This window comes from Chryseobacterium sp. S0630, from assembly GCF_024158915.1.
Taxonomy (GTDB): Bacteria; Bacteroidota; Bacteroidia; order Flavobacteriales; family Weeksellaceae; genus Chryseobacterium.
The window spans coordinates 1-57,671 of sequence record NZ_JAMZGF010000023.1; the positions used below are offsets into that span (position 1 = coordinate 1).

Genomic DNA, 57,671 nt, shown 5'->3' on the forward strand with positions numbered 1-57,671 from the left:
GGGTTCTTAGCTCAGTTGGTTCAGAGCATCTGGTTTACACCCAGAGGGTCGGGGGTTCGAATCCCTCAGGACCCACAGAAAAGGAAACGAAACCTTTCAAAAAAATTCGGGTTCTTAGCTCAGTTGGTTCAGAGCATCTGGTTTACACCCAGAGGGTCGGGGGTTCGAATCCCTCAGGACCCACAAAAAATCTCTCAGATTTCTGGGAGATTTTTTTATTTTATTCTTACCACTTTCCCCGGTATCTAAAAATTAATTTACGCTTTTTCATCAGTATCAAATAAATAATAGATATTACACGTCAAGTTCTGGCGTTGGCAAGGATTAGCTTTGCTTTAGTAACATTAAAACAAAATATTAATTACTAAAACACAGCTTATGAAAAAACAATTTGATGATGAGTGGAGTGATGACCTCTCTGAATTCAAGGTCATTTCCCAGGAAGATCTCAAAAATGGATTTATGGGCGACAAAAACGCTTTGGGTGATTATATAGTCAACAAAGATAGCTCTCCTGATTACAGAAGCCCATTCCATGATTACAGAAACACTCCATTAGGCTATTCTTATCTGACTGATAATCCGGTATCAATATTTTCTTCAACAGGAGTTAATACCAAAGGAGAAAAAGGATATGAGTATTACGCAGAAGTTCTGCCCTGTGAAACAGGTTCACAGGTATATGGAAGCTATCAGGCTAATGCCAGAAAGAAACAGGCTTTATTTCTGTTCTATGAGAAACCTAATCCTGACAAATCAAACTTTTCTGGTGACTTTTATATTGCCAAAATGGGAGATTACTTTGTACAACTCTTCAAGAGATTTCCAGAACCATTGCCCTCCAATATAAATGGTCAGTTCTTCAGGAATATCACCTCCATGGAAGATGAAGCTGCCTATCTGACACAGTTGGCTTATACTTTTGAGAAAGATAAAATAGATGCTAATCTTGTTCATCAGGCATTAATGAGAGAATATCAGTTTTACACAGGAGATAGGAGGTTTGAAGAGATTATAGGAAATATTTCATCTATTCCTGCTGATGCAATTGGCTGGTGTGCTGAAAAGTTAGAAGCCTTTAAGCCTACAGAGAAAAATTACAATCCTAAGGCTAAAGATTATTCTCCATTAATTCCTATTATAGGAGGTGTTGCAGTTCCTGTTACTATAAATAAAGCAGCACAGTTCTTTGAGAATCTGGGGGACAATCCTTTTGTTCAGGGAGCTGAAGTTGTTTTTTCAAAGATCTGGTCAATGATAAAACAGGCTGCAAACAAAGTTAAAAAAGCGTCTATAGACCACCTTCCTGATACTTTTAAAAAGCTGATTAATAAGATTACAGGAGTCATTAATGATATTAAATCCTTTCTGACCAATATAACAGATGATCTTAGTGACATGATAAAACAGGGGGTAGAGATTCTTAAAATAGCCAATGCTTTTTATTGTGGTATTAATAATGGACTTATCAGCCTTATACAATGTTTGCTGTATATTTTAGAGTTTCTTTTACAGCCTACAACCGCTTTCTCCTATCAGCAGTATCTTGAAAGAAGAGACTTGATGGAAAAAGCTGAGGATGTATTGGATTGGGTAACAGAGAATGTTCCTAAGTTCTTACAGGGAATTAAAGACCTATTCAAAGCCAGTGGAAGCATTTCTCAATCTGATATGGAAGGAATACTGGATAAGATGAAAGAGTATTTTGGTGATGTTTCAAGATATACAGTAGCTTTTTATGTAGGCATTTTTGCTTTTGAACTACTAATTAATATTCTGCTACTTATTTTTACAGAGGGTGCAGGGAATGTGGTAAAAGGAGTTACTTATGTCCAGAAAGCAGCAAGTCTATTAAAGGTTCTGGCAAGAGAAACTGTTTCTGTGGCAACACTTGGAATTACAGATTTACTGGCATTTCTTTCAAGATTTATTATTAGATTTGGAAAGGCTTGTGCTAAAGGGTTTAAAGGCTTTATCAGGTTCATTGAAGAATTATTACAAGGTGCTAAGAATGGTACTAAAGCTGAGGATTTAGCCATGACAGCAGAGGAGATTGAAGAAATTGTATTACAAGGAAAAAAAGCTCAAAGCATTTTCAATATTCTTGCTAATGCCAGAATAGGTTTTAAGAAGCTTGGTATTGAGATTCTGGCTAAAGCAGATGGTTATCTATTGAAATGGAAGGAAAAACCTATTTTCAAAGGAGATTTTAAAGAGGTTAATGCTTTCTGGAATAAAGTCCTAAAACCCAGAATAGGAGCTGGAACAGGAGGAATTTTAAAGTATCTTGAAATTCTTTCCAGAAATATGGTTGCTCAGGAGCATAGCATGTCTTGTGCTGCTGCATGTATTAGGCAATTAGCTAAGGATCATGGAATAGAACTCACTGAAAAGGTTATTAGAGAATTTGCTAGAACCACTAAAGAAATGGGAACATTTCCTGATGGAATTTTAGATGCGTTGAGAAGTATATTTAAGGATAAAGAGATTCTTGACAGAACTTTTATCAGAAATCCAGATAATTTAATGCCATTAATCTTAGAAGATATTTCAAAAGAAGGGTCATGGATAGGTATAGTCTTACCTGAAAATGGCAACTATCATGTGGTAATTGTTGATAAAATTGTTGATGGAAAAGTTTTTGTTAGAGATCCTTGGCCTCCTGAAGGAATAGGAAAAGGAAAAGGAGTTGAAGCAGTGATTGGATTGGATGAATTTGCTGATTCTTGGTTACGAGGTGGGGCTTCTAGCTATCATGTGAAATAATTAAAATTATATATAATGAACATTAAAGAAATTATAAATACACTTTCTGAAGAGGGCTATAATCCTTATTTACAAGAAAGATTGGGAATCATTTTTAATAGTATTGATGATAATAAAGGAAATCCTAAAGTAAATTCTATATCACAAATTAGAATTGAAAAAGAAAAAATCATTATACAATACCCTTTAGGCCAAATTCCTGTTGAAAAAGAATTTAAAACCATAGAAGAACTCATGAAGTTTATAAGACACCTTTTTCCTTTGGACTAATAAATAACTTAATATTTCTAAATAGAACCGTTCATGAATTATAGTAATGAATGGTTTTGTATTTTATAAGTATACTTTGCAATCATCAACATCTAAAAATCTGCCCTAAGCAATTTATAAAGCATCTCCTCCACTTTTCCTTATATTTATCTACCTTTGCCTGCATTTGAATTTCGCTTGCAGTGAATGAACTCCATCTCATATCATTTAATTATCCCTACCCACCTTCTTACGGTGGCATTATTGATGTGTATTATAAGATTAAAGTCTTATCTGATCTGGGAATAAAGATTCACCTTCACTGTTTTGTAGATCAGATTCCACATAAGGTTGATCCGGAAGTCGAAGAGATCACGGAAAATGTGTTTTTTTATCAAAAGAAAAAGAATCCACTCCTCTATTTTTCAGGAACACCTTTTGCGGCTGCCATCAGAGATTCTGAAGCTCTACTTAAAAATCTGGAAGAGAACAAGGCTCCGATCTTGTTCGAAGGCTTACAGACAACGCATATTATACAGTTTCTGAGAGACAATGACCACAAACTCTACCTCCGTTACCACAATAACGAATCAGAGTATTATAAAGGTCTCTCTGTGTCTGAGAAGAATCTATTTAAAAAGATTATTTACAAAATTGAATCTGTGAAGTATTCCGGATATCAGAAAAAACTTTTAAAGAAATTTGAAGCTGTATTCTGCCTGTCTGAAAAGGAATACAATGAAGTAGAAACTTATTCGGGAAATGCGCATCTGATTCATATCTTCCACGGTAATACATCCGTAAAGGAATTGGATACAAAAGGAAAGTATTTTCTTTTTCATGGAGACCTCACTACCGCAGATAACAAAAGAGCATTGAATGAAACAATTAACTTATTCAAAACTCTTCCACAATATCAACTGGTTGTAGCCTCAGATCGTGCCGCTGAAGATATTAAAAGAAAGATTTCAACAATTGAAAACATCAGCCTCACTCCTATTCAAACCACAGAAAATCTTTATAACCTTCTGGAAGGTGCTCATGGCAATATTTTGATTTCTTACCAGAATTCCGGAACAAAGGTGAAGCTGTTTAATACACTCTACAACAGCCGTTTTGTCATTATCAACGGAAACATCACAGATGATCCTGTTTTGAAGAGTGTATGCCTGTTTGGATCTGATATGAACGAAATCCGCCAACAAATTATCACCTCAGCTGAAAAAGAGTATCATGATACTGAAAAGAGAAAGGAAATTTTAGAAAAAACCCATTCTGATAAAGCTAAAGCTAATGAGATGGTCAAGATTATTTTTAAAAATTAATCCTGTCCACCACTTTCTGAATATTAAATTCTTCAAGGCAAGCCCAATCGCCTCTGTAGCATTCTTTATCTCCAAAAACCGAACATGGTCTGCAGCTCAGGTCTTTCACCTGAACAACATCTTCTTCACTCTGCCCGAATCCTAAAAATCCTGCATATGGATGAGTAGCTCCCCAAATAGAAACACATCTCGTTCCTACAAGACTTGCAAGGTGCATATTGGCAGAATCCATGGATATCATCAGTTCAAGCCCGGCAATATAGTTGAGTTCTTCAGTAAGATTTAATTTTCCGGCAAGGTTTTTTGTATTAGGAATCTCTTCTTCCCATTTTTCAAGAGTTTCCGTTTCTTTTTTACCTCCACCAAAGAAATATACTGTATGTTTTTGAGCCAGAATTCTTACCAGTTCATAGGATTTCTCCAAAGGAAGCATTTTTCCTTTATGCTGAGCAAAAGGAGCAAACCCAATTCCTGATTTTTGTTCTGAAACCGGTCTTAATTGATGAGAAAGTTCAACTTTGAATCCCATTTCACGGAAAACGTCAGCGTAACGTTCCACTGTTTTTTTCAGTTGTACCTTTTCCAGATTCCAGACGTCCGTAAGATGTTCTTTTTCTTCTTTGCCTTTATTAATTTTAAAGACCTTAAGACCCTTTCTTCTATATATTCTGTCTAAAACCTTGGTTCGGATTACATCATGGAGGTTGGCAATACAATCCGGATTAAACTCACGGATCAGTTCATTGCTGAGTTTCCTCAATCCAAAAAGACCTTTGTAATCATCCAGATCAATCCCCTTAAAAGTTACATTGGAAATTCCGGCAAACAAAGCCTCAAAATTTCTCCTGGAAACCATAATAATTTCCACACCGGGGTTCTGCTCCAGAAATTCTCTGAAAACAGGTACTGTCATCGCAACATCTCCGAATGCGGAAAAACGATATGCTAAAATTCTGGTCACGGTTATGATTTCAGTTGGTAAGCAACTGCATAAAACTTGATCTGCTTTGTCATCGCCATCAGCCCGTTCGCTCTGGAAGGTGAAAGAAATTCCTGTAGTCCTATTTCTGCAATAAAATCAAAATCAGAATCCAGAATTTCCTGAGTGGAATGTCCACTGTAAATACTTACTAAAAGAGAAACGATCCCTTTTGGTAGAATACCATCAGAATCTGCATTAAAGAAAAGTTTCCCGTCTTTAAATTCAGCATCAATCCAAACTTTGCTCTGGCAGCCTTTAATCAGATTTTCTTCTGTTTTCTTATCTTCAGCCAAGCCTTTCAGTTCTTTTCCAAGATCAATGATGTATTCATACTTTTGCTCCCAATCTTCAAGAAAAGCGAATTCATCTATTATTTCCTGCTGTTTTTCTTTAATGGTCATTTTAAATCAAATTTCTTTTGCAAAGATAACCAATTTTGTAAAAATTATTTACGTGATGCTTTTTCAAAAAGTTGCAGGATTTTTGTTTCTTCATTCTCCCAGCAAAAAACATCTGCTGCCTTATTTAATTCGCTTTGATAATGCTGTCTTCCTCTCTGAAGAACAAGATTAATTGCTTTCTCAATGGTTTCAGGCTGATGATCCGGAATAATTTCTCCTACATCAAATTGATTTTTAATCCTTTGCATCTCCGGAAAATTAATCATCACAAGCGGTACTCTCGATTGGATATAGTCACAAACCTTATTCGGAAGCGAATAGTAGTAACTTACTCCGTTGTTTTCTTCAAGACTGAATCCTGCATCAGCAGTTTTGGTGATTTCCCTGAGGTTTTCCGGCTTCAGCTTACCCAGGAAAAAGACTTTATCCTGAAGCTTTTCCTGAATAACAAGTTCCTCATATTCTTTTTTCTTCGGGCCATCTCCAGCAATTTTCAGAACAGCATCTTTAATATGATGCATGGCGACGATCATTTTTTCAATTCCTCTGGATTGATTGATCGCTCCTTGATACAGAATAATTTTAGGCCGATTGTCCGGAATTTCAGGAGCAGAAAGTATCTTTCTCGGAATATTTCTGACAACTATTGGGTTTACATTGTATTTTTCATGGAACCATTCGGCATAGCTTTCACTTTCCGTCATCATAAATTTCACATGAGGAACCAAATTTCTCTCCAGCACTCTCCAGAATTTTTGCGAAAACCTGTTTTGTACAGATGGCATTTCGGTGAAAATTTCATGACTGTCAAAGACTAAAGGAATATTCAGTTTTCTGGCAATGAGATAATTTGGCAGAAGTGCATCGATGTCATTGGCATGAAGGATAGTATCTTTGTCCGCTTTTTTCTTCAGTTCTTTGTATAATTTCCAATTGAACTCAAAATAAGCGGTTTTTAAACTTTTAGATTGTAATCCTATTCTGGAAAAGGGATAAGGACGCTCCATTTTTTCATTCCCTTCCCAGTCGTTACCGATCAATTCTATAGAATATCCGTTATCAAAAAGGGTTTTGCACACCTTTTCTATCCGTTGGTCAGTATACAGATTACTAAAAGCAGAAGTAATTATTTTTTTCCTCATCAACTCTTCTTACCTAGTATTAAATGATAGATCTGAATGAAGCAGATTAATCCGTTTGGAATAATTACCGGCCAAAGCGGTCCGCTAAAAAAGCCATAAATGACAAAACAGATACAGCCAATCATATTGACAATTCTGATTTTTCTTACATCTTTCAGTATGAAACTCAATACGATAAAAAGAGAAGCAGAATAGCCGATGTATGTGGTAAGTTCAGGATTCATGGGGAAAATTTAAGGTTACAAACTTAATCATTTTCAATAAGATAATAAATTTTTTTCTGCCATAAAGTCATTAATTGATTTTTGGTAAAATATTTGTAATTTAGATAATGAATAAAAGGTAATGTTGCCTTTGTTCTAATGAGATATATTATGGATTATAAGTTTTCACAAGGTTTGAGCCAGGTGTTCAAACAAAGCAAAAGCGAAGCTAAAAGGCTGAAAAGTGAATTTCTTAATACAGAACATCTACTTTTAGGTATTATAAAAACGGAAAACTCTGCAAAAGAAATCCTTCAAAACCTTAATGCGGATTTAACACAAATCAGAAGAAAAATTGAAACTTTAAATACAGCAAGTCTTAATCCTATTTCTGAAGAGGTTACCAATATTTCTTTCACCAAGATGGCAGACCATGCCATTAAACGTGCAGAGTTAGAATGCCGTCAATATAAAAGCAATGAAATTAATACCGTTCACCTGCTTTTAGGTATTCTTTATAAATATGAAGATCCTACTTCAAATATTCTGGGAGCTTATGACATCGACTACGAAGGAGTTTCAAGAGAATACCAGACTATGCTTAAAAATTCAGGGCAGTCTCCTCAGATGAGTGCTTACGATGATGATGATGAGAGAGAAGAATTTGAGCAAATGAGAAAGCCTACAGGAAATCTAGGTTCTGCAAAAAGTAAAACGCCTACATTGGATAACTTTGGTAGAGACCTTACTTCTTTGGCAAGAGATGGAAAACTGGACCCAGTAATCGGCCGTGAAAAAGAAATTGAGAGAGTTTCTCAGATCTTATCGCGTAGAAAGAAAAACAACCCTCTTCTTATCGGAGAGCCGGGAGTTGGTAAATCTGCCATTGCTGAAGGTTTAGCACTAAGAATTCAACAGAAAAAAGTGTCGAGAGTTCTTTACGGAAAACGTGTAATCACTTTAGACCTGGCAAGTTTAGTGGCCGGAACTAAGTACCGTGGTCAGTTTGAGGAAAGAATGAAGGCCATCATGACAGAACTGGAAAAAAACAGAGATGTCATTCTATTTATTGATGAGCTTCATACGATTGTAGGAGCAGGAAGTTCTACGGGAAGTTTAGATGCTTCCAATATGTTCAAACCTGCTTTGGCAAGAGGTGAAATTCAATGCATCGGGGCAACTACCCTGGATGAGTACCGTCAGTATATTGAAAAAGACGGAGCTTTAGAAAGAAGATTCCAGAAAGTAATGGTGGAACCTACTTCTATTGATGAAACTGTTCAGATCTTGAATCAGATCAAAGATAAATATGAGGAACATCATAATGTAATCTATACTCCGGAAGCAATTCTGGCTTGTGTCAATTTGACATCGAGATATATTACAGACCGTTTCTTACCGGACAAAGCAATCGATGCAATGGACGAAGCCGGATCCCGTGTTTATATCAAAAACATGAAAGTTCCTACAGAAATCATTGATTTTGAAAAGAAAATCGAAGATATCAAAGAACTGAAACAGAAGGCTGTAAAAGCTCAGGACTACCTTGAAGCAAGAAAGCTGAAAGATGAAGAAGAACGTCTTCAGATGGAACTGAATGCTGCTCAGGAAAAATGGGACAAAGATGTAAAAGAGAAAAAAGAAACCGTAACAGAAGAAAATGTAGCGGAAGTGGTTTCTATGATGAGTGGTGTTCCGGTAACGAAAGTTGGTAAGAACGAGCTTGACAAACTGGCCCAGATGGATGAGAAACTGAACGGAAAAGTAATCGGTCAGGAAGATGCTGTGAAGAAAGTTGTTAAAGCTATTCAAAGAAACAGAGCAGGTCTTAAAGATCCTAACCGCCCTATCGGTACCTTTATTTTCCTTGGAACAACCGGGGTTGGTAAAACCGAATTGGCGAAGGTAATGGCAAGAGAGCTATTCGAATCCGATGAATCTCTGATCAGAATTGACATGAGTGAATACATGGAGAAATTTGCGGTTTCAAGATTGGTTGGTGCGCCTCCGGGATACGTAGGATACGAAGAAGGTGGTCAGCTGACAGAAGCGGTAAGAAGAAAGCCTTATGCAGTAGTTCTTTTGGATGAGATTGAAAAAGCTCACCCGGATGTATTCAATATTCTGTTGCAGATTTTGGATGAAGGACACGTTACAGACAGCTTAGGAAGAAAAATTGATTTTAGAAATACCATCATTATTCTTACTTCAAACATCGGAACAAGAGATCTTAAAGACTTTGGAGACGGTGTAGGATTCGGAACTTCTGCGAAGAAAACAACTTCAGACTCAAGAGCGAGAAGTACGATTGAAAATGCCCTTAAAAAAGCATTTGCTCCGGAATTCTTAAACAGAATTGATGATATTGTGATCTTCAACTCTCTTGTACAGGATGATATCAAGAAAATTATTGATATTGAACTGAACAAACTTTATGGCAGACTTGAAAAACTAGGATATAAAGTAGATCTTACTGAAGAAGCGAAAGACTTTATTTCTGAAAAAGGATGGGATAAAGATTTTGGAGCAAGACCATTGAAACGTGCGATCCAGAAGTATATTGAAGACTTATTGGCAGAAATGCTGGTAAACAAGCAATTGAACGAAGGAGAAACCGTAGTTCTTGACCTTAATGAAGCAAAAGACGGATTAATCGGGAAAACACAGAAAGCTAAGAAATCAGCTGAAAAGTCTTCTCAATCTTAATTAAATAAGAAATTTAATTTCAAATAAAAAATCCCCGGGAAATTTCCTGGGGATTTTTGTTTTTATACGTTTTGGCGAAAGCCCTTTCCTATTGATAAATTAAATATTAAAGTCCTACCACAAAACCAATATTCGGGATCAGACCGCTGGAAAATACACTGGAATTCTGCTTCCAAAGCACGTTGTACATTAACCCCAGCTGCATAAAGGAATTATTCCCAATTCTCTGCATATAACCTCCTCCAAGGTACAGAGCATTTTCTTCTGTATTGTATTTATAATCGTAGTATTTATCCTTGTAATCCACAAAATAATGCTGGTAGTTGGCCCCCACATAAAATGATCTTGCAAAATAATAATTGACAAAAGGCCCTACTCCAAACATGGTAGATTTATAATAATCAGAAGTCTGCCACGAAACACTTCCTATTACCCCGCCTTCAAAATCATTAGTAAACCTGTAGCCTACTCTTGGTGATGCAGACAGATTAAAGGCGCTGTTACTTCCAAATCCTAATCCAATGCCTCCTCCAAAAGTCCACTTATTGTTTTCCTGTACGGGTGCTCCTACTGAAATTTGGGAAAAAACTGATCCTGAAAATACCAGCATCATAGAAATAATAAACTTTTTCATATATTATATTTTTGGTCTTACAATTATATTCTCATCTGTTTCCATCTGCAGAGAGGTTGATAAAAAGACGACATAAAGCTCTATCGTTTTTATCAATGTTTAAAATTATGGTTTTTTTACGAATTTATTTAGTTGTATTTTTGCCGCATCAAACTAAGAACTCCCGTTAAGAGTTTCGTAAAATTGAAATACAATGAAAATAGTAGTAGGCCTCTCCGGAGGTGTAGATTCTAGTGTTACAGCATATTTGCTGCAGCAGCAAGGCCATGAGGTAGTGGCTTTATTTATGAGAAACTGGAACGATGCTTCCGTCACTCTTGAAGATGAATGTCCCTGGATTGAGGACAGTAATGATGCCCTTATGGTGGCACAAAAGCTTGGAATTCCTTTCCAGGTGATAGACATGAGTGAGCTTTACAAAGAACGTATTGTTGACTATATGTTTGCCGAATATGAAAAAGGCAGAACTCCCAACCCTGATGTATTGTGTAACAGAGAAGTAAAATTCGATGTGTTTATGAAGACTGCCATGTCTTTAGGTGCAGATAAAGTTGCTACAGGACATTATGCAAGGGTAAATTCTACTTTTGATGAAAACGGTAAAGAAATTTTCCATCTTCTGGCAGGAAAAGACAATAATAAAGATCAGTCTTACTTCCTTTGTCAGCTAAGTCAGGATCAGCTTTCAAAAGCTTTATTTCCTATCGGAGAACTTACAAAACCTCAGGTAAGAGAAATTGCAAAAGAAATCGGGCTGGTAACAGCAGATAAAAAAGATTCTCAGGGGTTATGTTTTATCGGAAAAGTAAGCCTTCCACAGTTTTTACAGCAGCAATTGAAACCTAATGAAGGTGAAATTGTAGAAATTTTCAAAGATTCTCCTTTATTTTCGGAAGAAAAACCTGAATTCTCCTCCAAAGAAGAGGAACTTGAGTTTTTATCACGAAAAATTAATTATAAAAAATCTGACGGAAAAGTAATCGGGAAACATCAGGGAGCCCAGTTTTTCACGATCGGACAAAGTAAAGGCCTTGGGATAGGCGGCCATAAAGAAAGCTGTTTTATCATCTCCAGAGATATGGAAAACAACATCCTTTTCGTAGGAGAAGGAAGCCATTTCCCGGGACTTCATAAAAAAGCGCTGAAAATTGATAATTCTGAGCTGCACTGGGTGCGTGAGGATTTGAAACTTCAAAACGGAGGATCTATGGAAGTAATGGCAAGATTCAGATACAGACAACCTTTGCAGAAAGCAACCCTGTATCAGTTTGAAGATGCTTTTTATATTGAATTTGATGAGCTTCAGTCTGCTATTGCCGAAGGACAGTTTGCTTCATGGTATATTGATGAGGAACTGATCGGTAGCGGTGTGATTTCGTAAGAGTTTTGGGCTACGGGATTCGGGTCATTGAGATTGTTTTTTAAAGAAAAATATTTTTTTTAAATTTTTCTGTAACGTTTTTTAAGTTATCATACTTACTGAGTAAATAACAATAAAAAATACTACTATGAAAACATCTACAAAAAACCAGTATGCTTATGTAAACAATATTCTGATTGCAGTGGTATCATCTGTTTTCGGTTATAATCTTTATCAGGCCATTGTACATCCGGAAAACTCCAATATCGCGATCAGTCTTATTTTGGTAGTCCTGACTTCCGTTATGGTTCGAAAATATGGCTATCAACCCGTAAAAGAAAAAAAGAAAGATATTTAATATCAACCACACATGATAAAGCCCGGAACATTTTTGTTTCGGGTTTGTTTTTAATAATAGATTTTACCTTATCTTTTCATTTACATGACTTGAGATAAAAATCAATGTAACAATACATTCTGCTATTAAGATCATAACAAGAAATCCAACAGGTTTTCCCAACATGAGACCTCTGATAAGCTTGATAATTCCCAACAAGAAAATTAATCCCACAAAATAAAATGTCGTTCCCGAAATGGTTTCTTTCAAAGAATTTAGCATGAAAAGCGAAACATAAAATCCAAGAACCAGGATGAGATAGAACCTCAGAAAGTCCGGACCTTTAAGAATAATCGGATTAAATGTCTGTGGTACTGCCATAAGCCATACAAGGCTAATCACAACCAGCAGTGAATGAATGATGAGTTTTTTCATAATGATTAGTTTTATTATCCTCCACAGCCACCGCAGCCCCCACAACCACCGCAGCCGCCTCCACAACCGCCTCCGCCGCTGCAGCTTGATCCGCCACAACTTCCTCCGTCATTGTTTTGCTTATCTTTTCTGTTAGGGTCAGAAACCTCCTGATCTCCTATAATTGAAACAATTGTTCCCAGAATGAAAATAATCCCAAATACAACTCCAGTAACCATTAACCCTGAAAAGTTATCTCCTTCTGTACACGAAAATAAAAGCAGTAACACAAATATGGGAGCAAAGAAGGCCATTTTTCTCAGCCAGGATTGTACTTTTGATTTTTTCTTACTCTCTCTCCAGATTTCTTCAGGTGCTTCCTGCTGGAAAATCTGCCGATAACTTGTTAAAGTATCTTCAAACCAGTTCTGATGTTTTTCTTTTTCCGCATAACCACCTTTGGATGGATGATGATGAAGTGGTTTTTTTAAAATATGCGGACAGAATTCTTCCCAATAATTCTGGGTATAGATAAGATGCATATGCCAAACCTTATCAACTATCTTACTGGGAGAAGCTCCATTGGGAAGTGTACAACAGAGATAAACAAACTTTTTGTATTCTTCAATTGCTTTTCGTGTGAAATCAAGACTCCAGCGTTCTTCTTTGGCCAGCTTTTTTGAAAAAGGGAAATCAACTCCCGGAGCATCCAGAGAGAATGTCTGTATACGGCTCCAAAGAGATTCGTCTTTTATTACCATTTTTGTTTCCATTGTTTTGATTTTTGTTTTTCTATTCAAATATCAATGGATTATACAATATAAAAGTCTTTCAAAAATCTTTTTTGGTTTGATAAAAATCTTAAATTAGTCTTATAAATAAACACCATGAAAAAGGAAGATATTCTGCATCTTGAGAAACTGATGAATTTTTTAAGCAGGCAATTTTTAAAGAAAAACCATTGGGAAGACGTTACCAAAACCGAATGGTCTTATATAAGTGCCGAACTGAATGATCTGATTATCAATGAACATAATGAAAAGGAGATCAAAAAAGAACCAGATCTTCTGGGAACGAATTATCTGTATGAACATCTGATTATTAATAAACTAAAGAAATTCAAACAGAATGAAAATGCAGTTTTAAGCAGGCCCAATCTAGCTAAACTGAGCCTAATTGTCAAAGTTTTGGGGTATTCCAATTACATAGATTTTATTAACTCCAATACGGAAGCATTCAATTTCAATGATCTGAGGATTGATATGAATAATGTTAATCTGAACACCGCTCTTTTAGACCGTTTAATAGGCTGTTGGTATTCTTATAACAGAAATCTACCCGACAATCCTTTGATGGCAAAAGAAGACCGCATATGGCGTTCTGCCATGGAAATTTACAAGTCTGAAACCACCGGAGAATTTTTTATTGAAAGAAGCGGTGGTGATCATCACAAATATTTTGGAAAAGTAACCGCTTATTCTGATTATGTTTTCATCATCATGAACAGCAATACATTTATTCGTCAGAGGCATTTCATTTCAAGGATAAAGGATATTAAAGAAAAACTTAAAAACCCGGACTATAAACTCCACGAAATCCACTTCATAAGCACCTGTATCAGTTTCAACCAGGAACCGATTGCTTTGTTTGAAATTTTCAGAAAAGCGGACAGAAGAAACTTTATTTCTGATTCTATAAGTTTTCCGATTGACAGTGATGAGATCCCGGAATCAATTGTTAAACAACTTGAAGACACAGAATCTAACAGAATTGATTACAGATAGTTAAAAAAGATAAAAATTGTCGGATAAAAAGACAACTCAACCATAAACATCATCATCAATCTACATATCACGACCCCGGAATAAAACTGTTTCGGGGTTTATTGTAATTCTCCTATGCCTAGAATACATTTAGCTCCTAAAAATCAATTCATTACCGCAATAATTCTCTAACTTAATGGTTCTAAATATGAACCCTTCAATCGTCTTGCTATGGAATATTATGAATTGTATGAAGTTTTGAAAAATCATTTTGATTCCGGAAAAGGCAGGGTTGAAATTAAAGAATTGAATGTAACCATTGAATCAATTTCATTTGAATCTAAGGTTTGCGACCTGCTTTACGGTTCAGAAAATCAACATTGCAACAAACATCAGCAAACCCTTGAAATCAACAAAACTGGCTATCTCTTTTACAACCAGCCCGCTGTAGACATCAAAGATTTTGATATTGAATGCAATAAAAAGTTTGAATATCATATCCTGAAGAGAGCAGATATAGAAACAGCTAAAGGAGTTATCCTTTTCTTTCATGGCCTGAATGAAAAGAAATGGGATAAGTATCTTCCTTGGGCCTATGAACTGGCCCAACGAACACAAAAAGCCATCATATTATTTCCTATTGCTTTTCATATGGATCGTGCAGAACCTATCTGGAGTGACCGCCATCACATGATGGAAGTGGTCAATTTCAGAAAGAAAAAGTATCCGGAAAACATGAATTACTCTTATGTGAATGCTGCAATAAGTTCCAGACTGGAAGCTCATCCTCAAAGAATTTTCTGGTCCGGGCTGCAGACCTATTCTGATATTACGGAAGTGGTAAAAAGTATTAAAAATGGTCATCTTAAAAGTATTTCTCCGGATGCAAAACTGGATTTATTTGGATATTCTATAGGATCATTTCTTTCTCTGATTATCAAAATGGCAGATCCCCATCATTATTTTACCCAATCAAAAGTGTTTTGTTTTTGTGGAGGAATGACGATCGACAGGATGTTTCCTATATCCAAATATATCATGGATACTCAGGCAACCGTTAAAATGCAGTCTGTTTTTACGGAATTGCTGAGCTCTGATTTTAAATCAGATTCCCGTCTGAAACATTATCAGAATGAAGCATTGCATCCACAGGAAAGTTGGTTCAAAAAAATGCTTCGCTACAATTATTTTCAGAAGGAAAGAGAGGAAAGAATTCATGAAATCCAATCTCAGATCAAAGCCTTTGTTTTGGAAAAAGACAGTGTTGCCCCTCCGATAGAAGCTTTAAATACATTGAAGGGCGGCTACAGGAATATCAATGTAGACATTGAAATCAAGGATTTCCCGTTTGAATACTCTCATATGGTGCCATTTCCGCTTACCCATAAGCATTCAAAAGAGGTCACAGGAGCTTTTCACCAGTTTGTACAATCCGCCAGTAATTTTTATAATTCCTGATGATGCATTTTTCAGGGATAAAAAAGAGTCAGGAATAGTTTAAAAAATAATAATATAAGATCCATGGTGTTTGTTTTTTAAGTTAATCTTTATCAACTGACCAGCCAGTCTTTAAAATCTTTTACACGGTCTCTGCTTACCGTTATTTCTTCTTCCGGCTGAAATTCAAGGTCCACTTTGTAGTACGGTGAAGTATGAATATTTTTGATATAATCCGAACTGATAATAAACTGTCTGTTCACCCGGAAAAACTTTTTCGTATCCAGAACATCTTCCAGCTCATCAAGCGTAAAATCTGATGGATAGGTACGGTCTTCTGTCTGAAGATAAACGATTTTATTCTCACTGAAAAAGCAGCTTATTTCGTGGGTCTGTATAATCTTAAGGTTGTAGCCTATTTTAACCAGAACTCTGGAAAGGGTAGATTTTTCTTTTCTGATTAACTGTTTAATATCCTGAGAACCATTGGTGTCATTGGCAGGAATAAAGGATTTAAATTTCTCCACTGCTCCTTCCAGGTCTTCATCAAGGATGGGTTTTAAAAGATAATCAATGCTGTTCAGCTTAAAGGCTTTCAGGGTGTACTGATCAAATGCTGTCGTATAGATAATGAAACCTTTGGTAGGTGCTTTTTCAAAAATATCAAAAGACAGTCCGTCTCCCAAAACAATATCTGAGAAGATCAGCTGCGGATGTTCATTTTCAGAAAACCAGGCAACGCCTTCTTCTACTGATTCTATTTTGGCAACTATCTCTATTTCAGGAAAGTTATTCAACATTCTTTCTAATTTCCTTGAAGCAGGTTTTTCGTCTTCTATGATGACAGTTTTGATCATTGATCTTTAATTTTGGTTTTCAGATTATCGGGAAATAAAGTTAGATAAAAGCAGACAAATTTTAATAATCTATTCGCTTTTTCTCTTTTTTAAGTTCTTTTTCAATCATATCTCTTTCCCATTCGGAATCAAAAAGAAACAGTTTTGCAGCTTTTACAAGAATGATAAATGCCCAAATTCCAAGGATGGTATATCTGTCAAACCAATGAAAGCTAATCATCTTTTCGCCAAAAATATCATCAGGAATGATTAGAACGGCAAATAGGGCAAATATAAAAAGGCTTTTATAGAATTTTCTGATGCTGTTGGTTCTTGCGTGGGCAGTTTCGTAATTCATGATGTTCTAAGTTTTTAAGTTATCGTTTATAGTGTTTTTATTTTCTGTTTTTCATCCTTCTCCATCAGTTCTTTTATTTTTCTTTCTTCCCAGCTTTTACCAATTCCAAATACGCTAATGGCATGAAATGCAATTCCTACTCCCCATCCCAGTGCAGGCCATAAAAACCATAAATATCCGGGAGCAGTTATAATGTTCAGTATTGCTAAAAAAGGAATAATGATACAGTAAGAGGTAAGGTTTCCATAAAATTCTTTCAGGTCTTTCACTCTTCTTGAAGCTTTTCTGTAAGCAATTGTTTCTTTATCAGGTAAAATTTCCATAATGTTTTGTTTTAAAGGTTAATTTGTTTTTTTCTTGAGTCAAAGATAGATCAGAACACACCCTTCAATCAATTTTATATTACCGAATGGTAGTTTATGCTATCCGAACCGTAAAAACCTGTCATTAATAGATAAACGGGATTAATTTCTTCGTGCTTTTTCTATATTCAATATACTCATCCCCAAACTGTTCTATCAAGGCCTGTTCTTCAATTTTAATCCTATAGGCAAAGGCTAAAAACGGAGGTACAAAAGCAAAAATCAATGACAACCAGTTATTTAAATACAAACCAAGGCCAAGAGAAGTCAGCAGGGAAAAAGCATAGGAAGGATGTCTCAGGTATTTATAAAACCCTTCTTTTTTGATTTTATGATCCTGTCTGATGGTAATATCTACAGTAAAATATTTCCCCAAAGATCTGATGATCACATACCTGACAATAATCCCGATAAGAATAAAAAATTCACCCAGGTAAAGAATCCAGACACCATCAGCCATCGGAAAATGAAAATTATAAGACATGAATATTGCGCTTACAATGGAAAAAGGAATCGCCAGCCATAAGATATTCAGCGTGGATTTATCCTTGTTCTTCTGGTCTTCTTTACCGGATTTCAGCATGTTCTTGTAAAGGAATTCCGTGAGAAACCAAGCGCCCATGGAAATGTAGAATAGAATAGATAAAGTATTCATTTTTCAGAAGGTTTTTAAGATTAAACGCGATTCCTTTTAGTGATCTTTCTGTTTATCCATCAGTTCCTTGATCTTCTTATCTTCCCATTTTTTGATAAAATTAACACGGGGCAGAAAAACGGTAACCGCATGTGCTGCAAGCCCTATTCCCCAGAAAGTAGCCGTAAAAAAGTTTTTAAACTGAAAATAGCTTTCACCAGGTTTCAGGTGCATACAATTATAGACAACAATCAGAGCATTCACTGCGATATAAGCGAATAAATGTCCATAAAAACCTCTTAATCTTTCTACCTGCCTTCTTGCACGTTGATATTCAATATTGTTTTCGTCAAATCTTTCCATCACTTTATTTTTTTTGTTTGTTCATAATTTCACGAATCTTCTTTTCCTGCCAGGATTCTCCTACCCCAAACACCTGAAATGCGTGAGAAGCAACGCCTATTCCCCATCCCAGTACAGGAAACCAGAACCAGTGATTTCTGCTGCTCGTGAAAAGATTAATAAAGATTAAAAAGGCACTTACCGTACAGTAAGAAATAAGGTTCATATAAAAACTCTTAATCTCCTTTACTCTTTTTTGTGCCCGTTGGTAAGCCGCAGAATCATCTTCAGGTTTCGATGTGGAAACTTGTGGTTTAGCCATGAGCATTGGAAGTTTTACTTTAAAATGATCTTCAGATTTTTCTATGAAGACATTTCTTTCTGTAAGCAGTGAATAACGCTGTACAATATTAGCAAGACCAATTCCCGAGCTTTCTTTGATCTGTTCTCTTACCTGAAGATTGTTTTCAATACAGAGGGTATTTCCGTCTGAAAAAATTCTGATGATTAAAGGTTTTGATGACGTGGCAAAATTATGCTTGATACAGTTCTCCAACAATAGCTGCAAGGCCAGTGGAACTACATATTTCTGATAATCCTCTTTAGCAACATCAAAGGTAAAATCCACACTGTCTTCAAACCTTGTTTTCAAAAGTTCACAATAGGTTTTCGCAAATTCTATCTCGTCTTCTACTGTTACCAGTTCTTTATCTTTTTGTTCAAGTACATATCGGTAAATCTTTGACATTGAAGCGGTAAACTTTTGCGCCTGTCTTGGATTTTCATCAATCAGAGAGCTTAAAACATTTAAAGAATTAAAAAGGAAATGCGGATCCAGCTGGTTCTTTAAACTTTCAAACTGGGCATTGGCAGATTTGGCGATAAGTTTCTGTTCTACCACTTCTTTTCTGGAAGTTTTCTTCAGCTCTTCCATGAAACTTCTGGCATGAAGGAAAGCAGAAATAAGAAGCGCAATATTAATTGTAAACCAATTAGTTATATTATATTTTTCAGAGAAAAATTCCTCTGTAGTTGCTCCTTTTTGAATCAGTACAAAATTGACATAATTGCAGAAATAGACCAGCACAAAATTGACGACAATAATTGAAATAATACTGATAACCGCTCTTTTGGTTGTAGCCTCCGACCATGGGATTTTTTTATTCAGAAAACTGTTGAGCATTCCGTTTCCTCCTCCCAATACAAAAGAATAAATAAAAGAGATAAGCAGGGTATATAAAAAGTTTTCAAGATTCTTTTCTTCTGTAAAGACAAAAAAGAAAAACATGGAGACTGCAAGGGATACCCAGAATAGTACGATAAAGTTTTTCCGTTTCATGATCTGTTTTCTTGACTCAAAATTAGTTTTTATTAAAGGTATCAAAAATTAATTGTTACCGAAGGGCTTATTTTTCTTTCCGAATGGTATAAAAAAACCTCCACGAATGAAGGTTGATAGATATGAAACATAGAGAAAACTATTTTGCTTTTTCTGCCGGTAAGCTTAAGAAATAATCGGCTTCTCCTCTTCCCCAGTTAGGATCTAAAGCCGTTTTGGGCTTGTAGGTTTTAAACTTTGCCTGAGCATCTTTAAACATCTCCAATCCTTTGGTTTTGCTACCTCCATACTGCTCCGGAGTAAAATAAACATCTTCCGCTTTGATTAGTGCAATTCTCGGATTTGAAGAATCTAATTTTTCTGCAATATTCATTTCCTCAGTAGCTCTTGCCCCATCTGTCATATAACGCTGTGCAGGATTCACCATCATTCTCAGAGAATAAGACATTTTTCTCAACAGGTGAATTTCTGCATTATCCGTTCCTGCAAGATTCTGAGCCATTGAAAGATGTTTTTCAGCCTGGTCTGCGATACCATCCAACTCCTGCATTTTTCCGTCTCTCATCAGGGTTCTTCCTTTTTGGATATAAGAAAATGCTGCATAGTAAGCCGGAAGCCATTTTGTACTTTCTTTACTCCCTATTCTCTGGAAATCATTCGCCAGAGTCTGGAAATCTTCTGAGGTTTTACAGGTTTCTATTCTGGCAATTTTTTCAGACATTATTTTGTCATAATCTGCCTGTGCAAAAACAGTTAAGCTCACAAAAGCTAAAGCAAAACTTAAAAGGTATTTTTTCATGATATCAAATTTTAAAAGTGAGTTATGTTTGTTCTAAGATATGTTTTTTATAAATTATTATTGATGGCATCATCTGTTTTATCTACTCCAAAGCTTATAAATGCTCCTATGAAAACAAAAGTATTGACTGGCGGAACAATGGCAGAACTTCTTGAACCGTTGGCTGAAAAATTATAGCCATAAATATTCTTTGATCCTAAAAAATTGCTGATGCTCAATACAAATACAGGAAAGGCTTTCGCATCTTTTTTACCAATATTCGGAAGATAATTAATACTGAAATTTAATGCATTGTAATCTTTTAATCTTCCTTCATTTCGGGTATAATTGATGGCTCTTCCATTCTCAAAGGTAGAGGCAATATCATAATAAGGACGTCCTTTTGCATAAGTGTAGGATAAATTGACCCCAAGTTTCCATTCCGGAATAAATCTTTTTGCTACTGCTGAAAGAGTATGTTCTGCTGCAAAACTCGGCTGCAGGCTTACCGGATAATTCAGGAAATCTCTTTTGGAATCCAGGTAGGAGTAGCTGATCCAGTAATCGATATTTTCAAAGGTCTTTTTATTATCTCTCCAGAAAAATTCCAGTCCTTTTGCATATCCGTAGCCATCATTGTTTAAAGCAGTCTGAATCTGCTGATTTTGCTCTTTGTCCTGAGTAATATTGAATGTTTTAATCAGCTGGTCATATTTTTTATAAAATGCCTCAAAACGTAAAGTTCTGCCCTCTGAAGCTCTCTGAACCTGGAAAATATAATGCTGGGATTTCTGGAAACCAAGATTCGCAGGTCCATTGATGTATTTACTTTCCGGATTCTGATAAAAAAGTCCATAAGCTAACGAAGTGGTCCAGTCTTTTGCAAGGTGGTAGGCAATAGCAAAACGAGGTGCAATATTATTCTTTCCTAAAAATGAAGAATGTTCTGCTCTCACTCCTATTTTCGCTGACAACGCATTGCTGAAACCAAGATCAGTTTCCACGAAAGCAGAGGAGATCAAATCTTTATAATGTTTTTGTACTGCTTCAAAATTCAGGTTTTCATCGGTATTATTCAGCTCAATTCCTCCTCGTACTGCACTGATTCTGTTGATTTTTCTTTCAAGAACAGCTTTGAAGTTCAGATAATTTCCATCAGTCAGAAGCTGGCTTCTGTTGGATTCAACATCATTGGTTTCTGTGGAAAAATGAAGATCCGATCTGTTGTAGGAATAAGAACCGCCTACATTCAGGAGATATTTTCCAAATTTCTGTTTAAAAGAAAGGTTATGAAATGTATTTTTTCCGTTAAGTTTTACCAGACTGAAATCATATCCGGGTTCAAGACTTTCTGATCTCACTCCCATTTTATTGGAGTTGAACATTCCGTAATATTTGAAAAAGCCTCCTGACTTTGTTTTAAATCTGAAATTAAGATCTCCGTTAAGACCTTGGGGAGCTTCTACAAAGTCTGTGTTAAAATTAAAGACTTTCTGCATCAGACTTAAAAGAGAATATCCAGCTGTAGCACCGTAGGAATAGTTTTTATTATCTCCTAACTTCTGAAATCCTGCACTCAGAAAAATAGGAGAAACCCCAAAATTATAGGACGTTTCATCCGGAAGATCAACACTTTCCAGCATCAATGCTCCGGAAAGGGCCTGCCCATACAGTGCAGAATAACCTCCACTTGAAAAGATGTTTCCTTTAAAAAGAGAAGTATTGAACTGATCTCTTCCGGCAATCCCCGGAACAGAATTTGAAAAATAATTGTTGATAAGACTTCCGTCCATAAAGATTTTAGATTCTGTTCCTGTACCACCACGGATGAATAACCCTTCGGTTCCTCCAACTTTCTGGACTCCCGGGAGATATGTCAATGCTGAAGAAATCTGTCCGTCTGCTCCTGCTGTGGTATAAATATCTATGGGCGTAAGCAATGCTGTTGCTCTTTTTTTATCACTGGCTTCAATAGATCCTGCAGAAACTACTACTGCATCAATCTCACTGATCTGTTCTTTAAGATCAACATTCAAAGAAATATCCTGATTTTCAATAGAAACCGTCCTTTCAATATTTTCATATTTTGGATGGGTAAAGATTATGACGTGTGCCCCTTTTTCTGAAGTTTCAAATGTAAAATTCCCCTGAGCATCTGTTGTTGAACCGTCATAGGTATCTTTCAACGTAACATTTACTTCAGCGACTCCTTTGTTTTTAAAGGATACTTTTCCTGATATTTTCACCTGGGAATATCCCATGATGGAAGTGAGAAGGAGAATCAGAAACAGTATGTTTTGTCCTTTTGTTTTCATTTTTATTGTTTTCTGGGTCAAAAATAGTACGAGAAATGCCTTTCTGTAAAAAATTTATTACTGAAAGGCATTCTTTTGCTACCGAATGGTAATTAATGAATCGGAATGCAAAAATCCACGATCATCTTCCCTTCCGGATGTTCCTTAAAATTGGTGTGATAGATCTCATAGGGAAAGGTTCTTCTTGTAGAATAATGGTTCTCATTCATCCACAGGAACAAAGAAACCCAGCACTGCTCAAAGTCGGTGAGAGTAACTTCACCGCTTCCTACAATGTATTTTCCGCCTTCTAAAGTTTCTGCAAACACTTCCCCTTCCTGCTGAGTCAGTTTCTCATCCAAAAGCATGCAGGCATGAATCCTGACCTTATCAAGAGGTGTGATCTTGCAGCTGTCGTGATAAACAGAGATCATTTTAAGATTTTCCCGAGGAAACAGTTGTTTCTTTTTTGCCCAGTCTATTAAGATGTTGAAAGAAGGTTCTACATTAGCCATTCCAAGGCTCATAACAGAGGCCAGATTCATTTCCGGCATTTCTTTTACTTCGATTTTTAAATTCATTTTAGTCCAGTTTAACAGGTTTTCAATGTTGCAAATGTATTGGCTGAAAACCGTATCAACTTGTCCGTTCTTGCTTTGTACTTGTAAAATCTTGTGAAATTTTTCCGGAGCTGATCTGCGAAACTCAGTGGGGGCGAGACCGTAATATTTTTTGAATGTTTTACAGAAAACTGAATGATTGGAGAAACCAAGATCCCAATAGATCTCCTTGATCTCCATATTTTTATGAACCGCCAGATGAAGAGCACTTTTCTCTATTTTCTTTCTGATAATATAGTTCTGAAGGGTTTCTCCTGTAACCAGCTTGAAAATTCTGTGAAAATGAAAAGGGGAATAGGCACTTACCTCTGAAACTTTTTCCAGAGAAAGATCTGCATCAATATGGTTATCAATATATTGAATTGTTTTTACAATCCGTTTTTTATATTCTTCCACTTCAAAATTGTTAATTCACAAAGATATTTTTCCGGAGCGGAATTATGTTGTCTTTTATTGCTATTATCAGAAAATAGTTTTCTATTTTACCTTAAACTTCTATTTCAAAATGCTCAATAATAGGGATTATATCTTTAATTTTCTGATCTGAAGAACTAATAAAGCTATGATAATCTTCATGAATAAAAATCTCTTGGGTAAAAAACTTTTCTCCTTCAATACTACATTCATTATGCAAGATTTCAAAAGAATCCAAAGGTAACATCATTCCTGCTCCATGGGCTTTTATTACCGCTTCTTTTCTCGTCCAAAAGGTAAAAAAGGCTTTCATTTTATCACCAAAGTTCTCAATTTCCTGAAACTCATTAGCAGTCATCTGAAATTCAAAATCCTGATAATTCGTCTTAGGATCATTAAATTCCACATCTATTCCCAAAGGATATTCTGCAAAAGCACAAACAACAAGGTCCTTGGAATGCGAGATATTAAAATGCAAATGACATCCTTTCAAATAAGGTTTTTTGTTTGGAAGAGTTCCTATTTCTGGCTCAGTAATATTGTAATATGTTTTCAGTCCACCTTGTAAAAGAACTTTTCCCAATAAAGAAAGCTGAGCATCCTGCCATCTTCTGTACCTCAGGATATCTTTTTTAATTTCCTGGGAAAAAAAAGGTAGATACCTATCAAGAAGAGGCTGATGTTTTGTTTCATTGATGAATGTATACAGGATAATCATTTTTTATTTCTTTCCGGCCGACACCTATAGGATAAAGATTACTTTCTACCCACTAAAATAAGTTTTTTTTCGCCTCTTTTTAAAGAAGTTAGGCTACAGAGTAAAGTTTCTGAATTTAAGCTTAAAACAAGTCATATCACGGTTACCATTTAAGTCTTGTTTTTTAAAAAAGATTAAGATCATAAAGCCCTTTGGAAAATCTTTTTTAAATTTATCCTAAAATCACTATAAATCATTTAAAAAATGAAAGTACAAACATTAGCATTATTGGCAGGATTTGCAGTTTTAGCCGTTTCATGTGGAACAACAAAAACATATTCTGTAAATGCCAAAAGCGGAACACAGACAGGAGGAACGGCGAAGTTTACTCAAAATGGAAATGAAGTAACCATGAAGCTGGATATTACCAACCTTACTCCCGGAATCCATGCGGTACACATTCATGAAAAAGGAGATTGCTCTGCAGCAGACGGAACTTCTACAGGAGGTCACTGGAATCCTTCGAAGAATGATCATGGGAAATGGGGTGCTGAACATTTCCATATGGGAGATATAGGAAACCTGGTTGCCGATCAGAGTGGAACTGCAACATTGACTTTCAAGACAGACAAATGGTGTCTGGGATGTACTGATGAATCTAAAAACATCATCGGGAAAGGCCTTATTGTGCACGCAGCAGCGGATGACTTCCATACCCAGCCTACCGGAAATGCCGGAGGAAGAGTGGGATGTGTAGAAATTAAGTAATCCTGTTACTCAATAAAAAAGCCGCTAATAAAAATTAGCGGCTTTTTTATGTTTAGGATTTAGCTCCCATATCTGATACAATATTCATTGCTTCCTGCAGGTAAAGATCTTTTTTCAGATTCTTGATCCACATTTCAGATTTTTTCTTGAAAGCTTCGTCTTTTTTCTCTCTTTCAATTTCACTTGGATACATGACGAACTGAAGACCGTTCTCAAATTTTGTCAAAGCCTTGAACTTTTCAATCTGAGATTTTCTGTTCTTCATCAGTTCATTAAACTTCGTAATATTCAAAGTGATATTTTCTTCTTTATCCAATTTTTCTCTCCACTGAGCAGATTCTAATAACAACTGGTAATTGCTGTTTTTAGCCATTCTGTCTGCACTTGCCTTCTCTAGTGCCTGAATGTTGAAATAATTCAGTTTCTGGAATTTTGTAGGTGGAATTTTATCCCAAGCCAATGCATAATCATCATATCGCTCTCCTACTTCAGCATACGTAAAGAAGTCTTTCATCTGGATATCAGACACTATTCCTTTTCTCTGTGTAGATTCTCCGGTAATTCTGTAGAACTTCTGAATTGTCAGTTTTAGAGATCCGAAATCATCTTCAGTGTTCAGGAATCTGTTCAGATCAACAAAAGTCTGAACGGTACCTTTTCCGAAAGATTGTGGAGATCCAATAATCATCGCTCTACCATAATCCTGCATTACTCCTGCAAGGATTTCTGAAGCAGAAGCTGAAAGTTCGTTTTGCATGATAACCAACGGACCTGTCCAGATTGGAGTTTCATTTTTGTTCTTAAGCGTCTGTATTTTACCGTTTCCGTCTTTCACCTGAACGTAAGGACCAGCTTCCATGAAAAGTCCCATGATATCTCCTACTTCAGTTAAAGAACCTCCTCCATTATTTCTAAGGTCAAGAATGATTCCCTGAATATTCTGTTCTTTAAGCTTAATGATTTCATTTTTGATGTCATCAGAAGCGTTTCTTCCTTTGGCATTTTCAAAATCAGCATTAAAGCTTGGAAGGTTGATGAAACCGTATTTCTTCCCATTTGGAGTGTTCACCACAATACTTCTTGCAAAAGTATCTTCAATAGCAACTTCTTCACGGATCATGGTTACATCTTTAATAGTACCGTCTTTTTTCTGAACAGTTAATGTTACCGGAGTTCCTTTCTCTCCTCTGATTAATCTTACCGCTTCATCAGAAAGCATTCCTACCACATTTACAGCATCTTCTTTCGGTTTTGATCTTACTTTCAGGATTTTATCTCCTTCTGAAAGCTGTTTTGATTTCCATGCCGGTGCACCAATGGTAAGCGCTCCTAAGTAAAGGTTTCCTTTTTTCTCCTGAATCAGAGCTCCGATACCGATTACTTTTCCGGTAAACTGTGTATCAAAATCTTCTTTATCTTTTGGAGAATAATAGTTCGTATGCGGATCGAATACTTCTGTATACGCATTCATATACACGGTAAACCAATCCATTTTCTTTCTCTTTTTGAATCTTGTGAAAGTATCTTTTACAAGGTCTTTTACTTCATCAGTCGCTTTTTTGATCTTCTCGTCCTGAGTAAGTGGTTTAAACTTAATCGTATCTTTCAGTTTGTATTTCTGAACAGAGTCTTTCTTTTCTTTCTGAGCCTCTTCTTTGCTGTTCATCGACTCAACTTCCTGAAGGATGTTGTATTTGATGAATTTTTTCCACTCATTATACTGTTCCTGTTTGTTGGCAGGTACTTTTTTTAGTTTGGGCTCAAGAGTAAGCGTTTCATCTTCCTGAAGATTGATGGGCTTGCTGAAGATATCCTGTGTGATTTTATCAATCTCATCCACTCTTTGGTAGAGTCTGTCAATTGTAAGCTTATAGAATGTAAGATCACCTTGTCCGATATAGTCATCAAGCTTGGTTTCATGCTTGTTGAATTCATCCATATCAGATTGCAGAAAATATCTTTTCGCTGGGTCTACCAATTCGAAATAATGCTTATAAACGTCCTTCGAATAGGCATCATTGATAGATTTCGGGCTATAATGCAGATAAGAAAGTGTGTTTTTTACGCTCACCATTATCGTCTGCATCTTTTCATCGTCATTCTGTGGCGAGTTGAAACAAAACATTAGACTGGTTAATGGAATCAGGAGTAAAAATTTATTCAGTTTGAAATTTTTCCACATAAACTGTCTTTATTTATTAATTTTTTTAAAATAAGTATAGTAATTAGTAGCAGTAAGTTTGGTACTGTTACAAATGATCAAATTTAATACCTTATTTACAAATATCGACAGTTTTGATCATTTTTATTTAAAGAGATTTGCAAATAATCAAGACAGTATGAGCCATTTCCTATTATCAGACAGTTTCGTTATAAAATGATACAGATCAATCCTTTTTTCAGGCACATCTAAATTTTTATTTTTTAATCTAAAAACAGAAAACACATACCACAAAAACCAATTTTTAACCATAAAGGCATAAAATATGCAGAGAATTAACCATACAAATTCAAAATATTAAGTCATGAAAAGTTTACTATGGTTAGTCGCAGTCATCTGCATCGTTGTTTGGCTATTGGGAATGCTAGGAGTAGTTCCCGGAATGAGCACAGGTTATTTAATTCACGTTTTACTGGTCATTGCCATTATTGTTATTCTTTATAATATCATTTCCGGCAGAAAGCCTCTCGACTAGTTTATTATTTTGTACAACCACTTACATTAAAACTGAAATGAAATTCATATTAAATTTTCTTCATTTCAGTTTTATTTTCTGCATTTTTTGCTTTTCCTTATCTATGCTTTGTTCTTCATTCTATTAGTCAAAGTATGAGAATTTTATTTCTCTTTTCAGTACAGCCAATCCCAATCCGGTATTTTATTGCGTCTGATTTTTACCTACATTTGATGTGTTGAAAATCTATTTGTTCAATTCTGAAAATGAACAAACTACTCTATTTAAATAAAAAATTAAAGATAATTTATGGAAAGACCACTTATTCTGGTGACTAATGATGACGGAATTACAGCTCCTGGTATCAGAAATCTTATCAGTTTTATGAATGAAATCGGAGAAGTAGTGGTTGTAGCACCCAATTCTCCTCAAAGTGGAAAAGGCCACGCTATTACTATCAATTCTACCCTAAGTTACGAAGAAGTTACCCTGGATGGCCCGCAGACAGATTTTTCCTGCAGCGGAACTCCTGTAGACTGTGTAAAAATGGCTCTTGATAAAATTCTGACCAGAAGACCTGATATTGTAGTTTCAGGGATCAATCACGGAGCAAATTCTTCTATCAATGTAATCTATTCCGGAACAATGTCTGCTGCAGTAGAAGCTGGTGTTGAAGGAATTCCTGCTATTGGATTCTCATTACTGGATTTCAGTTGGGAAGCGGATTTTACTCAGGCTAAGGAATTTATTCAGAATATTGTAAGAAGAACATTGGAAAACCCAATGCCAAAAGGAGTTGTACTGAACGTAAATATTCCTAAACTTCCAGCAGAAGAGATTAAGGGAGTAAAAGTCTGTAAACAGGCCAATGCCAAATGGGAAGAAAGCTTTGATGAAAGAATCAATCCGCACGGTAAAAAATATTACTGGCTAACCGGTTATTTCAACAATATGGATGATTCTGAAGATGCTGATGAAACAGCATTGGCTAACGGATATATTTCTATTGTTCCTGTAAAGTTTGACCTGACAGCTTATGAATATATGAAAACATTGGAAGAAGTGATGACTTTTGAAAATGTAAAAGAGGCAAAATAATTCTGGAAATATCAGAAAGTTCTATTCAGTATAACACTGAGTTGAAGTATTGAAATAAATAAAACAGGGTTTGAAATAAGTTTTTCAAACCCTGTTTTTTTGTTCCATAAACCGGAAAAAGCATTCCCTGATCAAGTGCCTGTTCAAGATTATTTACTACCTTTATTCTGACAAATAATTACAAAATGCGTATAGAATATGACATAAAACTGGGGTTCAAGGATGTAATGTTCCGCCCTAAACGTTCTACTTTAAAATCCCGTTCAGAAGTTGATTTACAAAGAGAATTTACCTTTAAGCATACCAAGAAAAAATGGACAGGAGTTCCCGTAATTGCTGCCAATATGGATACAGTAGGAACTTTTGAAATGGCCGTAGAGCTGGCAAAAGAGAAAATTATTACTGCTGTTCATAAACATTATACTCCTGCTGAATGGAGCCAGTTTCTGGACAGCCAGCCTGAAAGTATTCATCAGTACATTGCTTTGAGTACCGGAACAGGAAAAGCAGATGAAGAAAAAATAAAACAGATTTTCGAAAAGCACCCAAAAATTGAGTTTCTCTGTATAGATGTAGCCAATGGCTATTCTGAGCATTTCGTTGAATTTGTGAAGAAAGCAAGGGCCAATTTTCCGGATAAAATTATTATGGCCGGAAATGTGGTTACCGGAGAAATGGTAGAAGAGCTTCTATTGGTAGGTGCAGACATCATCAAAGTAGGAATTGGCCCAGGATCAGTGTGTACTACCAGAGTAAAAACAGGAGTTGGATACCCTCAGCTTTCTGCAATTATAGAATGTGCTGATGCCGCTCATGGACTGGGCGGACATATCATCGCTGATGGCGGATGTAAAGTTCCAGGAGACGTTGCAAAAGCCTTTGGTGGCGGTGCAGATTTCGTCATGTTGGGAGGAATGTTTGCCGGACATGATGAAAGTGGCGGAGAAATGATTGAAGAAAACGGTAAAAAATATCGTTCTTTCTATGGAATGAGTTCCAAAACAGCCATGGACAAGCATTCCGGGGGTGTAGCAGAATACCGTGCTTCTGAAGGAAAAACAGTGAAAGTAGCCTATAAAGGTCCGGTTTCAGACACTGTAAAGGATATTTTAGGAGGCGTGAGATCCACATGTACTTATGTAGGGGCTTCGCAGCTTAAGGAACTTTCCAAAAGAACAACTTTTATAAGGGTTCAGGAACAGGAAAACCAGGTTTTTAAGGACTAGAAATACAACAAAAGGCTTTAGATTACGTATCTAAAGCCTTTATTTATTCTTTTGTTCTGATGTATTTTTTATTGAAATATTTTTCAAGCTGATCATTTACATAGGTTTTTTCCTCTTTTACAGAAGCCATTTCATCCATATATAAAATTCTCGGAACTTCTTTTATTTTGTCTACCACCACAGAATCCTGAGAAGAGTTTTTAATTATATCAACCCTTTCATTCATCTCTCTTTCATATTCCTTAAGATCTGTAGTCAGAAGCTCCATGACTATATTTTCACCATTAAGATCAATATTAAAATAAGAATATTTCTCCGGGAAAGCTTTGAGCTCAGGAAGGAAAATAATGAAAAGGGAAATCCACCCAAGTTTTTTAATTTTTTCAAATTTAAAAAAGACAATCAGTGAAAAGGTGATTAAGAAATAGAAGATAATACTTTCAAACTGCCTTGCGATAGAGGTAAGAATATACCCTGTAAATAACAAAGGAATCAATGAAACGATCCAGAATAAAACAGCTTTTTTAAAGGTTATCTTACTGGTTATTTTTTTGAGTTCTTCTTCAAAAACCATCATAAATAAAGGTAGTATTAAAAGAACTTTGGCTGCAACATAGAGTGTATTAGCTCCAAAAAGGCCTATTCTTTTCGCCCATTTTATAATTCCTTGTTCGGTTTCACCCATTCTGTTGAAGTTCCCAGGCGCAAGAAAACTTACCAACAAAAAGACGCTTGCAGTCAATACCAAAGTCAGGTTTTTCTTATTACGTTTCTGATAATAAGACACCAACAGAATTCCCCATACAATCAATGCCAGAATTTCATTAGAACCCATCAGCATTACGACAAGCAATAGGGAAAGATAAAACCAGATATTCTTTCCTGTATCTTTATTTTTTTTAATAAAATAGAGTAAAATACCCGCTAAAATTGCAGGAACGAAGTAGATATTGGAACCTGTAATCCAGAAGTAATGTTCAGGCAGGCTTACCAGAAGTATGGTATAAAAGAAAAATAAAAGAAAGCCTTTTTTAATAGACTCTTTGAAAGAATAGTTGAAATATTCTTTAAAGTTGAATGCGGAAACTCCAATAAAGGAAAGCATTAAAAAAACAGGATAGATTTTCGGAACAATATTTTTACTGTCATAAAAGACAGGATTAAACATATTCACAGAGTATCCGAAATACCTTCCGCCCCATGTTGTATAGGTATCTATAAAACATTGCAGCAATCCTAATTTTCTGGTGGCATAGGAACAAAAATAATCATCGGTCTGATATACATTAAAAACACTAATGTATGCCAGACCGATGCCTATTAAAACTGACAAGAATAATACTATATTCTGTGCTTTTTTCATTTTTTAAGTTAACATTCCACCGTCAACGTTTAATGTCTGTCCGGTAATGTATGCTGACATTTCGCTGCCTAAGAATACACATGCATTGGCGATATCTGCAGGCTGTCCTCCTCTCTTCATTGGAATTTCTTCTCTCCATCCCTGAACTGTTTTTTCATCCAGAACAGCAGTCATTTCTGTTTCGATAAATCCAGGTGCAATCGCATTACATCTGATATTTCTTGATCCTAACTCCAGTGCCACAGATTTTGTAAATCCGATCACCCCAGCTTTAGAAGCTGCATAGTTGGCTTGTCCGGCATTACCTTTCACACCTACTACAGAAGTCATATTGATGATAGATCCTGATCTTGCCTTCATCATCGGCTTGATTACCGCTTTTGTAAGGTTGAAAACTGAATCTAAGTTTACTTTGATTACTTTATCCCAATCTTCTTTGGACATTCTCAATAACAGGTTATCTTTTGTAATCCCTGCATTGTTTACCAAAATATCAATCTGCCCGAACTCTGCCATTACATCTTCCACCAATTTCTGAGCTGCATCATAATCTGATGCGTCAGACTGATATCCCTTAATTTGGGTTACAGAACTTAAAGCTGCTTCTAATTCTTTTGCTTTGTCTACAGAGCCAGCGTAGGTAAATGCCACTTTTGCTCCTTGTTGAGCAAACATTTCAGCGATACCTTTACCGATTCCTCTTGTAGCTCCGGTAATTAGTGCTACTTTTCCTTCTAATATTTTCATATCTATTGACAATTATTTTCTTTTATAACTCGTTCAGCTTGTGACAGCTGCCTCTTCATGTTTCTACAATTCCTTTCTGGAATTAAACGGTTTGCAAAGATATTATAAAATGTTATTCAACCCATTTAAATTGTCAAAATACTACTATTTTTTTGATGATTATCAGGATTTTCATTAAAGTTGACCAGAATTATTTCTAAATCTGGTGAAGTAAATAAAGTCTGTTTTTTTACTCTTATCCAGTCTTAATACCTCTTTCTGCCAGAAATATTTATCATAAATAATTTCTTTCAAAGGCTCATTCTGAAAATTGGAAACTCCGAATTTTCCTTCTTTTTTCACTACGATTTCGTTTTCAGCATTCCCGAATGTGATAATATCTTCGTAAACAAAGGGTACAATTTCTGTTCCTTTTCCATCCAGAATTCCATATAAATTGCCTGTATTTCTACAAACCAGAGGTTTTGAATACTGATTAAGAGGATTAAAGTATTCAACATCCTCATTTTTTATCTGACTTATATTTTTCAACTCAGATAATGACTGATCTTTCACTGAAAACCTGTAGTAACGATCCTGTTTTCCAACAATAAGATTATCAGGATAAAAGCCCAGAATCTGAACCCCTTCTCCTACAATATTTTTAAGGTCTTTATCAAGAAACTTCTCTTCATTTCCTTTTTTAAGGTAAATAAAATCTTTCCCGGAAATAGTAAAACTTCTGATGAAATCATATTCCTGAGGAAGAATCATTTCTCCTTCCAGATTTATAATTCCGGATTTTTTCAGCTTATCATTATAAACACTGAAATAATTATTCAATAAAGGATTTAAATATTTAAAAGCCTGTGCATACAGCTTTCTGTCTTTTTTACTGAAAACCGTAGTTTTTCCGTTTTTTGTAAGGTATATATACTCTTTTTTACCGAAGTATTCCGGGGTGATATCGTTATAGATTTCGTCAGCAATTGTATTTCCATCAGCATCAATCAAGCCATATTTTCCTGTAGCCTTATTTTGAGTAATCAGATAAGGATAGGCATTGATATCTACCACTTGTTTTGAAAATTTGTGCAGAGTCTGCCCGTTATTTCCAATGATTTCTTTTTCATCGTCTTCATTGATGATCAGCGCTCTACCCTCTTCAAAGCTATAATCTTCTTTAAATTCACGAGTACTGAGCTGCTTTCCTTTAAGGTCATACAGAAACCATTTTTTATCTTTTAAGACAAAAAGCCTGTTCTTCCCTGAAAAACGGATCTTTTCAGAATAAGGAATGATTTCCTTTCCTTTAAAATCATAGACGGCTTCAGCATTCTGTTTTGATGAGATGATACAATCTTCACTCCACCACGGTGTATTAAACTCCTGATCGTTCAGGGGAATAAGTTCTGTTCCTTTTTCGTCAATTACAGCTGATTTTCTACTATTTCCTTCTTCAGAATAAAGGATAAACCGGTTTTTGAAAACATGCAGAATACTTCCTTTGTAAGGAGATTCAAACGTTATAGTTCCTAAAGAATCTACAATTCCCTGTTTCTTGTAACCAGTGTCATAGAATGTTCCATATCCTTCCGAATAGGAACTGATTTCTTTCCCTGTTTTTTTCGACAGGATTACCTTCATATATTGGTTAGTCTGTGCTGTACAGACTACAGAACACAATACAAAAACTAATTTTTTCAAAGAAAATTAAATAGAATTATTGACAATAAGAACGATCTCTCCTTTTAAAGTTTTACTCTTGGAAAATTCAATTAATTCATTGATTGTTCCGCGTTTAGTTTCTTCAAATTTTTTAGAAATCTCCCGGCTTAAGCTTACTTTGGTTTCTTCTCCGAAGAATTCTTTAATCTGCTCCAGCGTGGTATTGATTTTATGAGGACTTTCGTATAAAACGATCGTCTTTTTTTCTTCAGCAAGCTGTTTCAGTTTGGTTTGTCTTCCTTTTTTCTGCGGCAGAAATCCTGCGAATAAAAATTCATTATTAGGAAGTCCCGAAACCACAAGTGCCGGAATCAGAGCAGTTGCTCCGGGAAGGCAAATCATGTCAATATTATTATCTGCTCCCGCTTTGGCCAGCAAATATCCGGGATCTGAGATACCAGGTGTTCCCGCATCAGTAATAATAGCGATATTCTGCCCGTTTTTAAGGTCTGCAATCACTTTCTCTGTTGCCTGATGCTCATTATGCAAATGATAAGATTTTAAAGGCTTGGAGATCTCAAAATGTTTTAAAAGTATTCCGGAAGTTCTGGTGTCTTCACATAAAATATAATCTACTTCTTTCAGAACATTTACTGCTCTGAATGTCATGTCTTCCAGGTTCCCAACGGGTGTGGGAACAAAATATAGGATTCCGCTCAAAATTATAAGAATTTATTTTCTACCAATATCCAAAGTCTCTGGGCATATTCATCCACCTTATTCCATTTTCTGTCATAATACAGATCACTAAGATATTCTTTGGCTTCTTCCAGTGTTCTGAATTGATTCAGTTGATAAACCGTATCATTCAGATCTGCCTGGCTTCCTTCAAAAAGCATCTTCGTGAAGGCAAGTCTGTCATTAAGATCAAGCCTAAATTCAGGTTTCAGCTTATCTGCTTCCATGAAATTGGTCGGAATATTGGATTTCAGAATACTTCCTGAGTCTTCTTTTACAACCGGAGAAGTTTTCTCTTCTTTGGGAAGCTCCAGGTGGTCATCATCAAAAAGTGACTGAACAGCCTTCATTCCTTTGATATTGGCTAATTTTATTTTTTTCTCCCGATGGTATTCTTCTAAATTTTCGAAGCTCTCATCAGAAGGATGTTTATCTGTTTCTTCGGGAACAGGTTTATCGATTTCAACAATTTTTCTTCGGTCATAAACTTCGGCAAGGATGCTTTCTTCTTTTGTTTCTTCTTCAGAATGGTCATTTTTAATCTCACTCAGAATATTTTCTACATTGGAAGTTTCCGTAGCCATTTCTCCCTGCTCTATGGAAACATTTGAAGCTAGAAACTGTTCTTCGTTTTCTTCAATCAGTATTTCATCATCCAGCGTTTCTGTATCAAAAATACTCGGAATTGTTTCCGTTACAGGAGGTTTTGCATCATTCACTACAGCAAAATCCGTTTCTTTTTCAGATTCCGACTTAGCAATTTCTTCTTCTTCCTGCTCTTCTATTTCATTAAGCTGATTATTGAAAATAGCTTCTTCTTCTGTAACTTCATTATAAAACAGATCTTCATTAAGATCTTCATCCGAATCCGGTGTAGAATCCGCAAGAATTTTATCTTCATCCACAAAACTCAAAACAGCTCTCTGTTCTTCTGAAATTTCATTTTCATCAATTTCGTTCAGCACATTATTGAAAGCAGCTTCTTCTTCCAGAGTTTCATATTCAGGAGTCTCTTCCTGAATATTTTCCGGTAATTTTTCTTCCTTGTTTTCTTCTACAAAGCTTACGATATTTTCATGGAATTCATTTTCAACAATTTCATTTAACTGATTGTTGAAAACAGCCTCTTCTTCTTCAGGTTCGTCTGAAAAAACTTCATTTTCATCAATTTCGTTCAGTTCATTATTGAAAATAGCTTCTTCTTCCATCACTTCGTTTCCGGTATCATGATGTTCTGTTTCACCTGAAACAAAAGAGGCATACTGATGGTCCGGATTCTGTGTCGTATTGTCTGCTACGAAGTATTCAATATTTTTTTCCAGCAGTTTCAAAAAAGAAATCCTGTTAGCAAGCTCATCTACAAGATCTTGCTTGGAAAGTAATTCGTCTATATTGCTTATTTTGTCCAGATTATCAATGATATTCATGGATTCAAAAAAAATCTTTTCCTTTAAATCTTGGATATTCTGCATAATAAGATTCTTATTAAAATTGCTTACTTTTGATGTTAAAAATATACGGCTAATTTAACAAATGTTTTTAGAAAATACAATTAATCATTCCAAACAAAGTGGTTGGATGGAAGTAATTTGTGGCTCTATGTTTTCCGGTAAAACCGAGGAACTTATCCGCAGATTGCGAAGAGCGGAAATGGCAGGACAGAATGTGGAAATTTTTAAACCCAAAATGGATATACGGTATTCTGAAGAGGATGTAGTCTCTCATAATCAGAATAAAATCCGTAGTACAGCAGTAGAAAACCCTAATGAAATTCTTCTGTTGGCTTCCAATTGTGATGTAGTAGCCATTGATGAAGCTCAGTTTTTTGATGAAAGCATTGTAGATGTTGCCAATCAGCTTGCCAATAGTGGTATCAGAGTAGTTATTGCAGGATTGGATATGGATTTTTTGGGCCGTCCGTTTGGACCAATGCCTAATTTGATGGCGACTGCCGAGTATGTTACAAAAGTGCATGCTATTTGTAAGAGAACAGGTAATCTGGCCAACTATTCCATGAGAACTTCTCAGGGAGATAATCTGGTAGAATTAGGAGAAACAGAAAGCTATGAAGCAGTAAGCCGCCGTGTTTTTATTGACGAAGTACTTTCAAAAAGAAAATAATTAATGGATAAAGGCAAAACAGAGAAAAATGCTGTTTGCATCAAACCATACAATATATTCACTTACTATTAAAATGAAAAGCGAAAAAGCTTTATTGTAAAATATTAAAAAAGGAAAGAAGATGACAGAATGGTCTTTATTTCTTTTGCAGTTTTACCTTTTTGCAGTTTCGCTCTAAATAAAGCAGAAAGGGTACCAATGAATTATACAGTACAACACATTGCAGAGATCACCAATGCACAGATCATTGGAGACGGAAATCTATTGATCAAAAATATAGCTTACGACAGCAGAATTATTTATTCTACCAAAAATACAGCCTTTATTGCGATCAATACTCAGAAAAATTCCGGAGAAAAATTTATTGAATCTGCAATGGACAGAGGTATCAATGTCATTATTTCTGAACATCACTATCCGGAGTTTGAAAATATTACCTGGATTATTGTTGAAAATTCCGTAGAGTTTCTTCAAAAATTAGCAAAGTATCATTTCGAAAATTCTCATTTACAATCAATCGGAATTACAGGAAGTAATGGTAAGACTATTTTAAAAGAATGGTTGTATCAATGTTTATGGAACGAATTTCCTACTGTAAAAAGCCCTAAAAGTTTTAATTCTCAGATCGGTCTTCCATTGTCTCTTCTTCAGATCAACAGCTCACATCAACTGGGAATTTTTGAGGTAGGGATTTCAAAACCGCATGAAATGGAAAAACTTGAAAATATTTTCCATCCTCAGATCGGGCTGCTTACCCACATCGGAACTGCCCATGCTGCCAACTTTTCTTCCGATGAAGAATTGATTGACGAAAAAATCAGTCTTTTCAAAAATTCTGAAGTGATCATTTATAATGGAGATAATTCTTTGGTGGATCAAAAAATTAAAAATTCCTATTCCGATAAAAAATTAATTTCTTACGGTTTTAAAAAAGAGAATCAGGTTTTCATCAAAAACAATATTTCTAAAGATGAAAACATCATTGTGGAATATTTGGGTGAAGAAATCAGTTTTCCGGTTCATCAGAGAGACGAAGCGACATTAACCAATGCTATGGCGCTTATCTCTGTGCTTAAGGAACTGAATATCGAAAATAAAAAGATCGTTGAAAAAATCAACCTTTTAAAAGCCGTTGAAATGAGGCTTGAAGCGATTGAAGGAATTAAGGGCAATATTGTCATCAACGATTCTTTTAATCTTGACCTTGACTCTTTGAAGACTGCCCTGCAGTTTTTGAATGAATACAACAAATCTAAAAAATCTTTGGTCTTAACAGATATTGTAGGAGTGAATTCCAACGCCAAAGAATTGTACGAAGAAGTTTCTGAACTGGTGAATGAGCAGCATTTTGATTCTGTATTCTTAATTGGCGATGAAATATCAAACTTCAGTGAATTATTTAAAGCTAAAACATATACTTTTATTGACACCAAAGAGCTCATTGAAAGTAAACATCTTACTGAAATAGAAAATCAGATTATTCTACTGAAAGGAGCCAGAAAATTTGAGATCGAAAAACTGAAAGATATTCTTGAACTCAGAAAACATGATACGGTATTAGAAGTAAATCTCAATGCCATCCTTCACAATATCAACTATCATAAATCTCTTCTGAAGCCTGGAACTAAAATGATGGCTATGGTAAAAGCCAATGCTTACGGACTGGGAAGTTTTGAAGTGTCAGAATTTCTTCAGCATCATCATATAGATTATCTTGGGGTAGCTTATGCAGATGAAGGAGTAGAACTTCGTAAGAAAGGGATCACTACTCCTATTATTGTTATGAATCCTGAACAGCACAGCTATCAGACTATTATAGAATACAACCTGGAACCTGAAATTTACAGTTTCAGAGTATTGGAACTATTTTATGAAGCCGTTCAGAAATCCGGATATGATAAGAAATATCCAATCCATATTAAGCTGGAGACAGGAATGCACCGTCTTGGTTTCAAAGATTTTGAGTTGGATCAGTTAAGCGAAACTTTAAGTCAGAAAAATGTAAAGGTTCAAAGTATGTTCAGTCATTTATCTTCTTCTGATATGCCTGAAGAAAAAGAATTCACTTTGAAACAACTTGATGTTTTCGAAAAAAATTCCAGCTACCTTATTGAAAAACTAGGCTACACTCCTATCCGTCATATTCTGAATTCTGCAGGAATTACGAGCTATAAAGATCATCAGCATGACATGGTGAGAATCGGTATTGGTATGCTGGGAGAATCAGCAGATCCTGAAATACAGAAACAATTACGATCTGTGGTAAGCTTTAAAACCGTAATTTCACAGATATCAACCGTTGAAAATGGTGAATCAGTAGGCTACAGCAGAAGATATAAAGCGGATCATTCTACGAGAATTGCAACGATTCCTGTAGGATATGCAGACGGAATTCCGAGACTCATCGGAAATCAGGTAGGAAATGTAGGGGTAAATAAGACTCTTGCACCTATTGTCGGAAATATCTGCATGGATATGATGATGATTAATGTAGACCATATTCCCCACGTAAAAGAAGGTGATACGGTAACTGTTTTCAACGCCAAACCAAGCTTAAAAGAATTCGCAGGATACTGCAAAACGATAACCTATGAAGTATTAACCTCCGTTTCACCCCGGGTGAAACGGATTTATATAAAAGATTAACTATGAGAAAACTCCTGATTCTGCTTTCCATATTCCAATTATTATTGATCCATTCTCAGGTAAAAAAAGATTTGGTAATTCCGAAAAATCCAAAAATAGGGTTATCACTTGCCGGTGGTGGTGCCAAGGGTTTTTCACATGTCGGAGTTCTTAAAGTACTGGATTCTTTGGGAGTGAAAGTAGACTATATTTCCGGCACCAGCATGGGAGCCATCGTAGGTGGATTGTATGCCGCCGGGTATTCCGGGAAAGAAATAGAAAAAATAGTCATGGATACGGATTTCTATTCTCTGATTATGGATCCAAAGTCCCGGCAGGAAGCCAGCTTTTTTAATAAATCTGTAGACAAATATCTTTTATCCATTCCGCTTAAAAACGGAAAAATCACACTTCCCTCCTCAATCAGTACCGGACAGAGAAACGTTTATCTTCTGAAAGAACTTTTTAAAAACGTTTCCAATATTGAGGACTTTTCCAAAATGCCTATTCCATTCCTTTGCGTCGCTACCAATCTTGAAAGCGGTAATATGCAGATCTTTGAAAAGGGAGATCTGGTACAGTCTATTATGGCGAGTTCTGCATTCCCATCTTTAATGGATCCTGTAAAAATTGGCGACAGCATTTATATTGACGGAGCTATGACGGTAAACTATCCTTCAAAGCCTTTAAAGGACAAAGGAATTGATATCGTCATCGGTGTGGACCTTAATCAGGATCTTTCCAAAAGAGAGGATTTAAACAATATTATAGCTATTCTGAACCAGGTTATTGATTTCGGAATCAAAAAAGATACCCGAAAACAATATAAATATACAGACATCAATATCAAACCCAACCTGAAAGGAATGTCTGCAACAAGCTACGATGATAAAAAGAAAATTCTGGATAGCGGATATGTGGAAGGATTAAAATATTCCCAGATCCTGGACCAGCTTCCAAAGAAACCATTTGATCGCCTTAGACAGCGCGTAAATCCAATCTATTCCAACGTTTATAAGATCGATAGCATTTCTATTGAAGGAAGTAAAATTTACGGTAAAAACTACACGCTGGGTAAAATGGGATTACGCCTCCCCTCTTTGCAGACCTATGGAAGTATTAATAAAATGATTGATAAACTGGTTGCCACCAACAACTACAAATTTATCAATTATGATATCGTTCAGGAGAATGACGCCAACTACCTGAAGCTTTACGTCACTGAAGATGATGCCCGCCATTTTTTAAAATTCGGACTCCATTATGACGAAGTTTTTAAAACAGGATTACTTTTAAATTATTCTGCAAAAAGACTTTTATTCAAAAATTCTAACCTTTCCCTGGATGTCGTTGTGGGTGATCGCATGAGATATTACCTGAATTATTTTATAGATAACGGATACATTCCGGGAGTTGGTCTTTATTCATCCGGGATGAGTTTTGATATAAAGAATGTAGACAATTACGTAGTAGACCGTTGGGAATGGATAAGAAATGAAGCCTATATACAGTCTATATGGAAGGACAAATTTGCCATTGGTGGTGGTATAAGCCATGACTATTTTAAAGCGGAAAACAGCAATGGAGACAACAGACGTTACAGCCGTTTTTTAAACCCTTATGTCTTTATCAAAACCGATACTCAGGATGATAAGGAATTCCCTACCAAAGGGGTTTATTTTGCTGCAGAAGGAAAGGTTGTAGATCTATTAAAGTCTGAAGTTGATAAAAGAATCATTCAGATTAAAGCAGACCTAAGGCTTAACATTCCACTTGGGAAACAATTCAGTTATCGTCTGAATCTATTTGGAGGGGTTACTCTCGGCGAGAACCTTCCTGCTTATTACCAATATAGATTAGGAGGAATTTTTGAGCAGAATCTTATGAATTTTAAAAGTTTTGGAGGATTCTATTTCGCTCAGCTTTATACAAACAATGTAATACTGGCTTCTAATGATGTCCAGTTTAAGTTTAATAAAAACTATTTTATCAGCGGAAACTTTACCTTTGCCAACTTATCAAACGATATCAAGTTTGAGGATGCAGTTAAAGTAAATTATAGTTCACTGGGAATTACGGCAGGTTACAAATCTCCTTTCGGGCAGATAAAAGTAAACTTTAGCCACTCCCTAAAAAATAACCAAAAAGGTATATTCAGTGTTATATTAGGACACTGGTTTTAAAAAAATGATACAGTTCTTTTATGAAAACTTACCAGAGTCGGTAAGTACAGATTACAAAAAATGGCTGGAAGATCTTATTCTTTCAGAAGGAAAAAAACTAGGAGAAATCAATTACATTTTCTGTGATGATGAATATCTTCTTAAGATCAATCAGGATTATTTGCAGCATGATTATTATACAGATATTATCACTTTTGATTATGTAAAAGGCAAGACAATAAGCGCTGAGATTTTCGTATCTTTGCAGCGCATTTCTGATAACGCCTCTACCCTTTCCCGAGATTATGAAGAAGAATTAAGAAGGGTTTTAGCCCACGGTATTTTACACCTTGCAGGCTATAAAGACAAGACGGAAGAGGAAGAAAAAGAGATGCGGAGAATGGAAGATCTGTACCTGGATAAATACAGGGATTTAAAGTTTTAGAATTGAACAATCACTTAAAGTCCCATATCTAAAGTACTCTATTCTAGTAACAATATAAGTTTACCTAGAGTGCATTCTCCAAAAATGTTTCACGTGAAACATTGGTTATAAAGATAAGGTTTAAAGCTTAAAACAAGCGAGATAAAAATGATTTCAGAAATATATGATGTGTTAGTAGTAGGTGCCGGACACGCAGGTTGTGAAGCCGCAGCCGCAGCAGCTAACCTCGGTTCAAAAACCCTACTTATTACAATGAATATGCAGACCATCGGACAGATGAGTTGCAACCCGGCAATGGGCGGAATCGCAAAAGGACAGATCGTAAGAGAGATTGATGCAATGGGAGGATATTCCGGAATTGTGGCAGACAAATCTGCGATCCAATTCAAAATGCTGAATCTTTCAAAAGGTCCTGCGATGTGGTCTCCGAGAACCCAAAATGATAGAATGCTTTTTGCTGAAGAATGGCGCTTAGCATTAGAGAATACTCCCAATCTTGATTTCTTTCAGGATATGGTAAAACAACTGATTGTTGAAAATAATAAAGTAGCAGGAGTTGTTACTTCTTTAGGAATTGAGATCAGAGCAAAATCTGTAGTTCTTACTAACGGAACTTTTCTTAACGGATTAATCCACGTTGGAGATAAACAATTAGGCGGAGGAAGAATGGGTGAACCAAGAGCTTTTGGAATTACAGAACAATTGGTCACTTTAGGATTCGAAGCAGGAAGAATGAAAACCGGAACTCCACCAAGAGTAGACGGAAGAAGTTTGGATTATTCAAAAATGGAAGAACAGAAAGGAGATGAAAATCCTCAAAAGTTCAGCTATCTTGATACTCCGAAACTGACAAAACAATTAAGCTGTCATATCGTATATACTAATGAAACAGTACACGATATTTTAAGAGAAGGTTTTGACCGAAGCCCAATGTTCAATGGAACCATTCAAAGTTTAGGTCCAAGATACTGTCCAAGTATTGAAGACAAAATTAATCGTTTTGCAGAAAGAAACAGACATCAGCTTTTCGTAGAACCGGAAGGATGGAAAACAGTAGAAATCTATGTAAACGGATTCAGTTCTTCTCTTCCTGAAGATGTACAGATCAAAGCAATGAAACATATTCCAGGATTTGAAAATGTAAAAGTTTTCCGTCCGGGTTATGCTATTGAATACGACTACTTCCCTCCTACCCAATTAAAACATACACTCGAAACTAAATTAATTGACAATTTATATTTTGCAGGGCAGATTAACGGAACTACCGGATATGAAGAAGCAGCAGGACAAGGATTAATTGCCGGAATCAATGCACACAATAAAGTACACGAAAAAGGAGATTTTATCCTAAACAGAGATGAAGCTTATATTGGAGTATTGATTGATGACTTAATCACAAAAGGAACGGAAGAACCTTACAGAATGTTTACTTCACGTGCAGAATACAGACTTCTTTTAAGACAGGATAATGCCGATATCAGATTAACAGAGAAAGCATACCAGTTAGGATTAGCAAAAGAAGACAGATTAAGACGAGTTGAAACTAAAATATCTGAAAGTCAGTCACTTGAAGAGTTTCTCCGTGAAACTTCTTTAAAACCAGGTATTATCAATCCGGTTCTGGAATCAATTGAAAGCAGTCCTGTAGATCAGGCTTACAGAGCAGCTCAAATCCTTACCAGACCCAATATGACATTAGAAAAACTGGATGAAATTGATTTTATTAAAGAAGTTTCTACTCAATATAATGATGAAGTAAGAGAACAGGCAGAGATCAATATTAAGTATAAAGGATATATTGAGAAAGAAAAAGAAAACGTTGCTAAATTAAATCGTCTGGAAAACATTAAAATTCCTGAAGATTTTGATTATACGAAGCTTTCAAGCCTTTCTGCAGAAGCAAAACAGAAGATGTCTAACGTTCGTCCGAAGACTATTGCACAGGCAGGAAGAATTAGCGGGGTTTCCCCAGCTGATATTAATGTTTTATTAGTTTATCTAGGGCGTTAAAAAAAATGTTTCACGTGAAACATTATAAAATAAAAACAAGAATTAAGGTATTTATAAGCGTAAAACACTTCTGAATATCTTAATTTTTTTATCATATAAAAGATATTTACTTCAATGAAAATAAAAGATCATTTTCTTTCACAGGAAATATTTGAAATTAAAGAGACTGAAACAAAAGGAGTCTTCAAAACCACTCCTATTCCATCCAATATTTCCAGATATTATGAAAGTGAAGATTATATTTCTCATCACCAGGATTCCGGAAGTTTAAAAGAAAAACTTTATAAATTCCTACAGTCTTTTAATCTGCAGTATAAAAAAAATATACTGGTAGACAGAATAAAAAATGGATCAAAAGTTCTTGATTATGGATGCGGTGCCGGAGAGTTTGTAAAGCATATAGAAAATGATTTTGAAACCCTCGGTTTTGAACCCGACGCTGATGCCAGAAAAGCAGCAAAGGGAAAAATAGCAAAAGCTTCCATTTTAGATGATATTCAAAAAATTGAAGATAATACCTTAGATGCTATTACACTCTGGCATGTATTTGAACATATCGAAAACCAGGATGAAATGCTCCGCATATTTCACGGAAAATTAAAAGAAAAAGGAATTCTAGTTATCGCAGTTCCCAACCCTACTTCTTATGATGCCCAACATTATAAAGAATATTGGGCCGCTTATGATGTACCAAGACATATCTATCATTTTTCTAAAAACGGAATGGAAAATTTAATTTCTAAAAATCCCGACTGGAAAATGAGAAAAATCAAACCCTTAGTCCTTGACTCCTACTACATCTCCATGTTGAGCGAAAAATATAAAAAATCTCCTCTATTTTGGCTAAAAGCAGTAGTCTACGGAACAATTTCGAACGTAAAAGCATTGTTTTCCAACGAATTTTCAAGTTTGATATATATTATCGAAAAAAGATAGAAAATCGATTTTTGACCCATTTATGAAGGTCAATTTTCAGCATTTTTAACTTAAAAAATAAAAAACTCAGGATTTTTTCTCCTGAGTTTTCTTTTTTATGGATTACATTCATATTTTAAGTTCTACTCCTATTTTAGAAAACTTAAAAATAAAATTGAAATTTACATTCCTTACCAATCAATAAAAAAATATCTCCCTTACTCCATTTAAAAAAATAAAGAGAAATACAAATTACCTATCCTTTTATCTTCTTAAAGTATTCCTTGAACTTTTTAATTCAAATTTTAACAAAAGCATAAAAAACAGCGAAAAAGAGAAGAAATTTAGTTTTAACAGGATAGATTATCACGAAAACAGCTTTAAATTAACCTCAAAATAAAATAATATATAAATACTCTAAAAAAGACAGAAAGTCGATTTTAAAGCTATTTATGAAGGTCAATTTTCAGCATTTTTATTGCAAAGAAAAAATTAAAGCTGATCCGGTAAATATATTTCTAACGACAAAAAATAGAAAATCCAATTTCTTCCTAAAGTAATTCTTCCACCATAAAAAAAAGAAGCTCCCCTACTCCACTCTATCATTTTTGATAAAAAATAATTTTACACTATTTCAAAAAATAAAAATGATAAAAATTGAAAGTTTCTACTTTTTAAGAAAACTGGAAAAAGTAAAAATTAATAATTATAGAGAATTTCAAAAATCAAAAATCAATAAAAAAATTTAAAAGCACTAAATGATTTTAAATTCATAGCAACTTTATAAGTTTAAGAAATAAAAAGTTAAAACTTACTTAAATTTATCCTGGAAAGAAATCTTAAAAAATCAAAAACTAATTAACTTATTCATTTTAATATACTTACCTATTGATTTCTATTATTTTAGTAAGATTATCACATGAAAATAATAAATGGTAAAATAGTTAATAATTAAGTTTAATAATTAATAATCAACAAGATACAACACTATCACTATTATGTGAAATAAATGAATCTTTGAATTAAAGATTTAAAGTTTTCAAAAAATTATATTTTCCATTTTTCTAATAGAAATTTAAATACTAAAACAATATAAAATACTATTACCAGAAACCGGTAATTTTAAAACTACTCACAAAAGTTCTTTTTCAAAAAAAGATAATTAAAGCCTGCTTACAATTGGAAAAAAATAACAAATCTCTCCTTCCAATCTACTAGCAATTTTCATAAAATCATATCAACTACTTCTTCTATATTTTTCGAAATACAAGGTATAATTCATAGAAAAAATACCACTTTTTATATCAATTGTTTTGCAAAAATAATGGTCATTTATCAAACTAAAATGAGAATAAAACCAGAAATAAAATCACATAAATTTATAAATTTTACAAAAATATTCTGATCATAAATTTCCTGAAAAACATAAGTCTCTGAAAGAGAATTCAACCCTTCTCTATATAACTATAAGTTATATCTAAAATAGTATTAAAACTCCGATCAATAAAGGATTTTCTTTAAGTTTAAGAAATAAAAAAGCCTGCTAATATAATTAGCAGGCTTTAAAATATCTGTTATTTTCTATTAATTATTGATTGCAGCTACTCCTGGTAATTCAAGTCCTTCAAGACTTTCAAGCATTGCTCCACCTCCGGTAGAAACATAGCTTACCTGATCAGCATATCCGAATTGCTTCACGAAAGCAACACTGTCTCCTCCTCCTACTAAAGAGAAAGCTCCTAATCTTGTTGCTTCAGCAATACTCTCCCCTAATGCAACTGTTCCGCCAGCAAAATTTGACATTTCAAAAACACCAATTGGCCCATTCCAAAGAATTGTTCTTGAGTTTAATAATACATCATTGAACTGATCTCTTGATTTGTGACCTGCATCAAGTCCCATCCATCCTTCAGGAATTGTATAAATATCAACTTCTTTTCTCTCCACATCATTACTAAAGCTTTCAGCGATGATGGCATCAGACGGAAGATATACTTTTACTTTGTGCTCTTTAGCTTTTCCTAAAATCTCAAGGGCCAAAGGAAGTTTATCTTCTTCTACAAGAGAATTACCGATTTTCCCTCCAAGAGCCTTAATAAAAGTAAATGCCATACCTCCACCAATGATCAGATTATCTACTGCAGGAAGAATATTTTCTATAATGGTAATTTTAGTTGAAACTTTAGAACCACCCAAAATAGCTGTAACTGGTTTCTCACCACTTTTTAATACTTTATCGATTGCCTGAAGCTCTTTAGCCATTAGTAAACCGAAATATTTAGTTGATGGAAAATATTGAGCGATTACTGCTGTGGAAGCATGAGCTCTGTGCGCCGTACCAAATGCATCATTTACATAAGCATCTCCTAACTTTGAAAGCTTCTCTGCGAATGCAGCGTCTCCTTTTTCCTCCTCGTTATGAAAACGTACATTTTCCAATAGTAAGATCTCTCCTGGTTTTAAATCTGCAGCTGCTTGCTCTGCCTTCTCTCCAATACATTCATCAACAAATTTCACTTCCTGTCCTAAAACTGCAGAAACTTCGCCAACAATATGTTTAAGAGAAAATTCATCTTTAACCTCTCCCTTAGGTCTTCCAAGGTGTGTGATTAAGATGACAGAACCACCATCATTAAGGATCTTTTCCACCGTTGGTTTCACAGCCACAATTCTTGTGTTGTCCGTCACCTTCAGTTGATCGTCCTGTGGAACATTGAAGTCCACTCTTACCAGAGCCTTCTTATCTTTAAAATTAAGATCATTGATTGTTTTCATAAGTAGATTTATTTTTTGCTAAGCCCTATGAAACCGCCGTGCTCAAAATCCGTTTTAGCTTTCGGTAAAATCTCGCAAGAACAATTTCATAAATCTTATTGAATTTTTGTTTCACAAATGTAAGGTTTTAAACTTTTTCAACAGTTTGATTAAAATAAAAGTTTTCAAAAACTTTCCCCGAACCCAATCACCCATTAATCAACAATTTTTTCTCTTTTAAAAAAAAGAATAATGTAGTTGTTGTTGAGTGTTGTTAGTTTCGGGGATAAGTTTTAAGCTAAAAATTGATAACATTCAACTTTTATTCAACTCATATTTAACTCACAATATAAATCCCTGTAAACCCGCTATTTCACACACTTATTAACAAATGTTGATAACTTTGAAATGAAACCATTATTAGTTATTTTATTATGGAAAAATCTGGGGATAGCTGAAGAAAACATCTGGAAAGTTGTGGTAAAAGTTTGAGGAAAGATTTTCTATTACGAAATAAATTGATCTTTAAAAATAGAAAGTTGAGAAAAGTTTTCCACAGTTATTCACATACCTTTTCACAATTAACTCAGGGTTTACTAACACGAATTGTTATTATTCTTACCTTTGTAAGGAAATAGAATCTAATAAAGCTTAATAAGAGTATTATGAAAAGAAAAATTGCTATCGCAGCGGACCATGCAGGCTATGAATATAAGGAGATTGTTAAGAACTACCTTTCAGAACGTTTTGAAGTTCAGGATTTTGGAACGTTTTCCACAAACAGTGTGGATTATCCGGACTTTGTACACCCTGCGGCAACCTCTGTGGAAAACGGAGAAAATGAGCTGGGAATTCTGATCTGTGGAAGCGGAAACGGAGTTCAGATCACTGCGAACAAGCACCAGAAGATAAGATGCGCATTATGCTGGATGCCGGAGATTGCAACACTGGCAAGACAACATAATGATGCCAACATGATTTCAATGCCGGCAAGATTTATATCTAAAGAACTGGCTCTTGAAATTGTAGATAAATTTCTTTCAACAGACTTCGAAGGTGGAAGACACCAGAACAGAGTTGACAAAATTGCAGTTTGCTAATTATAATAAGGCTTGTAAATCACTTTACAAGCCTTATTTATTTTTTATTCGTACATTTGCAGTGTCCAATAGAAATTACACTCTATTATTCTCCAAAGCCTTTCTTATATTTGAAACATATTTAATAAAAGGTTTTTCTCTTTTCTTCTCCAGAATTGTATTAAATTTATACAAAACTAAAGCTCCCGTTGTAAGCAAACTGAAAGATAATTTCTGATGATTTACGGAAAGATTCTAATGATGAAATTGAATAACCTTATACAAAGGAACGAATAAGGAAGATTTAGAAAAAGGTCTTAGTTGAGATAAGACCAAAACAATTAAAAGAAAATTAAAATGCCAAAAAAAAGAAAATATATAAGTCATAAAAATGATTTAAAAATGATGGAGATCGGAAGAATGATCCTCCGTTTTATGAATGCAAATTCATCCAAAATTTATAATTATAAGCAGATCGCTGACGGAATAGATTACAAGAATCCAAGACAAAGGGAACTTGTGATCCAGGCACTGCACAAACTTCAGGGATCTGAAAAAATCAAGGAAGTAGAAAAAGGAAAATATATCGTGAACCTGAAAATCGCAGGAACGCTTACCGGAACTATTGACTTTAACCAAAGTGGAAATGCTTATGTAAGCGTGGAAGGTTTGGAAGATGATGTCTTCGTTCACTCCAAAAATGTGAAGGATGCATTGCAGGGAGATAAGGTTCTTATTATAACTTATCATTATAAAGGAAAGAAACTGGAAGGCTCTGTTTTGGAAGTTTTGGAACGTACCAGAACGGAATTTGTAGGGACCTTTCAGAAGGTTGCTCACAAGGAATTTGGGTTTGTGGTTTGCGATAAAAAATCAATCAACACAGATATCTTCATTCCGAAAGGAAAATTCAGCACAGCTGAAGATGGTGATAAGGTTATTGTAAAAATGACAGAATGGAGACCTGGTGATAAAAATCCGGAAGGTGAAATCATTCAGGTGCTGGGTGCTCCGGGAGAACATGAAACGGAGATCCACTCTATCCTTGCAGAATATGGTCTTCCTTATGAATTTCCATCGGAAGTAGAAGCTGATGCAGATAAAATTGACAGAAGTATTACGGATGAAGAAGTTACGAAGCGATGGGATATGCGTAATATCTGTACATTTACCATTGACCCTAAGGATGCGAAGGACTTTGATGATGCTTTATCCATGAGAAAACTGGAAAACGGAAACTGGGAAATCGGAGTTCATATTGCAGACGTATCTCATTATGTAGTGCCGGGAACTATTCTGGATGATGAAGCGTATCAGAGAGCTACTTCGGTATATCTTGTTGACAGGGTTGTGCCGATGCTGCCGGAAGTTTTGAGTAATGATGTTTGCTCCCTTCGTCCACACGAAGATAAATATACCTTCTCAGCTGTTTTTGAACTGAATGACAATGCTGAAATTCAGAGACAGTGGTTTGGAAGAACGGTGATCCATTCAGACAGAAGATTCACTTATGAGGAAGCACAGGAACGTATTGAAACCGGACAGGGAGATCTGGCGGAAGAAATCAATACGCTTGATAAACTGGCGAAAATAATGCGTCATGAACGTATCAGAAAAGGAGCTATTACTTTTGACAGAAGTGAAGTAAGATTCAATCTTGATGAAAATAATGAGCCGATTGGTGTGTACTTTAAAATCAGTAAAGACTCCAACCACCTGATCGAGGAATTCATGCTTTTAGCCAATAAAAAAGTATCAGAATTTGTATCTCTTTCAAGAAAAGGTGAGATCACTAACAATACATTTATTTACAGGGTTCACGACGATCCGGATCCTGCAAAACTGGAATCGTTGAGAGACTTCGTTGCTACTTTCGGATATAAAATGGATTTGGCCAATACCAAAAAAGTGGCTGCATCTTTGAATAAACTTCTTCATGATGTAAAAGGAAAAGGGGAAGAAAATATGATTGAAACTCTTGCGATGAGAAGTATGAGTAAAGCGGTATACTCTACAGAACCTATTGGCCACTACGGTTTGGGGTTTGAGTATTACAGCCACTTCACCTCTCCCATCCGTCGTTACCCGGATTTGCTTGCACACCGTCTTCTTCAGCATTATCTGGATGGAGGAAAATCTCCGAACAGAGGTGAGCTTGAAGAAAAAGCAAAACACTGCAGTGCGATGGAAAGACTGGCAGCAGATGCGGAAAGAGACTCCATCAAATTCATGCAGGTGAAATTCATGGAAAAACATCTGGGAGAAACATTCAAAGGAGTGATTTCCGGAGTAGCAGAATTTGGTTTCTGGGTTGAAATTCCTGAAAATGGAGCTGAAGGTCTTATCAAGCTTAGAGATCTTGTGGACGATTCCTATATGTATGATGCAAAAACCCATGCCGTATACGGAATTAGACACGGAAATAAATACCAGTTGGGGGATGAAGTTCAGATCAAAGTGGTAAAAGCCAATCTGATTCAGAAGCAGCTTGACTTCCAGATTGTGAAGTAAAATAAGTAGGTCTTTAACAAGACTGTAAATAAAATTATAAAGACTGATGGATTATAAAACCATCGGTCTTTTGTTTTTTTAGCATTAAAAAGTATGAAATTAACGCTCCTCTCCTATTTCTTAAAAATTTTACATTAAAGTCTGATTAAAATCTACTTGATATATCACAACTTTATTGAATAATTAAATCATAAAGTCTAACTTTGTATTAAACGAAATGAATTTTTATTCATTTTAAAACACCACTTAATGCTAGAACTTGTACTATCTGCCATCATATTAGGATTTATGCTGAGCCTGGTTTTCATAGGACCTATTTTTTTCCTGTTAATTGAAACCAGCTTTTCCAGAGGCCCCAGACATGCCTTGTCACTAGATCTTGGTGTGATTACTGCAGATTTATTATGCATTGTAGCGGCGTACTATGCCAGTACAGATATTGTTTCTTTAATTGATAAACATCCCGGTTTTTACAGGATCACCTCTATTCTTATTTTCATCTATGGAATTGTGATGCTGGTAACCAAAACCAAAATGCACATGCCCGGAGAAGAAAAGATCATTGGTCAAAATTATATTAAGACCTTTTTCAATGGTTTTTTCTTTAATCTTCTGAATGTTGGAGTCATCCTTTTCTGGCTGGTAACGGTAATTTCCGTAAGGAATCAATATCCGGACACCAGCAGTTTTATTTTATACATCAGCATAGTACTGGCCACTTACCTGTCTATAGATCTTGCCAAGATATTTCTGGCCAAGCAATTTCACGATAAATTAACACAAAAACTAGCCAACCAAATCAGAAGAGTTGTTGGCTGTATTCTTATTATCTTCAGTTTCTTTATTTTCCTGCAGAGTTTTAAAAAGTTCAACCAATTTGAAAAACAGCTGGAGGAAGCAGAAAAGAAAGAAGTAAAATATCAAAAAACAAAATGAAAAAAATGATCTTTCCAAAGTCTCTTAAAAAAGGAGACAAAATAGCTGTTATTTCCCCTGCAGGAGCAGTAGATACGACTCAACTGGAAAAGGGAATAGAAATGATTAAAAGTAGAGGTTTTGAACCTGTTCTCGGAGAACATCTCTACACTAAATTTTCAAACGGATATAATTACGCCGGAACAGAAAAGGAAAGAACAAAAGATATCAACTGGGCCTTAAATGATACGGAAATAAAAGCTATATGGGCTTCCAGAGGTGGTTACGGATGCCAGCATCTGCTTCAGCACCTGAAGTTGAAAAACTTTACAGAAAACCCGAAATGGTATATCGGATATTCAGACAATACAGTCATACAAAGTTATCTGCTTAAGAAAGGTTTTGTTTCCATTCATGGACAGACCATCAAAACATCCAGTTTTGGAGTGACAGATGAAAGCTATGATCTGATCTTTGATATCCTTAAAGGCAAAAAGCCTAAATACAGCCTTAAATCTCATCCTTTAAACAAAAAAGGGAATATCCAAGGAGAATTGGTTGGAGGGAATTTAGCCCTTATCTACGCCCTTCTGGGAACCAAATATTCATTCGATTTTAAAGACAAGATTCTGTTTATTGAAGATATCGGAGAAAACTTCTATGCACTGGACCGTATGATTATGAGTCTGGAGCTGGCAGGTGTCTTCAATAAAATCAAAGGATTGATTGTTGGTGGAATGACCAATATGGGAGATGAAAAGGAAAATAAAAGCTATGAAGAAAGCTTTGATGAGTTCGTATATAAGCTTATTTCTGACAGAATTTCAAAATATAAATTCCCCGTAGTATTTGCTTTCCCGAATGGACACATTAAAGACAACAGGCCACTTTTAATCGGTGCAAATATGAAAATGAAAGTGGATGCTAAAGTAAAAATAGATTTTTAAAGCAGCACTACTCTCTTATCTCCAAACTCTTAAATACATACTATGGCTCATCATAATGATTTTGGAAAAATAGCAGAAAATCTCGCTGCTGATTATCTTCAGAAAAATGGTTATAAAATCAAGGCCAGAAACTTTCGTTTTAAACAAAACGAAATTGATATCATTGCTGAAAAAGATAACCAGATTATTATCGTGGAAGTGAAAGCAAGATCTACCGATGCCTTTATGCTCCCTCAGGAAGCTGTCACAAAAACAAAGATAAAATCTATTGTTTCTGCAGCCGATCATTATATGGAGGAATTTAATAAAGATCAGGAAGTCAGATTTGATATTATCTCCGTTCTTCCCGATGATAATAAAGACTTAATCATAGACCATATCAAAGATGCTTTTCAGGCCTTTGATGCAAATTAATAAATCAATACAACAATGTTTGAATGTAACAGAATCATGACATTGATAGAGGAGTGCATTCAGACATGTAACAACCAATTTTATGAAGACAATATTGATCACCGGAGCCACTTCTGGCATAGGTAAAGCCACTGCAGAGCTTCTTGCAAAACAAGGAAACAGAATTATTATTTGTGGAAGGAGAAGTGAGGTGCTGGAAACTGTAAAAACAGAACTTTCTGAATTTACCGAAATATTTAGTTTAATGTTTGATGTAAGGAATCTCGAAGAAGTTGAAACCGCTATTAATTCTCTTCCTGAAAATTGGAAAGAGATTGATGTTCTGATTAATAACGCAGGTAATGCTCACGGATTAGATCCTCTATCAGCAGGTAAGACCAATGACTGGGATTCTATGATTGACGGAAATGTAAAGGGATTACTCTATGTTTCCAAAATGATTATTCCAATTATGAAAACTAAAAATTTAGGTCATATTGTAAATATCAGTTCTGTCGCAGCAAGACAAACTTATGCGAATGGAGTAGTGTACTGTGCAACGAAGAAAGCAGTAGACGTTATTTCAGAAGGAATGAGACTGGAACTTACTGAATTTGGAATCAAAGTGACCAACATTCAGCCCGGTGCTGTAGAAACAGATTTCTCTTTGATAAGATTCAAAGGTGACAGTGAGAAGGCTTCAACTGTATATGCAGGTTATGAACCTTTGAAGGCAGAAGATATTGCTGATGCTATTGCTTACTGTGTGAACGCACCGAAACATGTTACCATTTCAGATATGACCATCTATCCAAGTGCTCAGGCTGAACCAAGAACGATTTATAGAAAATAGTCCAAAATAATGGAGTAAATTTGCAGAAAATTAAATGCGATTTTGCTTTTGCAATATTGCTGTTTAGCTTAAAACAAAAAAATGAAAATTCTATATCTGGAAACATCATCCAAGAACTGTTCAGTAGCCATATCAGACGATGAGAAGCTATTATGCCTTTGCGAAGAAGTTTCTGAAAACTATAAACAATCCGAAAGTCTTCACACCTATGTTGAATGGGCATTGGAAGGAGCGGGAATTTCGCTTAAAGATATTGAAGCCGTTTCTTTAGGAAAAGGACCCGGATCTTATACCGGCTTAAGAATCGGAGCAGCCTCAGCAAAAGGGTTTTGTTATGGACTCAAAGTTCCTTTGATAGCAGTGAATTCTCTTGAAAGTATGATAGAGCCTTTTTTAGGCGATAACTACGATTTTATAATACCTTTGATCGACGCAAGGAGAATGGAGGTTTATACGGCCGTTTATGACGGTAAAACAGGGGAGGAGTTATCCAAGACCGAAGCTAAGATTTTAGATGAAACTTCTTTTGAAGAATTTAAAGATAAAAAAGTTCTGTTTGTAGGGGATGGTGCTAAAAAAGCAAAAGAGATTCTGAATCTCCCTGATGCTGTTTTTAAAGAAGATGTTTATCCTTCTGCACAATATCTCATCAGAAAGACTCTGGAGAAAATACAAAACAAAGAATTTGAAGATATGGCTTATTTTGAGCCTTTTTATCTCAAAGATTTCCATGGAGTAAAGAAAAAGAAAAGCGAAGAATAAATCTTCGCTTTTTTATTTTATTGAGGTCTTGGCGGGATCTTCGATCCTGATTTTGTCTCATTAGGTTTTTTAGGATTTTGTGGTTGACCCGGACTTGCCTGTTGAACTGTATTTATATTATCCAGCTTCTGTACTTTTCCACTGTTCATTTGTGGAACTCCCGTATTTTGGGTGTTAGGTTGTACAGGCGCTCCTGATGGTTGTTGAGGAATATTATTTCCTTTATTGTCCGTTGCCTGGAAGCTGAGGTCACTTTTCAGATAATTCAGCATTTCTTTAGCTCTTATCCCTTCAGGTGTTTTGGAATAATTCAGGGCAATCTGTTCCAACTGCAGAATCATAACTTCCTTCCCACTTGATTTTCCTGCATTGAAAGCATTTAATAAATACAGTTTAGGAACCAGTGCATCTTTCGGAAACTTTTGAATCGTCTGATCTATAATATCTTTACTTTCCACAAATTTTTCTGATTCAAATAACGCATACGCCTTTTTGTATTCGTTTTCAACTTCTTCAGTTGATTTTACAAATGACTTGTTCTTAGGATTTCTGGCAAATTCAGCGTAAGAAGTATAAGGATAATCAGCTAAGAGAATTTGTTTTGCTCTTTCAGAAGCCTGTGGATTTTTCTCATAATTCATAGCAAAAATCTCATACAGTGCCTGTAGCATTACTTTTTCTTCCGGTTTTACATCTACAAGGTCATAAAGCGTTTTCGTAGCCAGTGGAGTATTGGTAAAATAATTCTGATACATAATTCCCAAACCTAAAGAAGCGGTATCTCTGTCTTTTTTTAACTGAGATAATTTTCCCTGATCTGTAGGAATCTGTTCAATATAGTACGCAGGCTCAAAACGTCTTGGATTGGGCGCTGAAGTTACTCCTAACGCTTCATTTTTCATATCTTCAATAGAGGCCATTTTCTTAGAAGAACGCCAGTTATCAGCAAGAGCACGGTCTCCCCAGATTTGCTTAAATGAAGAGGTACCTTTGCTTACCGTTCCTGAATTGCTGAAATAAAATCCTTTTGTCGTGATTCCGAAGTCCTCAAAAGAATTAGAGCTGTTGGCAAAAATAGAGTTGGCACTATAATCTCCGGTATCAAAACCTTTACTTCTTTCTGCACGTCTTCTTTCCTGTTCTTCTTTCTCTTCTTTAATCTTTAGTTTGGCAATATATTTTGTGAAATAATCTGTTTTCTGGCCATCATTCATCTTTGCCAGAGAAAGAATACTGTCATTCTTTTTAATAAGATAATAGTTTTTGGAAATCTTTTTGATGTATTCGGATTGATCCTTTAATAAGATCTTTGAAGGTTCATAGGTCATTACAGCAAGCGCAGAATCATAATAACTTCCAGCTCCGATATAATCATTTTTGTCAAGGTAGCTTTTTCCTATTTCATAATAAGCCAATCCACGGATCTGAGGATCAGAAACCTTTTCAAAAAGGGATTTTCTGAAGAATTGCTGAGCTTCATCCTTTTTACCAGCTTTATTGGCCATTAACCCTAAAGCATAGTAAAATTCATTTTTTCTGGAGCCATACATTCCTTTTTTACTGATTCCTTCCAGATAATTTTTTGCTCCGGCATAGTCACCTTTACCGTTAAAAGTTTTGGCGATGGCAACCTGAGATTTTACTTCAAATTCGAAATCACTGGCATATTTATACGCTGCAGCATAGCTTTCTCTTGCTTTATCATTCTGGTTCAGATTTTCCAGAACCTGACCTCTCAGATAAGCGATTCTACTCTTCAGTTTTCTGTTGCTGTTCAGTTCAAAAGCATTATCAAGTTCTTTGGCGGCCTCTTCTTTCTTCCCGGCATCAAGCAAAGATTCAGAATAATAAATACTCAGAAGCTTTGCATAGCTTTTACTGATATCTTCACTTTTCAGTTTGGCAAAAGTTTCATGTGCCCTGTGATAATCTTTGATTTTATCATACGCAAGCCCTTGATAAATTCTTGCGAGTGCAATCCTTTTATCATCTTTCATACGGGTGAAAACATAATTCAGAGCGTCAAGTGCCTCAAGAGATTTGCCCCGATAAATTCTTGCCTGGGCAAGGATCATGTAGGCATCAAAAATCTGTTTATTTTTCTCTTCACCATTTCTGGTTACAGAATATTTATTAATAGCTTTTAAAGCTTTTGCTTCTGCAATTTCCAGCGTAGTAGCTCCTTTAGACTGTTCCCCGTCAGGTCTTGAAGGCCCGCCTCCCGGAGGTCCTCCAGGGATATTCGGAACTCCTGAATTACCTCTTCCCGAAGGTCTGTTGGCTACTTCAGCCATCTTCATAGAATTTTCGGCAAAAGCCTCAGTCTGTCCAAGATCACTTCCCAAAGGCTGTTCTTCGTAAGTCAGAATAGGAATATAAGGAGCATAAAAGTTGTCCTTATGCCCTTTGTCTCTGGTGGTAAACTCACTGTTTAATGCATCTTTTGCATTAAATAATGTGTTATAATATGTGGAAAATCCTTTCAATACTCTTGAACGCTGCTCCGGCTTTTTTGTTTTGGTAG

Annotated in this window: 50 protein-coding genes and 2 tRNA genes (1 of these 52 running past the window's edge); 27 read left to right on the forward strand and 25 right to left on the reverse strand. The window is 35.4% G+C overall.

Annotated features, from left to right (window positions below):
• The 5 genes from NK356_RS11955 (at window position 1) to NK356_RS11975 (ending at window position 4,340) form a co-directional block, all read left to right on the forward strand.
• Window positions 1-75: transfer RNA gene (locus tag NK356_RS11955), tRNA-Val, on the forward strand.
• 33 nt (window positions 76-108) lie between these two features.
• Window positions 109-183 (forward strand) — tRNA-Val (locus NK356_RS11960).
• Between the two features lie 195 nt (window positions 184-378).
• A complete protein-coding gene (locus NK356_RS11965; RefSeq protein WP_253317064.1) occupies window positions 379-2,766 on the forward strand; it encodes a cysteine peptidase family C39 domain-containing protein in 2,388 nt (795 codons plus the stop codon).
• 15 nt (window positions 2,767-2,781) lie between these two features.
• Window positions 2,782-3,036, forward strand: coding sequence for a hypothetical protein (locus NK356_RS11970; RefSeq protein ID WP_253317065.1), 255 nt, complete (start codon window positions 2,782-2,784; stop codon window positions 3,034-3,036).
• A gap of 182 nt (window positions 3,037-3,218) precedes the next feature.
• Complete coding sequence (locus NK356_RS11975) at window positions 3,219-4,340, forward strand: hypothetical protein (protein ID WP_253317066.1); 1,122 nt, start codon at window positions 3,219-3,221, stop codon at window positions 4,338-4,340.
• Here NK356_RS11975 and NK356_RS11980 read toward each other — a convergent pair.
• Genes NK356_RS11980 through NK356_RS11995 form a run of 4 tightly spaced genes read right to left on the reverse strand, consistent with a single transcriptional unit; the run spans window position 4,330 to window position 7,089 of the window.
• The gene (locus NK356_RS11980; protein WP_253317067.1) at window positions 4,330-5,301 is read right to left on the reverse strand and encodes a glycosyltransferase family 9 protein; all 972 of its coding nucleotides are present in this window, start codon (window positions 5,299-5,301) and stop codon (window positions 4,330-4,332) included. The two genes, NK356_RS11975 and NK356_RS11980, sit on opposite strands and share 11 nt — an antisense overlap.
• Before the next feature lie 2 nt (window positions 5,302-5,303).
• Window positions 5,304-5,723, reverse strand: coding sequence for a SufE family protein (locus NK356_RS11985; protein WP_034694109.1), 420 nt, complete (start codon window positions 5,721-5,723; stop codon window positions 5,304-5,306).
• A gap of 44 nt (window positions 5,724-5,767) precedes the next feature.
• Window positions 5,768-6,865, reverse strand: coding sequence for a glycosyltransferase (locus tag NK356_RS11990; protein WP_253317068.1), 1,098 nt, complete (start codon window positions 6,863-6,865; stop codon window positions 5,768-5,770).
• Window positions 6,865-7,089, reverse strand: a complete 225-nt coding sequence (locus tag NK356_RS11995) for a uroporphyrinogen decarboxylase (protein ID WP_079243719.1) — start codon at window positions 7,087-7,089, stop codon at window positions 6,865-6,867. The genes NK356_RS11990 and NK356_RS11995 overlap by 1 nt, the downstream gene beginning before the upstream one ends.
• 150 nt (window positions 7,090-7,239) lie before the next feature.
• Here NK356_RS11995 and NK356_RS12000 point away from each other — a divergent pair, with 150 nt between their 5' ends.
• Window positions 7,240-9,774, forward strand: a complete 2,535-nt coding sequence (locus NK356_RS12000; protein ID WP_034694227.1) for an ATP-dependent Clp protease ATP-binding subunit — start codon at window positions 7,240-7,242, stop codon at window positions 9,772-9,774.
• Window positions 9,775-9,880: 106 nt separating this feature from the next.
• Here the strand turns inward: NK356_RS12000 and NK356_RS12005 are convergent, their stop codons facing one another.
• Entirely contained in the window at window positions 9,881-10,408 is a 528-nt protein-coding gene (locus NK356_RS12005) for a hypothetical protein (RefSeq protein WP_253317069.1), read from the reverse strand.
• A gap of 193 nt (window positions 10,409-10,601) precedes the next feature.
• Between NK356_RS12005 and mnmA the strand changes: the two genes are divergently transcribed.
• Entirely contained in the window at window positions 10,602-11,789 is a 1,188-nt protein-coding gene (gene mnmA / locus NK356_RS12010; RefSeq protein ID WP_253317070.1) for a tRNA 2-thiouridine(34) synthase MnmA, read from the forward strand.
• A 127-nt stretch (window positions 11,790-11,916) separates the two neighbouring features.
• Entirely contained in the window at window positions 11,917-12,126 is a 210-nt protein-coding gene (locus NK356_RS12015; protein ID WP_253317071.1) for a hypothetical protein, read from the forward strand.
• Window positions 12,127-12,189: 63 nt separating this feature from the next.
• Here the strand turns inward: NK356_RS12015 and NK356_RS12020 are convergent, their stop codons facing one another.
• Window positions 12,190-12,540 (reverse strand): hypothetical protein, encoded by a 351-nt coding sequence (locus tag NK356_RS12020; protein WP_253317072.1) that lies wholly within the window; start codon window positions 12,538-12,540, stop codon window positions 12,190-12,192.
• Window positions 12,541-12,554: 14 nt separating this feature from the next.
• Complete coding sequence (locus NK356_RS12025; RefSeq protein ID WP_253317073.1) at window positions 12,555-13,292, reverse strand: hypothetical protein; 738 nt, start codon at window positions 13,290-13,292, stop codon at window positions 12,555-12,557.
• A 114-nt stretch (window positions 13,293-13,406) separates the two neighbouring features.
• Between NK356_RS12025 and NK356_RS12030 the strand changes: the two genes are divergently transcribed.
• A complete protein-coding gene (locus tag NK356_RS12030) occupies window positions 13,407-14,303 on the forward strand; it encodes a hypothetical protein (protein WP_253317074.1) in 897 nt (298 codons plus the stop codon).
• A 210-nt stretch (window positions 14,304-14,513) separates the two neighbouring features.
• Window positions 14,514-15,740 (forward strand): DUF6051 family protein, encoded by a 1,227-nt coding sequence (locus NK356_RS12035; RefSeq protein WP_253317075.1) that lies wholly within the window; start codon window positions 14,514-14,516, stop codon window positions 15,738-15,740.
• Between the two features lie 92 nt (window positions 15,741-15,832).
• Here the strand turns inward: NK356_RS12035 and NK356_RS12040 are convergent, their stop codons facing one another.
• The 10 genes from NK356_RS12040 to NK356_RS12085 form a co-directional block, all read right to left on the reverse strand.
• Window positions 15,833-16,576 (reverse strand): LytTR family DNA-binding domain-containing protein, encoded by a 744-nt coding sequence (locus NK356_RS12040; RefSeq protein WP_081906405.1) that lies wholly within the window; start codon window positions 16,574-16,576, stop codon window positions 15,833-15,835.
• A gap of 61 nt (window positions 16,577-16,637) precedes the next feature.
• Window positions 16,638-16,913 (reverse strand): 2TM domain-containing protein, encoded by a 276-nt coding sequence (locus NK356_RS12045; protein WP_034694082.1) that lies wholly within the window; start codon window positions 16,911-16,913, stop codon window positions 16,638-16,640.
• Between the two features lie 26 nt (window positions 16,914-16,939).
• On the reverse strand, window positions 16,940-17,236 hold the full coding sequence (locus tag NK356_RS12050; RefSeq protein ID WP_034694080.1) for a 2TM domain-containing protein: 297 nt from the start codon (window positions 17,234-17,236) through the stop codon (window positions 16,940-16,942).
• A 124-nt stretch (window positions 17,237-17,360) separates the two neighbouring features.
• On the reverse strand, window positions 17,361-17,930 hold the full coding sequence (locus tag NK356_RS12055) for an isoprenylcysteine carboxylmethyltransferase family protein (protein ID WP_034694078.1): 570 nt from the start codon (window positions 17,928-17,930) through the stop codon (window positions 17,361-17,363).
• A gap of 36 nt (window positions 17,931-17,966) precedes the next feature.
• The gene (locus NK356_RS12060; RefSeq protein ID WP_034694076.1) at window positions 17,967-18,272 is read right to left on the reverse strand and encodes a 2TM domain-containing protein; all 306 of its coding nucleotides are present in this window, start codon (window positions 18,270-18,272) and stop codon (window positions 17,967-17,969) included.
• A 4-nt stretch (window positions 18,273-18,276) separates the two neighbouring features.
• Window positions 18,277-19,590 carry a 2TM domain-containing protein gene (locus NK356_RS12065; RefSeq protein WP_253317076.1) on the reverse strand — a complete coding sequence of 438 codons (1,314 nt, stop codon included), beginning with the start codon at window positions 19,588-19,590 and terminating at the stop codon, window positions 18,277-18,279.
• Between the two features lie 139 nt (window positions 19,591-19,729).
• Window positions 19,730-20,389 carry a hypothetical protein gene (locus tag NK356_RS12070; protein WP_253317077.1) on the reverse strand — a complete coding sequence of 220 codons (660 nt, stop codon included), beginning with the start codon at window positions 20,387-20,389 and terminating at the stop codon, window positions 19,730-19,732.
• Window positions 20,390-20,436: 47 nt separating this feature from the next.
• Complete coding sequence (locus NK356_RS12075) at window positions 20,437-22,683, reverse strand: TonB-dependent receptor (RefSeq protein ID WP_253317078.1); 2,247 nt, start codon at window positions 22,681-22,683, stop codon at window positions 20,437-20,439.
• 92 nt (window positions 22,684-22,775) lie between these two features.
• A complete protein-coding gene (locus NK356_RS24270; protein ID WP_253317079.1) occupies window positions 22,776-23,678 on the reverse strand; it encodes an AraC family transcriptional regulator in 903 nt (300 codons plus the stop codon).
• Between the two features lie 91 nt (window positions 23,679-23,769).
• Window positions 23,770-24,414: a 4'-phosphopantetheinyl transferase superfamily protein gene (locus tag NK356_RS12085; RefSeq protein WP_253317080.1), complete on the reverse strand. Its 645-nt coding sequence runs from the start codon at window positions 24,412-24,414 to the stop codon at window positions 23,770-23,772.
• Between the two features lie 243 nt (window positions 24,415-24,657).
• On the opposite strand from NK356_RS12085, the gene NK356_RS12090 reads away from it, so the two are divergent.
• Window positions 24,658-25,161 carry a superoxide dismutase family protein gene (locus tag NK356_RS12090; protein ID WP_034694065.1) on the forward strand — a complete coding sequence of 168 codons (504 nt, stop codon included), beginning with the start codon at window positions 24,658-24,660 and terminating at the stop codon, window positions 25,159-25,161.
• A 52-nt stretch (window positions 25,162-25,213) separates the two neighbouring features.
• Here NK356_RS12090 and NK356_RS12095 read toward each other — a convergent pair whose 3' ends face one another.
• Entirely contained in the window at window positions 25,214-27,343 is a 2,130-nt protein-coding gene (locus NK356_RS12095; protein ID WP_253317081.1) for a carboxy terminal-processing peptidase, read from the reverse strand.
• A 343-nt stretch (window positions 27,344-27,686) separates the two neighbouring features.
• Here NK356_RS12095 and NK356_RS12100 point away from each other — a divergent pair, with 343 nt between their 5' ends.
• The 3 genes from NK356_RS12100 to NK356_RS12110 all read left to right on the forward strand — a co-directional run bounded on the left by NK356_RS12100 (window position 27,687) and on the right by NK356_RS12110 (window position 30,160).
• Window positions 27,687-27,857: a lmo0937 family membrane protein gene (locus tag NK356_RS12100; RefSeq protein ID WP_110008970.1), complete on the forward strand. Its 171-nt coding sequence runs from the start codon at window positions 27,687-27,689 to the stop codon at window positions 27,855-27,857.
• Between the two features lie 288 nt (window positions 27,858-28,145).
• Window positions 28,146-28,934, forward strand: a complete 789-nt coding sequence (gene surE, locus NK356_RS12105; protein ID WP_034694061.1) for a 5'/3'-nucleotidase SurE — start codon at window positions 28,146-28,148, stop codon at window positions 28,932-28,934.
• A 185-nt stretch (window positions 28,935-29,119) separates the two neighbouring features.
• Complete coding sequence (locus NK356_RS12110; RefSeq protein ID WP_253317082.1) at window positions 29,120-30,160, forward strand: GMP reductase; 1,041 nt, start codon at window positions 29,120-29,122, stop codon at window positions 30,158-30,160.
• Between the two features lie 43 nt (window positions 30,161-30,203).
• On the opposite strand, the gene NK356_RS12115 is transcribed toward NK356_RS12110, so the two are convergent.
• The 5 genes from NK356_RS12115 to NK356_RS12135 form a co-directional block, all read right to left on the reverse strand.
• Complete coding sequence (locus tag NK356_RS12115) at window positions 30,204-31,523, reverse strand: hypothetical protein (protein WP_253317083.1); 1,320 nt, start codon at window positions 31,521-31,523, stop codon at window positions 30,204-30,206.
• 3 nt (window positions 31,524-31,526) lie between these two features.
• Window positions 31,527-32,270 carry a 3-oxoacyl-[acyl-carrier-protein] reductase gene (gene fabG / locus NK356_RS12120; RefSeq protein ID WP_034694056.1) on the reverse strand — a complete coding sequence of 248 codons (744 nt, stop codon included), beginning with the start codon at window positions 32,268-32,270 and terminating at the stop codon, window positions 31,527-31,529.
• Window positions 32,271-32,444: 174 nt separating this feature from the next.
• On the reverse strand, window positions 32,445-33,956 hold the full coding sequence (locus NK356_RS12125) for a WG repeat-containing protein (protein ID WP_253317084.1): 1,512 nt from the start codon (window positions 33,954-33,956) through the stop codon (window positions 32,445-32,447).
• Window positions 33,957-33,962: 6 nt separating this feature from the next.
• Window positions 33,963-34,637, reverse strand: coding sequence for a 16S rRNA (cytidine(1402)-2'-O)-methyltransferase (rsmI, locus tag NK356_RS12130; RefSeq protein WP_034694051.1), 675 nt, complete (start codon window positions 34,635-34,637; stop codon window positions 33,963-33,965).
• Window positions 34,638-34,639: 2 nt separating this feature from the next.
• Window positions 34,640-36,127 (reverse strand): hypothetical protein, encoded by a 1,488-nt coding sequence (locus NK356_RS12135; RefSeq protein ID WP_253317085.1) that lies wholly within the window; start codon window positions 36,125-36,127, stop codon window positions 34,640-34,642.
• A 61-nt stretch (window positions 36,128-36,188) separates the two neighbouring features.
• Here NK356_RS12135 and NK356_RS12140 point away from each other — a divergent pair, with 61 nt between their 5' ends.
• From NK356_RS12140 to NK356_RS12165, 6 genes are all read left to right on the forward strand, one after another.
• Window positions 36,189-36,776: a thymidine kinase gene (locus NK356_RS12140; RefSeq protein ID WP_034694049.1), complete on the forward strand. Its 588-nt coding sequence runs from the start codon at window positions 36,189-36,191 to the stop codon at window positions 36,774-36,776.
• A gap of 198 nt (window positions 36,777-36,974) precedes the next feature.
• Complete coding sequence (locus tag NK356_RS12145; RefSeq protein WP_034694048.1) at window positions 36,975-39,422, forward strand: bifunctional UDP-N-acetylmuramoyl-tripeptide:D-alanyl-D-alanine ligase/alanine racemase; 2,448 nt, start codon at window positions 36,975-36,977, stop codon at window positions 39,420-39,422.
• A 2-nt stretch (window positions 39,423-39,424) separates the two neighbouring features.
• Window positions 39,425-41,584, forward strand: coding sequence for a patatin-like phospholipase family protein (locus NK356_RS12150; protein WP_034694047.1), 2,160 nt, complete (start codon window positions 39,425-39,427; stop codon window positions 41,582-41,584).
• Between the two features lie 4 nt (window positions 41,585-41,588).
• Entirely contained in the window at window positions 41,589-42,008 is a 420-nt protein-coding gene (gene ybeY / locus NK356_RS12155; RefSeq protein ID WP_034694045.1) for an rRNA maturation RNase YbeY, read from the forward strand.
• A gap of 147 nt (window positions 42,009-42,155) precedes the next feature.
• Window positions 42,156-44,018 (forward strand): tRNA uridine-5-carboxymethylaminomethyl(34) synthesis enzyme MnmG, encoded by a 1,863-nt coding sequence (gene mnmG, locus NK356_RS12160; protein WP_253317086.1) that lies wholly within the window; start codon window positions 42,156-42,158, stop codon window positions 44,016-44,018.
• Between the two features lie 114 nt (window positions 44,019-44,132).
• Window positions 44,133-44,954 (forward strand): class I SAM-dependent methyltransferase, encoded by an 822-nt coding sequence (locus NK356_RS12165; protein WP_253317087.1) that lies wholly within the window; start codon window positions 44,133-44,135, stop codon window positions 44,952-44,954.
• A 1,563-nt stretch (window positions 44,955-46,517) separates the two neighbouring features.
• On the opposite strand, the gene pgk is transcribed toward NK356_RS12165, so the two are convergent.
• Window positions 46,518-47,708 carry a phosphoglycerate kinase gene (gene pgk / locus NK356_RS12170; RefSeq protein ID WP_034694037.1) on the reverse strand — a complete coding sequence of 397 codons (1,191 nt, stop codon included), beginning with the start codon at window positions 47,706-47,708 and terminating at the stop codon, window positions 46,518-46,520.
• Window positions 47,709-48,352: 644 nt separating this feature from the next.
• Here pgk and rpiB point away from each other — a divergent pair.
• The 7 genes from rpiB to tsaB all read left to right on the forward strand — a co-directional run bounded on the left by rpiB (window position 48,353) and on the right by tsaB (window position 55,147).
• Entirely contained in the window at window positions 48,353-48,787 is a 435-nt protein-coding gene (gene rpiB, locus NK356_RS12175; protein ID WP_034694035.1) for a ribose 5-phosphate isomerase B, read from the forward strand.
• A 336-nt stretch (window positions 48,788-49,123) separates the two neighbouring features.
• Window positions 49,124-51,277 carry a ribonuclease R gene (gene rnr, locus NK356_RS12180; protein WP_253317088.1) on the forward strand — a complete coding sequence of 718 codons (2,154 nt, stop codon included), beginning with the start codon at window positions 49,124-49,126 and terminating at the stop codon, window positions 51,275-51,277.
• A gap of 249 nt (window positions 51,278-51,526) precedes the next feature.
• Window positions 51,527-52,213, forward strand: coding sequence for a LysE family translocator (locus NK356_RS12185; protein ID WP_034694031.1), 687 nt, complete (start codon window positions 51,527-51,529; stop codon window positions 52,211-52,213).
• A complete protein-coding gene (locus NK356_RS12190; RefSeq protein ID WP_253317089.1) occupies window positions 52,210-53,139 on the forward strand; it encodes an LD-carboxypeptidase in 930 nt (309 codons plus the stop codon). Before NK356_RS12185 ends, NK356_RS12190 begins: the two co-directional genes overlap by 4 nt.
• A gap of 42 nt (window positions 53,140-53,181) precedes the next feature.
• The gene (locus NK356_RS12195; RefSeq protein WP_253317090.1) at window positions 53,182-53,553 is read left to right on the forward strand and encodes a YraN family protein; all 372 of its coding nucleotides are present in this window, start codon (window positions 53,182-53,184) and stop codon (window positions 53,551-53,553) included.
• Window positions 53,554-53,635: 82 nt separating this feature from the next.
• Entirely contained in the window at window positions 53,636-54,385 is a 750-nt protein-coding gene (locus tag NK356_RS12200) for an SDR family NAD(P)-dependent oxidoreductase (protein ID WP_253317091.1), read from the forward strand.
• Between the two features lie 81 nt (window positions 54,386-54,466).
• Window positions 54,467-55,147 (forward strand): tRNA (adenosine(37)-N6)-threonylcarbamoyltransferase complex dimerization subunit type 1 TsaB, encoded by a 681-nt coding sequence (gene tsaB / locus NK356_RS12205; RefSeq protein WP_034694025.1) that lies wholly within the window; start codon window positions 54,467-54,469, stop codon window positions 55,145-55,147.
• Between the two features lie 17 nt (window positions 55,148-55,164).
• On the opposite strand, the gene NK356_RS12210 is transcribed toward tsaB, so the two are convergent.
• Window positions 55,165-57,671, reverse strand: partial view of a lipopolysaccharide assembly protein LapB gene (locus tag NK356_RS12210; protein ID WP_253317092.1) — the 3' portion only. Its footprint extends 52 nt past the window's final position; only the last 2,507 of its 2,559 coding nucleotides appear in the window; its start codon lies off the right edge, out of view; its stop codon occupies window positions 55,165-55,167.

Coding starts and splice junctions, on each gene's coding strand:
- NK356_RS12090 (WP_034694065.1), top strand. CDS start 24,658: ATGAAAGTACAAACATTAGCATTATTGGCAGGATTTGCAGTTTTAGCC.
- pgk (WP_034694037.1), bottom strand. CDS start 47,708: ATGAAAACAATCAATGATCTTAATTTTAAAGATAAGAAGGCTCTGGTA.
- rpiB (WP_034694035.1), top strand. CDS start 48,353: ATGAAAAGAAAAATTGCTATCGCAGCGGACCATGCAGGCTATGAATAT.
- NK356_RS12110 (WP_253317082.1), top strand. CDS start 29,120: ATGCGTATAGAATATGACATAAAACTGGGGTTCAAGGATGTAATGTTC.
- mnmG (WP_253317086.1), top strand. CDS start 42,156: ATGATTTCAGAAATATATGATGTGTTAGTAGTAGGTGCCGGACACGCA.
- NK356_RS12185 (WP_034694031.1), top strand. CDS start 51,527: ATGCTAGAACTTGTACTATCTGCCATCATATTAGGATTTATGCTGAGC.
- NK356_RS12165 (WP_253317087.1), top strand. CDS start 44,133: ATGAAAATAAAAGATCATTTTCTTTCACAGGAAATATTTGAAATTAAA.
- tsaB (WP_034694025.1), top strand. CDS start 54,467: ATGAAAATTCTATATCTGGAAACATCATCCAAGAACTGTTCAGTAGCC.
- NK356_RS12200 (WP_253317091.1), top strand. CDS start 53,636: ATGAAGACAATATTGATCACCGGAGCCACTTCTGGCATAGGTAAAGCC.
- NK356_RS12020 (WP_253317072.1), bottom strand. CDS start 12,540: ATGAAAAAACTCATCATTCATTCACTGCTGGTTGTGATTAGCCTTGTA.
- NK356_RS12060 (WP_034694076.1), bottom strand. CDS start 18,272: ATGGAAAGATTTGACGAAAACAATATTGAATATCAACGTGCAAGAAGG.
- NK356_RS12005 (WP_253317069.1), bottom strand. CDS start 10,408: ATGAAAAAGTTTATTATTTCTATGATGCTGGTATTTTCAGGATCAGTT.
- ybeY (WP_034694045.1), top strand. CDS start 41,589: ATGATACAGTTCTTTTATGAAAACTTACCAGAGTCGGTAAGTACAGAT.
- NK356_RS12030 (WP_253317074.1), top strand. CDS start 13,407: ATGAAAAAGGAAGATATTCTGCATCTTGAGAAACTGATGAATTTTTTA.
- NK356_RS12085 (WP_253317080.1), bottom strand. CDS start 24,414: ATGATTATCCTGTATACATTCATCAATGAAACAAAACATCAGCCTCTT.
- NK356_RS11990 (WP_253317068.1), bottom strand. CDS start 6,865: ATGAGGAAAAAAATAATTACTTCTGCTTTTAGTAATCTGTATACTGAC.
- NK356_RS12050 (WP_034694080.1), bottom strand. CDS start 17,236: ATGGAAATTTTACCTGATAAAGAAACAATTGCTTACAGAAAAGCTTCA.
- NK356_RS12145 (WP_034694048.1), top strand. CDS start 36,975: ATGAATTATACAGTACAACACATTGCAGAGATCACCAATGCACAGATC.
- NK356_RS12135 (WP_253317085.1), bottom strand. CDS start 36,127: ATGCAGAATATCCAAGATTTAAAGGAAAAGATTTTTTTTGAATCCATG.
- NK356_RS12070 (WP_253317077.1), bottom strand. CDS start 20,389: ATGAAAAAATACCTTTTAAGTTTTGCTTTAGCTTTTGTGAGCTTAACT.
- NK356_RS12015 (WP_253317071.1), top strand. CDS start 11,917: ATGAAAACATCTACAAAAAACCAGTATGCTTATGTAAACAATATTCTG.
- NK356_RS12195 (WP_253317090.1), top strand. CDS start 53,182: ATGGCTCATCATAATGATTTTGGAAAAATAGCAGAAAATCTCGCTGCT.
- NK356_RS12055 (WP_034694078.1), bottom strand. CDS start 17,930: ATGAATACTTTATCTATTCTATTCTACATTTCCATGGGCGCTTGGTTT.
- NK356_RS12035 (WP_253317075.1), top strand. CDS start 14,514: ATGGAATATTATGAATTGTATGAAGTTTTGAAAAATCATTTTGATTCC.
- NK356_RS12140 (WP_034694049.1), top strand. CDS start 36,189: ATGTTTTTAGAAAATACAATTAATCATTCCAAACAAAGTGGTTGGATG.
- NK356_RS12040 (WP_081906405.1), bottom strand. CDS start 16,576: ATGATCAAAACTGTCATCATAGAAGACGAAAAACCTGCTTCAAGGAAA.
- rnr (WP_253317088.1), top strand. CDS start 49,124: ATGCCAAAAAAAAGAAAATATATAAGTCATAAAAATGATTTAAAAATG.
- NK356_RS12150 (WP_034694047.1), top strand. CDS start 39,425: ATGAGAAAACTCCTGATTCTGCTTTCCATATTCCAATTATTATTGATC.
- NK356_RS12190 (WP_253317089.1), top strand. CDS start 52,210: ATGAAAAAAATGATCTTTCCAAAGTCTCTTAAAAAAGGAGACAAAATA.
- NK356_RS12100 (WP_110008970.1), top strand. CDS start 27,687: ATGAAAAGTTTACTATGGTTAGTCGCAGTCATCTGCATCGTTGTTTGG.
- mnmA (WP_253317070.1), top strand. CDS start 10,602: ATGAAAATAGTAGTAGGCCTCTCCGGAGGTGTAGATTCTAGTGTTACA.
- NK356_RS12115 (WP_253317083.1), bottom strand. CDS start 31,523: ATGAAAAAAGCACAGAATATAGTATTATTCTTGTCAGTTTTAATAGGC.
- NK356_RS12095 (WP_253317081.1), bottom strand. CDS start 27,343: ATGTGGAAAAATTTCAAACTGAATAAATTTTTACTCCTGATTCCATTA.
- NK356_RS11985 (WP_034694109.1), bottom strand. CDS start 5,723: ATGACCATTAAAGAAAAACAGCAGGAAATAATAGATGAATTCGCTTTT.
- surE (WP_034694061.1), top strand. CDS start 28,146: ATGGAAAGACCACTTATTCTGGTGACTAATGATGACGGAATTACAGCT.
- NK356_RS12045 (WP_034694082.1), bottom strand. CDS start 16,913: ATGAATTACGAAACTGCCCACGCAAGAACCAACAGCATCAGAAAATTC.
- fabG (WP_034694056.1), bottom strand. CDS start 32,270: ATGAAAATATTAGAAGGAAAAGTAGCACTAATTACCGGAGCTACAAGA.
- NK356_RS12000 (WP_034694227.1), top strand. CDS start 7,240: ATGGATTATAAGTTTTCACAAGGTTTGAGCCAGGTGTTCAAACAAAGC.
- NK356_RS11970 (WP_253317065.1), top strand. CDS start 2,782: ATGAACATTAAAGAAATTATAAATACACTTTCTGAAGAGGGCTATAAT.
- NK356_RS12025 (WP_253317073.1), bottom strand. CDS start 13,292: ATGGAAACAAAAATGGTAATAAAAGACGAATCTCTTTGGAGCCGTATA.
- NK356_RS12075 (WP_253317078.1), bottom strand. CDS start 22,683: ATGAAAACAAAAGGACAAAACATACTGTTTCTGATTCTCCTTCTCACT.
- NK356_RS11965 (WP_253317064.1), top strand. CDS start 379: ATGAAAAAACAATTTGATGATGAGTGGAGTGATGACCTCTCTGAATTC.
- NK356_RS11995 (WP_079243719.1), bottom strand. CDS start 7,089: ATGAATCCTGAACTTACCACATACATCGGCTATTCTGCTTCTCTTTTT.
- NK356_RS12065 (WP_253317076.1), bottom strand. CDS start 19,590: ATGAAACGGAAAAACTTTATCGTACTATTCTGGGTATCCCTTGCAGTC.